Source organism: Clostridium sp., from assembly GCF_050717535.1.
GTDB lineage: Bacteria > Bacillota > Clostridia > Clostridiales > Clostridiaceae > Clostridium_AD.
On the sequence record NZ_JBOITM010000028.1, the window covers coordinates 1 to 57671 of the forward strand.

Genomic DNA, 57671 nt, shown 5'->3' on the forward strand with positions numbered 1-57671 from the left:
CTGAACAAGATGTTTTTGAACAAATAAGAAAATGTTTTAGGTAAGATTATAGACTACATAGATTATATGTAGTCTATGTGTAAAACGAGTAAAATCAATCAGTGTACAAGTAGGTACACTAGATATAGAAAGGAGTGTGTAATTATGTTCAGAGAAATGAGAAGAAAAAAGCAATTATTGTCTAAAGAAGAAACAATTAAAATTCTACAGTCGTGCACATCTGGAGTTTTAGGTGTAACAGGCGATGATGATTATCCATATACCGTTCCAGTAAGTTATGCTTATAAAGATGGAAAACTTTTTTTCCATGGTGCAAAAGAAGGGCATAAGATTGACAGTATAAAAAGGAATGATAAGGTTACATTTTGTGTCATAGAAAAAGACGAAGTAATACAAAAAACTTTTACTACCCATTTTCGTAGTGTGTCTGTTTTTGGTAGAGCAAGGATTCTTAAAGAAGATGACGAGAGGAAATATGCCATTAAAAGTTTAGTTGAAAAGTATTCACCTGACTATATTGAAAAAGGACAGCGAGAAATTGAAAGTGAATGGAATAGGGTATGTTTATTTGAAGTCAAAATCGAACATATAACAGGTAAAGCGGCTATAGAAATCGTGAATAATAGGCAGAATTAGGTATGAAAAATAACGTATTAATTATATAATAATTAATACGTTATTTTACTTTTGAAACCCAAATTACTTGCCCTTGGATTTTTTATTCCACTCGTTCTAAGGTGCTTTCTGTAGGAGTTATATACATAGTTTTATTTGTTGAATAAATAACCATTCCAGGTTTTGCGCCGGAGGGTTTCTTTACGTTTTTAACCTCGGTGTAATCAACAGGTACATTAGAGGAGTTTTTGGATTTACTATAAAATGCTGATAAGTTTCCAGCTTCCAATAATGTGGTTTCAGGTATATCACCAAAGTTTTTAATTATAACATGAGAACCTGGGATTTCTTTTGTGTGAAGCCAAGTATCACTTTTATTTGCAAGTTTTAAAGTTAAAAAGTCATTTTGAATATTATTTCTACCAACATAAATATCAATGCCATCGCTTGAAACAAAATGCATAGGCTTTGTTGCTTTTGTTTTTTTATTTTTACCTTTGTTATGTTTTTTAAATGTTATATATTCAGTTTCTATTAACTCATTTTTAATATCTTCAATTGCACTATAATTTTCCACATTTATTATGTTAGTTAGTACAGAGTGAAGATATTTTAATTCATTTTCAGTAAGAACCATCTGAATTGTTGCCATTTCTTCTGCTATTTTAAATTTGTTATATTTTTTATAGTAGTATTGAACATTTTGTGAGGGAGTTTTATTTTCATCAAGTTTGATTTGAACGTATTCTCCATTTTCACTATAATAATTTACAACACTGGCAACCTTATCACCTTTTTTTAGTGAATATATATTTGCAGTTAAGAGTTCGCCATTTAACATATAGGAGCCTTTAGTTTCACATTCTTTTAAGGTTTCTTTAAGTATTTTTACCTTTTTATCACAACGGTTGATATTGTTATGAACTATCTTTTGAAGGTCTGCACTTTTAGAATTTAACCTATCATGGGTATCCTTTTGAACATAAAAATTTTCTATTAATTTAGAAGGTGAATCATACTGGGCGTATTCACAATTTTTTAAAGAAGTAAGTTTAATACAGTGAAAGTCTTCTAGTTTGCCTTTGATTGCATAGGAAGCTAAAAACATATTTTTATTTAAATTTTTAAATAGATTTTCTGTAAAATCATAAATAGGTTTAGCATGATCTAAATCAAAGTTATTATTTTCTGTAGAATACCTATATACCAGTTCTTTTGAAAGTTTAGCGCTTATTCCTGTGAAGGTGCCTGTAAAAAATTTTTCGCTAAATTGTATTTCTTTAGTGGTTATATACTCATAGAATTCTTCATAATTAAAGTTGAAAGGATCTAGCTTTGTAGAAACTGGTGGATATACATATTCTGCACCAGTAAATACAACACGGAAACTGTTGACGTCTGCTGAAACGTGTTTAATGCTATCCATAATTAAATTATCACGGTTGCGAACTAAACTAATATTACTATGTCTACCCATTATTTCAATTATTAACGAGTATACACTATCAAAGCCTAATTCATCGCTAGATTTAAAATCAATAATTAGTAATCTATCTGAATTTAGTTGTCTTACATCTAATACCGTGGCGGTATTTAAATATTTTCTTAAAACCATGCAAAATATAGGGGCTTTTATTGGGTTTTCTTTATTAAGCTCAGTAAAGTGAATTCTAGGATAATTAGAGCTTGAGTTTATTAATAACTTATGGACTTTTCTATTTTTTTTAAAGCTTAATATAATTTCATCCTTTTCTGGTTGTGTTACTTTATCAACTCTACAATCTATGATTACATCTTTTATTTCCTCAATGAGGCTGGATAAATAAATTCCATCTAATGCCATATATATCATCCTTCCTGTTATTTTAATACTATATATTTACATTTTTAAATAATGCATTATATAATATATTATTTAAATGATAAACTCACATCTAGCAAAATGCATAAAAACATTAAATGAATTTTTATGAATTAAGCATAATATGAGATATACTATAATTAACAGTATACCATTAAAGAAAATTATTGAAAAGTCATTGTAGAGCATCATAAGAAGGAGGAATAATTTGGAAACTATAAATTTTACAAAAATGCAGGGAACGGGAAATGATTTTATTGTTATTGAGGATTTTCAGTGTAACTATGCCAATTTAGAGGGACTTGCTATAAAACTTTGTGATAGGCATTTTGGCATAGGTGCAGATGGAATTTTAGTAGTTAGAAAGAGTAATATAGCGGATATTCAGATGGTAATTATTAATGCTGATGGCTCTTATGCATCTATGTGTGGAAATGGTATAAGATGTTTTGCTAAATATGTTTGGGAAAAAAAACATGTGCAAGGGGAAAATATAAAAATTGAAACTGGTGACGGTGTAAAGTTTGCAAATATTTGTGTTAAAGACGGAAGAGTAGAAAGTGTAACTATTAATATGGGAAAATATAATTTTAATCCAATTAGTATTCCCGCTTTAGCTGAGAGTGAAATAATTAATAGAAAAATAGAGGCTAATCATAAAGAATATTATATTACTTCAATGTTTATGGGTGTTCCCCATACTATTGTTTTTGGGAAACATGAGGATTATTGCATAGAGGAAGGAAAATTTATTGAACAGCATAGTCTATTTCCACAAAAGACGAATGTAAACTTTTGTGAAGTATTAGGGCAGAATATGATAAGGGTTAAAACTTGGGAAAGAGGCGCAGGGCCAACACTAGCCTGTGGAACTGGTAGCTGTGCCTCTGTGGTAGCGGCAAGTAGGCTTGGATATATAGATGGAAAAGTAACTGTGCAGGTTCCTGGTGGAATCCTTACCGTAGAGATTATTAAGGATGAAGTTTTAATGGAAGGACCAGCAGAAATAACCTTTGAAGGACATTTTTATCTGAATTAAATTATGAGCAACTTAAATATTTTTACATTTAAAAAAGTATATATTACGTGTAATGCATTAATCGTATTGCAATATGCGTAATATATACTTTTTTAGTTTTGTGAAAAATTTCTTTATAAATTATGAATAATATTTAAAAAACTGACAATGATTACAAGTGGATATCCTATAAATTAAAATTAGAAAAGGTAAATATTATGAAAAAAAATTTACTCCAATTACTACTAGATAAAAACTTAATTACAGAACAATGCTATAAGGACGTGAAGGCGAGTTCATTTAATAGCAATTTTAGCGAAGAGCAAATAATTCTGCGTGACATAAAAGTGGATTTGAATGGGCTTATTTCAATACTAGAGAATGATTTTAGTATACCCTATATGGATTTAGAATCTAACAATGGGAATAATGGAGCTTTTAAATTAATATCAAAGGAGATAGCCAGCAGATATAGCTTAATTCCTTTTTATTATGAAAATGATGAGTTATATGTGGCTTTTTCAAATCCCTTTGACATAAAAGTTATCGACGAGTTAAGATTTATAACCAATAAAAAAATTAAAGTATTTTTTGCTTTACTTAGTAATATATTAAAAGCTATTGAAAACTGCTATGGAAAACAAATTGTGGATGTGGCAGTTGAAGAGCTTAAAAAAGAATATATGCTAGAAGATAAAGAAAAAAATGAGGAGATGGAGGGCGAACTTTTTGCTGAAAATGCACCGGTTATAAGGATAACAAATTCCTTATTAAAGCAGGCGGTGAATTCAGGAGCTAGTGACATTCACTTAGAGCCTTTTAAATACTTTGCCATACTTAGAATGAGAGTAGATGGCATCCTAAATGAAATAAATCAGATTCCCAGTAGTGTATATAAATCTTTATGTACAAGAATTAAAATAATGGCAAATATAGATATAGCAACTAAACTAATACCTCAGGATGGGAAGATAACTGAAAACATAGATGGAACAGATTATGATTTTAGGGTATCCTCACTCCCAACAATGTATGGAGAAAAACTTGTTATAAGAGTTCTATACAAATTAGAGAAATTCATTAATCTAGACTCATTAGGCTTTAGCTTCGATAAAGTTCAGATTTTAAAGGATATATTAAAACTTTCTCATGGAATGATTGTTGTGGCAGGACCTACAGGAAGCGGTAAATCCACTACCTTATATGCACTTTTAAATGAAATCAATAGTAAAAGCAAAAATATCATTACTATAGAAGATCCAATAGAATATAATATGCCTAGAATTAATCAGGTAAATGTGAATATTAAAGCAGGGCTTACTTTTTCTACGGGCCTAAGAAGCATTTTGAGGCAAGACCCAGATGTAATAATGCTTGGAGAGATAAGGGATGAGGAGACTGCACAAATTGCTGTAAGAGCTTCAATAACAGGACATTTAGTTTTATCAACACTTCATACAAATGATGCAGTAACATCCATATCTAGGTTAATAGATATGGGTATTCCATCATATTTGGTTGCAGATTCATTAGTTGTAGTATTAGCCCAAAGATTAATAAGAAAATTATGTTGCCATTGCAAAATTGAACATGAGATTACTCATGACGAATTTCAGCATTTAGGTTTTAAAACAGGCGACAAAATATATAGTGCAGTAGGATGTAATAAATGTAATAAAACTGGATATAAAGGGAGAACTGTGGTATATGAATTACTAAAATTAGATAGTGTTCATAAATCTATTATAGCAAGAAGCGGCATAAGTGATGAGTTATGGAAATATTGTAATGAAAATAAATCAAGTTCTTTTATGGAGAGTTGTAGAGATTCCGTGCTTAGCGGTGTAACTTCAATAGAAGAATTTGTGAATGCTACTTACAGCTATAATTTTAAATAGGTTATCTTGTGGAGGTATAATAGCATAATGACTAGTTATTTCCGCAAGATGAATAATGATAGGTGAAATATAAAATGAAATATAAATACATTGCTAAAACCTCAAATGGAATAATAATAAAGGGTAGCGCTGAAAGTGATAGTATAGAAGAATTAGCATTGGGATTACGGGCGCAAGAAATATTTTTAATAAAGGGTAGGAGTATAAAAAAAATAAGTGAAATTTCTACTAGACCTAACTTGAAAATTATATCAATGTTTTGCAAGCAATTTTCAATATGTCTTAAATCAGGCATACCTATATGTGATATTCTTAATTTGCTTTATGAGCAAATGTTACATAAAGCTATAAAAAATAGTCTTATTAGCATTAGAGAAAATGTACAAAAGGGGAATTCACTATATGCAAGTATGAAAAACACTCGAAATATATATCCTGAGTTTCTAATAAACATGATTTATTTAGGGGAAGAGAGTGGTAAGTTAGATACAATACTGGAGGAATTGTCTAGATATTATGAAAAAGAGCATAAGCTCACAAAAAAATTCGTTAATTCAATGATTTATCCCTGTACAGTATTTCTAACATTAACTATTGTATCATTATTTTTGTTTATAAAGGTAATACCTATATTCATTAAAAACTTAAATTCTCTTAATGCAGATATTCCTTTAATAACTAGAATTGTTTTAGGAACTAGTAATTTTTTAGGACAAAATTTCTTGTGGATTTTAATAATTAATTTAATTGTAGCTTTTATTTTTATGGAATATTTTAAAACGGAAAATGGGAAGTTGGCTTTTGATAAATTCAAATTTAGGTGTCCGATATTAGGACCTGTTTATAAACACCTTATTTACACAAGATTTACTAGAGGACTTAATATATTATTGTGTAGCGGGGTGGGACTGCTTAGAGCCTTTGAAATAATCTATGATGTTATTGGTAATAGATATTTTAAGTTAAAACTTAAAACCGTTTTTAATGATATAAAAAAAGGAAGAGATCTAGCAGATTGTTTAAATGCAATGAACCTATTTCCACAATTCTTTGTGGCTATGGTAAGAATAGGTGAGGAAACCGGTAATTTGGATGAAATGTTTTTGACCGCTGCAGATATCTTTTATGAAGAAGCAGAGGAAAAGGTAGAGAAAGGCACTGCACTACTAGAACCAATCCTAATAATATTTTTAGGTATTATGATTGGTACAATAATACTGGCGGTTATGCTTCCTATGCTAAGTGTCATGGACTCTGCTGGAAAAATTTAAATGAATTTATTTAGTATTTAGACAAATTAGAAAGGTGAATTTATGCGTAGAGGATTTACATTGATAGAGATGGTAGTAGTTTTAGCTATTATAAGCATAATTGGGGGAGTCAGCATAGTTTCTTTAGAATATTATAAAACAATAAAAAACAAGATAGATGCAGATTATTATTGTAATGCTACAGTAGGTTTTATTAATAATTCGAAAATGTATTGTAGAGAAAATTCTTGTAGTGCAATTGTGACTTTTGATAGAGGAAAAAATGAAATTAAGTTGGAAAAGGGAACTAGCACGGTAAATAAACTAATATTTTCAAATAAAATAACATTGTATGAAGTGATAGGAAGGCGAAATAATAGTGACATTATCTTTGATAAGGACGGGTTTACTAATGATGCATGCACAGTTGTTTTAATAGACAATAATTTAGTAAAACATATAATTACAATGAGAGTAGGTACGGAATATGTCAAACTTATCAAGTAAAAGAGGATTTACCTTAGTAGAGGTGTTGGTTAGTCTAGGTGTATTTTCTATAACTTTTATTTGTATGATGTCTTTTAACGTGACTTCTATGAATATTAAAAAAGACACTAAAAGTATAAATAATAATGTATCCATAATGGAGACTTTAAAAAATAATATAATATACACTATGACATTTGCAGAACTTGAAGAGGTACTTATGGATAATAGAACTTTTATAAATAGTGAAAATATGACAGTTAACAAAATTCAAAACAATTTAATGGATACCTTTTCGAAAGCATCATCTGTGGGGAGACCCTATATTAAATTGAGTTATTTAAAATATGAATCTAAGGTATACACGTTAAGACTTTCTCTATATGCTGGTGGACCAAATGATATTGTACAATTGCAATGTGATTTCTATAAAGGATATCATGAATGGTGAAAAAGGGAGTTACACTTATAGAAATAGTAGTGGCAATGAGCTTAGTATTCTTAATGCTGGGAGTAGTTGATAGTATGCTTATCTCGTACTTGAAAAACTACAAAAATAATGTAATAGAAAACAAGGGGTTTAATTATTTAAATGAGGCAATATCAATAATTGAAAAGGAAATTAATGAGGATTCAAAGGACATAAAAACTGAGGGTAATATCATTAAAATAAGTTACAGTGATGGAAGAACCACAAACCACATAAAACGTATCAATAGCAATCTTTATCTGCTGTATGGAACAATCTATAGTGTACCCTCGGACAGTTCCTATAAGAGCTTAATTATAGATGATGTGAAAGATTTTGTGGCTATAAAACATGGGAAAACTCTTTACATTAAAGTAAGTTGGTATAATGGTCAAACAATTGAGAGGTGTTTAGCAATAGAAAATGCAAACTAAAAAGGGATTTATATTGGTTTATACGATTTTAGTAGGGATTATCTGTTTAATTATAATGATGTATATTTTTGATATTCAAATGGCAGAGGTGAAATACTCTACAAGTAATAAAAAATACATATTAAAAGATAATGAATACCAAAAGGATAAAGAATATCTAATGACTTTATTTTTCACTTATATTAATGAAAATAATGAAGGCATAAAAAAGGTAGGAACAATAGATTTTTTTTGCAATATCAAGAGTAGCATAGTAAAGTATGGAGCATCAAAGGTGAGTTACACTAATAAAACCAATGAATTAATTTTTACAATACCTTACGAATACACAATAAATAGAAATGATTATTATAAATTAGTAGCAAATGGTGAGAGTTTTAAGCTGGTGTTTATAAAAACAGAGTATTACTAGGTTTCATCAATGTGGCAAGTAGCAAGTTTGGAAGAAATTTATTGAAATTAATAGGGGAAAAGAGGATGAAAAGATGAAGATTAGAAGGAATATGTTTCTAGAAGTCTCCAACAATAAAATTTTAATAGCTGGATTTTCTAAAAATATTATATTGAATAAAGCATTCAATATTGCATTCCAAAATTCATATATAAAGGATATTGCAAATATAAAAGATTTTCAATTACATATAAAAAACAAGAACTTATACGTGCTCGTTGAAGGGGAAACAGTATATATTAAAATGATGACCTTGCCAACAGTTAAAAAACATCAAATTAACGATATGATTAAAAATGAATTAAGATATTATTATAAAGACATAGATCATATTGCGTTTACCTATAAGCTTAAAAGTAAAGACAAATTTAATATGGAAATATTAGTTTTTTGCCTTCAGGGAAATAGTTTAGATATTTTGAAAAATTGCATTGATAATAACATTAATCTAAAAAAAATAAACTTAATTCAATTTTGTTTTAAAAACTATTATTCAGATAAAATCCATGAAAGTGACTATATATTGGTTTTTTATTATGATTGTAATTTATATTCTTTAATTTGTTGTGATAATGAAATTGTGGCTAATAATATAATAAGTGTTAATGAGTTAGCTATAATAAAGTTTTCATATGTAATGAACGAATTTCTAGAACAGTACAATGATTATGCGCTGCGGTGTAAAAAAATATATTATGCAAATATAAAAGAATTAAATGTTAAAGAGTTAGATAGTATTGCATTAGATAATGAAGCAATAGGTATTGAAGAACTTACTTATTTAAAATTACCAAAGGTTATATTAGATAATTTAAAGCAAGAAGAATTAGTAAAATATATGATAAAAAAAGGATAAAATGCTATGAAAAAGAAAACCTTCATTCCAAGTTGGTACGAAGATAAAAAAAATGAAATAATATATAAAAGAACTAAAACTTGCATTATGATAATTATAATAGCAAACATAATTTTGTTTGGTTTTATTCTTAATATATCCCATAGAGCAGATAGTATACAGGTGTATAATGCTAGTAAAAATAATAATATTGGTGTTTTGAGTACTGATATTGTGGATATAGTCACTATTGAAAAATATAAAGAATTGAGTAGCTTTTTAGAGGTGAATAATCTGAATTTCAAAAATATTAATATAAGCAAAAAAAGTCTGGAAATAGACATGGAAGTTAAAAGTTATGATGAATATATCATTGCAATAAGATGCATAGAAAATCACTATTCTATAAAGGAACTAACTCCAAGTAATAAAAATGGCGAAAAGTACAACTTCAAAATTATAATAGAGGTATAAAAATGTATAAAACCAGGCAACTTAAAATAATATTAGCTTTTTTACTCATGATAATGATGATTTTATCTTTCAAGCTTATTTCTGTGAAGGATAAATTTTTTCTAAATAAAAACCAAAATTATCATAGTATTAAAGTAGATGGTAATATTAAAAATATAGAAAAATATGGATATAGTGATATTTTAGAAATTTTAAGAAAAAACATGAATTTTGATGTGAAATCTATAAACATGCTAGAACATGAGAAATGCAATGTTCAAGTAGATTACATAGGTGATATAAAATTGCTATATGATTCCCTTAATTCATTAAAAGAAAACAAAAATTTTTCAGGAATAAATAGTATTAACATTAACAAGGATGTAAATACTATAAATATAAGTATTGATTTTAAAAAAAACAAGTAAATTAACTATTTTTTTATGAAGATATATGGATTTTAAGTCTTAGAAAAATATAAATAAAAATATTATTCAAATAATGCATAATTATATTTGCAAATGTCATTGAGTTTTGATAAAATAACATTGTTACTCTGTAATGTTTGCATTTACTTGCATATATTGTGGCAACAAGTGCTATAATTAAGATAAATGTAATTGATACAGTAGCGCTAGCGAACTTAAAAAATTAATTCTAAATATATAATTAGGCGGATACAATACAACTGCAGAAATAGGTATTGATTTACCTAATAAGGTTACAATATAAATGGGTTAATTGAATTATGAATGAATTTTGGAGGGATACTTAATGATATCAGCAGGAGACATAAGAAAAGGTACTACGTTTGATGAAGGTGGACAAGTTTATACAGTAATAGAGTTTTTACATGTAAAACCTGGTAAGGGAGCTGCTTTTGTTAGAACTAAATTAAGAAATGTTATAAATCAAGGGGTTACAGAAAAGACATTTAACCCAACTACAAAATTGCAAGAAGCAGTTATAGAAAGAAAAGAAATGCAGTATTTATATTCAGCTGAAGGATTATACTACTTCATGGATCAAGAAACATTTGAACAAATACCACTTAACTACGAAAAAGTTGAAGATGCTATAAAATATTTAAAAGAAAATATGTTTGCTATAATAAAATTCTATAAGGATGAGGCTTTTTCAGTAGAAGCTCCAAATTTTGTAGAACTAGTTATAACTGCTACTGAACCTGGTGTTCGTGGCAATACATCATCAAGTGTAACAAAACCAGCCACTGTAGAAACAGGAGCAATAATACAAGTTCCAATGTTCGTTAATGAAGGTGAAACTATAAGAATAGATACTAGAAATGGCGATTATATGGAAAGAGTAAGCTAAAAATAAGTAAGTTATATAAAAAAAAGAACCAATTTGGTTCTTTTTTTTTATTCTTTTTTTGGTTGTTACCACATATATTATTTAAAGTGAATTCCATTTAACTAAAAAAATTAGATTTATATGGAATATTTCACTAGGTTTCAAAATAGAAATGATATATGAGAGGGTGAGAAAAATGTTAGTTACAAAAGATTTATTTGAAATATTACCAAAAAATATTAGGACTAAATTGGAACAAGTTGACAATATATACGAACTTGAAGAACTTAGAATAAAAGTAAACAAGCCTCTATTTATTCACATTGGTAGTAAAGAAGAAATATGGGATTATATCGCAACTACCGAGGATATAAAATATATAATGCAGAGAATAAGTAATTATTCAATATATGCCTTTGAAGATGAAATAAGACAGGGATATATTACTATAAAAGGTGGACATAGAGTTGGACTATGCGGAATATGTGTTATTGAAAATAATAGCATAAAAACTATCAAGGATATTTCATCTATAAATATAAGAGCATGTAAAGAAATTATAGGTTGTGCTGATAAGGTAATGCCTTATATTATGTGCAATAATTCAGTACACAATACAATTATTATATCGCCACCTAAATGCGGAAAAACAACACTACTTAGAGATATTACCCGGCAATTATCTCAGGGGGATAAAAATAAAAATTTCCATGGCAAAAATGTTTCCATAATTGATGAGAGGTCAGAAATAGCAGGTTCTTTTAAAGGAATACCACAAATGGACGTCGGAATACGTACAGATGTACTAGATAATTGTCCTAAGAGTGAAGGAATTATGATGGCAATTAGGAGCATGTCACCTGAGGTAATAGTTTGTGATGAGATTGGCACTCAAAAGGATATGGAAAGCATTTTAATGGCATTAAATTCTGGGATTAGTTTAATTACAACTATTCATGGTTTTGGAATTGAAGATTTGTATAAAAGATTAGTGTTTAAAGATATTGTGGAAAATTACGTATTTTCAAGAGCCATAGTGCTTAGTAATAAAAGTGGAATTGGAACAATAGAATGTATTTATGATTTTACTGTGGGTAAAGATTTGTGGAGGTCATAATATGATTAAAATAATAGGATGCGTGGTGATATTAGGTGCTTCAACATTGATTGGAATTGTATACAGTCAGCGGCTTAAATATAGAGTTTTTCAGTTAACTGAAGTTCAAAGAGCAGTATATCAACTTCAAAATGAAATAACTTATGTACATACCCTTTTGCCAGATGCTTTTAAAAGCATAGCGCATAAAAGTAAAGAGCCTATAAAAGAACTTTTTAATAAAACTAGTGAATTATTATCTGACAATGATTATGAGAATGTTTATGAGGCAGTAAATAGTGCAATGGATACAGTGAAAAGTAGATTATATCTAAATTCTGATGATATAAATGTTATTTTGGATTTATCTAAAACTTTGGGAGAGTCAGATATTGAAGGGCAAAATAGTATATTTGAACTTACCATAGGAAATTTAAAAAAACAAATTAAAATATCAGAAGATTTTATGAATAAGAATTCAAAAATGTATAGATATTTAGGTTTTTCGTTTGGAGCAATGTTGGCATTAGCATTAATATAGGGAGGAGGTTTTTAAAGTGTTAGATGTTAGTTTGCTGTTCAAAATAGGGGCAACAGGTATTCTGATTATTATTATTGATAAGATTTTAAAAAGTGGAGGAAAGGATGACATTGCTGTGGTTGCAAATTTAGCTGGAGTAATATTAATTCTTATGATGGTTATAAACCTAGTTAGCAAACTATTTACTTCTGTAAAAACTTTGTTTCAGTTTTAAAACAGGGGGTGGCATTATGGAAATAATTAAAATTGTGGCCTTTGCTTTTATGGCACTATTTATCGTGCTTATATTTAAAGGCAGAAGAGATGATTTAGCTATTCAAGTTAGTATTGCAGCAGGAATATTGATTTTTTTATTTATGATAAACAAACTTACTATAATAATGAGTTTTTTGCAAACACTAGCAAACAGAGCAAATATTGATGTTGTGTATTTAAACACAGTTTTTAAAATACTTGGCATTGCCTATTTGGCTTCCTTTTGTAGTGAGATTTGCAGGGATGCTGGTGAGAATAGTATTGCAGCTAAAGTTGAATTTGCAGGGAAAATATTAATACTAGTTTTGGCAATACCAATCCTTATGGCAGTGATGCAATCTATTTTAAAAATAATGTAGAGGTATAATATGAAAAAAATAATATTAATTTTATTGATTTTAATATGTTTACCAATTGGTGTACAGGCTACCCAAGTAAGTGAAATAGGAACAAAAGAACAAATGGAAATAAATAATTTGTATGATTATATTACTAATATAAAGACTAAATATGAAATATTTAACGATATGCAGCCCAAAGCCTTTGTTCAGGAATTTATGAAAACTGGTGAAAATGGTTTTACTTTTAAGAAAATGTCTACGTATCTTATTGCCTTCACTTTTAAAGAAGTTATTGCATCTATGGAGTTAATTGGAAGTCTCATGATTATTGCTATTGTTTGTGCATTGCTCCATAATCTTCAAAGTGCATTTAGTAAAGAGAGCTTGTCGAGTATTGCATACTTTGCTTGTTATGGTGTAATGATTATTTTGATAACTAAAAGTTTTTATGTAGGTGTAGAGCTAGCTAGAAACACTATCCTTAATATGACAGATTTTATGGCAGCACTTATTCCAGTTCTTATGATGCTGCTGGCCAGTGTGGGAGGGTTCGCAGAAGCCACACTGCTGGACCCTGTAATAATGGGTTTTGCCACTATAAGTTCTAGAATTTATATAGATATTCTCATTCCTATAATATTTATGAGCTTCGTACTACAATTTGTTAATAATATATCTAGTGATTATAAAATAGAAAATTTAACAAAACTTTTAAAACAAATTGCTATTTGGGTTCAGGGGATAGTTATGACGGTATTTATTGCAGTAATTACAGTAAGGAGCATAGCTGCAAAAACTATAGATCAAGTTACTATAAAAACAGCAAAATTTGCAGTAGATACCTTTGTACCTGTAGTTGGGAAAGCACTGTCTGATGCAATTTCAACGGTAGCAGGATACTCACTGCTTCTAAAGAATGCCATAAGTGGGCTAGGCCTTATTATTCTTATAGTAATAGTACTATTTCCTATTATAAAACTGTTAATTATGGCTTTCATGTATAAATTGGCAGCTGCACTAATTGAACCTATAAGTGACCGTCGCACTGTAGATTGCATAAATTCAGTAGGGGATTCTATTATTCTCTTAATGTCTTGTGTAATATCCGTAAGTATAATGTTTTTCATAATGGTTGCAATAGTAGCTTCCACTGGGAAAAGTATAATGATGGGCTAAAGTGACGGTTAATAGTCCATGCCATATGGAAAATCAAAAAAGGGGGTGATAATTTGATAGATGTATTGAAGGTCTGGATAACCAACATTACTGTTGCTATATTTTTTATTACTGCGGTAGAAATGATTTTGCCAGATAATAACATGAAAAAATATGCAAAGTTTGTATTAGGATTGATGCTAATTGTAGTAATAATAAACCCAATAATAAAGATTTTTAATAAGGACTTTGATTTATACTCTTATACAAATAAGGCAACAAGTTATATGGAGTCAAGTAACTCAGTAACAGATGTTAAAAAGTATAAGGATATTAACATACTAAATACTACAGAGAATTTTAAAAAAAATTTAGAAGATCAATGTATTATAAATTTGCAAGAGGCTTATCCAGAAAATCAGTACAATGCTGACATAGGAATAAATTATGATGAAAAAAATAAAGTATTTAATATTAATAGGGTTGAAATTGAAATTTTAGACAAAGGGGTTAAAAGTATTAAAAAAATAGAAATTAATACTAAGAGTGTGAATGCAACTAAAGAAAATATTTTGGGTGGAGAAGATGGGGAAAAAATAAAGAGGCTTTTAAGTAGCAAATTTAAAATATCTAGTAAAATCATAACTGTTTATAAAGTGAGTTCTTAAAACCTATGACTATTAATTAGTGTAGCAATAGGATTAAAAATAATGAATGAAGGAGGAGCGCTATGAATAATGATAATTTACTTAGTAAAATTACTGAGTTTATTAAAACAAAATTAAATAGTGGTGATGACAAAAAGAGCAATACTAATAGTAAAAAATCTGACAAACTATTAGGGAATTTGGTACTTCTGATTTTAGTTGCAGTTGTAATAGTTTTAGCCAGTAGCTTTTTCAAAACACCAAAGACGGTTGCAACGGTGGCAGACGAAACGCAAAATGATAAACTTGCAGTGGAAAATAACATTACTGGATTAACTGATTATGAATCACAATTAGAAAACAAGCTTAAATCAACACTTGAAAAAATTTCGGGAGTTGGAAAAGTACAATTGATGATATATTTTGAGAGTGGTGAAGAAAGTGTTCCTGCAGTGAATATCAATGATTCTGAAAGTCTTACAGTAGAAAATGATACTGGAGGAGGGAAAAGGAATATCACTCAAAAAAATGACGGAAGAACTGTGGTTATGTCCAATAATGGAAGTGCAAATGAGCCACTAATTGTAAAAACAGTCAAGCCCACTATTACTGGAGTGTGTGTTGTGGCGGAGGGATCAGTGGAAAAGGTTACTGAACTTAGGATTAGACAGGCAGTAATTAATTTATTTAATTTGCCTGAAAACAAAGTTAATGTATATCCTATGAATAATTAGCATATAATTTCTTAGATAGAATTTCTTAGAAAAGTTGATGGGGGGAAATATTATGAATAAAAAACAATCTGGTATAATTGTTACGTTGGTGGTACTTATAGTGTTTGCAGGCTATCTTGCAACAAAAGTAAATGGACCATTATATGTAAATGACATTGGTTTTGGTAAAGACGAGAGTGCAATATCTTTAAAACAAAGCAAAAGTTCTTCAACCTATTTTACGGAAGCAATATTAATAAGAAATCAACAAAATAACAGTACTCTTCAAACAATTAAGGAAATAATTGATGATAAAAATACTTCAGAGCAGCAAAAGGATGCTGCAAATTCTCAATACCTAAGCATAGCAGTGGCTAACCAAAATGAATCAGACATTGAACTTGCTATAAAAGCCCAAGGATTTGAAGAAGCATTGTGCAGTATAGCAGATGACAAGGTAGATGTATTAGTTAAAACTGCAAAAAAAGAACTTTCAAAAGAAGAACTTCGTGCAATTCAAGATGTTGTTATGAGTAAAACAAAATTAGAAAACATTGTAGTTAGCATTAAAGAATAATAATTGTAAATCAAATATTTATCTGCTATAATAAATATAGCATTAACATGTTTTACCTAAGCTAAACAAGGGGGTACTAATATGGAAGATAAAATTTTAAATGAAACAGATATGGGTATTGTTAAGATATCTGAGGATGTAGTTAGTGTCATAGCTGGACTCGCTGTTGCTGAAATACAGGGAATCGTTGGAATGAGCGCTAGTCTAGTTGGTGGAATAACTCAAATATTAAGTGGAAAGAAAAATTTATCTAAAGGCGTTAAAGTCAATGTAGGGGAAAATAGTGCAGTAATTGATTTACACGTTGTAGTTGAATATGGTGTTAAAATTCCAGAAGTTACAGAAAAAGCGCAAATTAATGTAAAAAAATCTGTAGAGCTTATGACGGGACTTGCAGTATCGGCAGTAAATGTGTATGTACAAAATGTTGTACTACCTAAAACAGAAGAGGTAGAGGAAATAGAAGCATAGGAGTAAACACCCTCTCTAATCAGAGGGTGTTTCCACGTTAAAGATATGTGCATAATTTAGGATGGAAAAATCATACAAGGAGGATAACTAATGAATAGAAGAAAGTCAAGAGAAACAGCAATGAAATTACTTTTCGAAATGTCAATAAACAAAGAGAAGTATGAGGATATAATTGAAAATTTCAAAGAGTGTACAGATGTAGATTTAACAGAACTGGATATGTCATATATTACTAAGGTGCTAGCCGGAATTAATGAAAATGGCGTGGAAATTGATAAGAATATTGAAAAGTACTTAATTAAGTGGAAATTGGATAGGTTATCAAAAATGAATCTAGCGATTTTAAGAATTTGTACATATGAAATATTATTTGAGGAAGAAATACCAGGTGTTGTTTCAGTGAACGAGGGAATAGAACTTGCTAAAAAATACGGTGAAGATAGTTCGCCAGCTTTTATAAATGGTATTTTAGCAAAAATGATATAGAATATGTACTTAAATGTTAGCGAAGTTCACATTATTTGTAATATAGGTAGCTTGAAAATAGACTAGATAGTATGCTAGTCTATTTTATTACTATAAAAGAGGAATTTTGAAATTATGGCTTAAGTCTCTTATACTTATTAATCTATTAAATCATCATCTGCGATGCTGCAATATTAACAACTTTGGAAGCAGATTTAGATTGCCACTAAAGCAATCTTTTTAGGCTAGACAACTGCAACTTAAAGAAGATGACAGACTTGAAGCTTCCAAAATGTTGTTAAAATGTATAAAAGGAGAGGATAATATGGGAATTAAAGTTAATGGCAAAGAAATAGTTGAAAGCTATAGAAATGAAATAAAGTCTATTATAAGTGAGGGGGCTCAAATTGGACTCCGAGTACCATCTATTGTGACCATTTTAGTGGGGGAAGATGGGGGCTCATTGTCTTATGTTAAAAGTCAAAATAACCTTTGTGATAAATTAGGGGTTTCTTATAGTTGTATTCACTTAAGCATTGACATTGACGAGAAAGATATTATGGATCTTATAGAAAAATTCAATGATGATAATAGTGTGGATGGCATAATTCTTCAATTACCTTTACCCAAAAAGTTTAATGAAAGTGAAATTATTTCTAAAATTTCATATAAAAAGGATATTGATGGATTAACTGACAAGAATATGGGTAGATTTTATAAGGGAGATAAGTGTTTTATTCCCTGTACAGCGCTAGGCGCCATTGAAATGATCAAAAATACTGGCTGTGTTATTAAAGGCAAACATGCTGTAGTTATAGGTAGAAGTAATATTGTGGGTAGACCAGCAGCACAATTATTACTTAATGAAGATGCAACAGTAACTATATGTCATTCTAAAACCATTAATTTGAAGGATATTTGCAAAACGGCAGATATACTAGTTGCAGCAATAGGTAGACCAGGTTTTGTTACAGGTGATTTTATTAAACAAGGAGCAGTTGTTATAGATGTTGGTACTACAATGGTAAATGGTAAAATTACTGGAGATGTATGCTTTGACCAGGTTATTGACATTGCAGGCTATGTAACTCCTGTACCAGGTGGAACGGGACTGATGACTACCACAATGCTTATAAAAAATGCTTGCGTAGCATGGAGGGATAATGTTTATTAAAGTAATTACAGTAACTGCCCTTAATGGGTATATTAAAAAAGTAATAGATAGTGATTTTATATTAAACAATGCCAATGTTAAAGGAGAGCTATCTAATGTAAAATTGCATTCTAGTGGACATATATACTTTTCACTAAAAGATGCATTTGGAAAGATAAATTGTGTAATGTTTAAATCACAAACGCATAAACTTAAATTTACACCTAGAGAGGGAATGAATGTTATTGCCAAAGGCAGGGTTTCTGTTTATGAAAGGGATGGAGCATATCAGCTTTATTGTGACTCCATAGAGGTGGACGGAGAAGGACAGCTATATTTAGCTTTTCAAAATTTAAAAGAAAAATTAGAAAAGCAGGGATTATTTGATAGCTCGCACAAAAAAAATGTACCCTCTTTTCCTAAGCGCATAGGGATAATTACTTCGCCAACAGGAGCTGCAATTAAAGATATTATAAACGTTGCCACAAGGCGCAATGAACTGGTTAATATCCTTATATATCCAGCACTGGTTCAAGGTGTAAATGCTAGTGAAGATATTGTAAATGGAATAAAATATTTTAACACCACAAAAAATGTTGATTGTATAATTATAGCGAGAGGGGGAGGCTCCATAGAAGAATTATGGGCATTTAATGAAGAAAATTTAGCTCTGGAAATCTATAATTCTAAAATACCTATAATTACTGGAATTGGTCATGAAACTGATTTTACTATAGCAGATTTTGCATCTGACTATAGAGCACCAACTCCATCCTCCGCGGCAGAAATTGCCGTAAAGAATTTAAAAGAATTAAATAATGAAATTAGTGCATATAGAGAACTTCTATTAAAATCTGTGGAATTTGTGGTGACTAAAGAATACAATAAAGTTAATTTGCTAAATAAAACATTAAAAATAAATAACCCTTTAAATTATATAGTTAATCAATATATTCATATAGATAATTTGAAAGAAAACTTAAATTATAAATTTAATGCTGTGGTTTCATTAGAAAAGCAGAAACTTTCCAAATATAATGCTCTGCTCCAGGCACATAACCCTTTGAATGTTTTAAATAAGGGATATGCATTATTACAAAATAATGATGATGGAGTTATTAATGAGATTAAAAATTTGAAAAATACAAAACAAGTGAAAATTACTTTGAAAGATGGCAGTGCTAAATTTAAAATAAGCAATTTGGAGGAATTTTAATGGCTAAGAAAAAAGAATCTTATGAAAACATGATGATAAGACTTGAAGAGATTGTAGGCCTAATGGACGGAAATGAAATTACATTAGAACAAACTATGATTATTTATGAAGAAGGTATAAAAATTTGCAACAGTTTATATAAGATTTTAAATGATACAGAAGGTAAAATTAAGATATTAACAGCACAAGGCGAAAAAGACTTTATGCCACTACCTGAAGTTATTAAAAGTTAAGGTACATTGTGTTTTTAAAACATATAAAGAAAAGAAGGGATAAAATGAATATAGAATCCATGAAAAGCACATTAGAACTGTGGATAAGTGATTATTTTGACGAAAAGCCAGAGATAGATAATAGAAACTTCGAAGCAATGATTTATAGTCTAAAAGTTGGAGGAAAAAGAGTAAGACCAATTTTAATGCTTCAAACATATGCTATGTACAAGAAAGACTATAGAGATATTTTACCTTTTGCAGCTGCACTTGAAATGATTCATACTTATTCACTTATTCATGATGATCTTCCCAGTATGGATAATGATGATTTGCGCAGGGGAAAGCCTACAAATCACAAAATTTATGGGGAAGCAATAGCTACCCTTGCAGGAGATGGATTATTAAATGAAGCAATGATAATAATGCTAGATCAATGTTTAGGTGGAAATTTAAATAAGATTAAGGCAAGTTCTATTATAGCAAAAGCCTCTGGAGCTCAGGGAATGATAGCTGGACAAATTTGTGACATTTTAAGTGAGGGCATCTCAATATCGGAGGAAGAACTCCTTTATATGCATAGAAATAAAACCGGTCAATTAATTAAAGTGGCTATAGTAAGTGGTGCAATACTTGGTAATGCCAGTAAAGAAGATGTGTGCATTTTAAGTGAATATGGTGAGAAATTAGGGCTGGCTTTTCAAATAAAAGATGATATATTAGATATAATTGGTGATGTTAGTGTTTTGGGTAAAAATGTAAAACATGATCAGTGTAATAATAAGACAACTTTTATAACTATGTATGGATTAGAAAAATGCAAGGAAATGTGTAAGGATTTAACCCAGGAATGTTTTGGGATATTAAAAAAGTTACAAGAAAATACAGTATATTTAGAAGAAATCACGGAATTTTTATTGAAAAGAGAATATTAATTATTATTATATGATATAATGTCTCCATAAATGGTGGTAAAATTTAAAGAAATATTAGGGAATTTAGATACATAAATAAAAATATAACCAATAATTTGGAGCAATTTTCCTTGTTTCTAAAATATTATAATTAATAAAAGAGGTTAGAAATATATGGGTAAAATTTTAGATGATTTTAATGATATAAATTCAGTGAAAAAAATGTCTATAGAAGAATTAAATTCTTTTGCAAAAGAAATTAGAGATTTTCTACTGGAAAAAGTGTCTAAAACAGGAGGCCATTTAGCTTCTAATTTAGGTATAGTAGAATTAACTCTAAGTCTATATAATGTTTTTGATTTTGATAAAGATAAAGTGGTATGGGACGTAGGTCACCAAGCCTATGTGCATAAAATTCTTACAGGAAGAAAAGATAAATTTGAAACACTTAGAAATTTTGGAGGACTTAGCGGTTTTCCTAAAAGAGAAGAAAGTAAATATGACAGCTTTGAAGCAGGCCACAGTAGTACTTCTATTTCTGCAGGAATTGGTATGGCAAGAGCTAGAGATTTGCAACAAAAGGATTATGATGTTATTTCAGTAATAGGTGATGGTGCGCTTACTGGAGGCATGTCTTTTGAGGCTTTAAATGATATAGGATTTAGGAAAACTAGGATGATTATTGTGCTCAATGATAATCAAATGTCTATATCCAAAAATGTTGGTGGTATGTCTAAATATTTAAACGAATTTAGAATTGATCCAACGTATAACAGAATAAAAAAAGAAATAAATTCTACACTTAGAAAGATTCCAAGTGTAGGTAACGGTATGGTTAATTCTATCCATAAAATTAAGGATGGAATTAAACAGGTTGTAGTGCCGGGAATGTTATTTGAGCATATGGGTTTAAAATATTTAGGGCCTATAGATGGACATGATATTAAAGCTGTAAGTAGGGTTTTAAAGCTAGCTAAAAATATAGACGGACCAGTAATTATTCATGTCATAACTAAAAAGGGCAAGGGTTATGAATTTGCTGAAAAACAGCCACGTAAATTTCACGGAGTGGGACCATTTGATCCACTAACTGGAGAACTATGTGGTAGTTCTAAAGAAAGTTACTCTGATGCATTTGGAGAGAAGATTGTTGACCTTGCAAAGGGAAACAAAAATATTGTTGCAATAACAGCAGCCATGCCTGAGGGCACAGGGCTTGAAATGTTTTCGAAAGAGTTTCCTAATAGATTTTTTGATGTGGGAATAGCAGAACAACACGCAGTTACTATGGCGGCGGGAATGGCATCGCAAGGGTTAAGACCTATTTTTGCGGTTTACTCTACTTTTCTTCAAAGGGCTTATGATCAAATTTTGCATGATGTATGCATTCAAAAGCTACCGGTTATTTTTGCTATAGATAGAGCTGGGGTTGTTGGTCAAGATGGAGAGACTCACCAAGGCATATTTGATTTATCATATTTGTCTCATATTCCTAATATGACAATTATGGCCCCTAAGTGTATAAGTGAACTTAAGTCAATGCTCGCTTTTGCAGTTAAACAAGATTATCCAATTGCTATAAGATACCCTAGGGGCGGAGATAATCCAAATATAAAGATGTCCTCTATTAAAAATTTTATAAGAGGAAAATGGGAAATAGTTTTTCATGGGGGTAAAATAGCTTTTATAGCTACAGGCAAAATGGTTCAAAATGCTGTTTTAGTTAGAGAGAAATTAAACAATATTGGAATAGAATCTACTGTGATTAATGCCTGTTTTATTAAGCCAATTGATGAAGTGTTAATAAAAGAGCTAGTAGATAAAAACTATTCCATAGTGACTATAGAGGACAACGTTATACATGGAGGCTTGGGTTCTATGGTTCTTGAATATGTAAATTCATTGAATGGAAATACAAAAGTTATTACTTTGGGATTTAAAGATGAATTTGTTCCTCATGGAACAGTTGATATATTATATAAATTGTATAAATTAGATGCGGATGGGATTTTCGAAAGTGTTTTAAAGTTAGTCTAAATAAGCCACTTTAGTTGGTCTTTAAGGAGTTTTTCATGGTAGACAATAAAGAGAGATTGGATGTTCTTGTAGTTCAAAAGGAAATTTTATTTTCTAGAGAAAGAGCCAAAGAAAATATTATTGCTGGAAATATATTTGTGGATGGAATTAAAACTACAAAATGCGGAAAGAAAGTAGACTTGTCATCTAATATTGAATTTATTGGAGAAGATAATCCCTATGTAAGTAGGGGCGGATTAAAGCTTCAAAAGGCTATAAATTCTTTTGATATTGATCTTTTAGGGAAAGTCTGTTTAGATATAGGCGCCTCCACAGGAGGTTTTACAGATTGCATGCTCCAACATGGAGCATGCAAAGTATACTCTATAGATGTTGGAATAAATCAGTTAGATAATAAGCTGAGAGCTGATGGGCGAGTAATATCATTAGAGCATACAAATATAAGATATTTAAATGGAGATAAGATAGGGGAACCTGGAGATTTCGCTAGTATAGATGTGTCATTTATTTCACTGGAGAAAGTCATTCCCAGTATATTGAGTCTATTAAAAAGTGATGCTAGTGTTGTAGCTTTAATAAAGCCACAATTCGAAGTTGGTATAGGCATAGTAAACAAAAAAGGTGTGGTTAAAAAACAAAGTCAACATGTAGCTGTAATAGTTAGAGTTTTAAAGTTTTTGGAAGAGCTTAATGTAAAGGTTATTAATGTTAATTATTCTTCTATAAAAGGACCTAACGGTAATATTGAATATTTAATTTATTTTAAAAAGGTTAAAGAGTATTATGAAAATTTCATTGGAGGAAGTATAGAACTATTAGTTAGTGAAGCCCATAAAAGTTTAAACTAAGGGTAATAGGAATAACAATTAATAGAAGACAGTTGATATAGAGAAGGGCAAGGAGGAATTATGAAAAACATTGGCATTAACATAAATACCACAAAAGATAGAGATGGCAAGATAATGAAATATGTAAAAGATATTATCAGTAAATATATTGATGAAACCAATATATTTATATTTAAAGATTCCAAAGGCCTTGAAAATATAAAATATAATGATTTAGATATTATTGTATCATTAGGCGGAGATGGGACAATACTTCGAACATCGCGAAATCTATATAACTCTAATATTCCAATACTTGGAGTGAATATAGGAAATTTAGGCTTTCTTACCAGTGTGGAGCTTTTAGAGTTTGAAAATGCTATGAGAAAAATTTTTAAAGATGAGTATTATGTAGAAGACAGGATGATGCTTAATTGCACTTTGCCACTTCGAGGAGAATCTGAAAAATATATTGCGTTAAATGATATTATTGTATCAAAGGGCACACTAGCTAGAGTTGTTAAATATGAACTTTACATAGACAATAAGTTTTATATTGATTTTACAGGGGATGGGCTTATAATATCTACACCAACAGGTTCAACCGCATATTCGCTATCTGCAGGTGGACCTATAATTTATCCTAACCTAGATGTTATAGCTATAACTCCTATTTGTTCATTATCACTATCTATGAGAACTATAGTTCTAGATTCTAAAAGTGAGATATCTATAAATATAAAAAGTGAACACGAAAGTATATTTTTGACACTTGATGGACAACGCGCAATAGAGCTAAATAACTATGAAAAAATACTGGTGAATGTTTCAAATAAGAAATGTAGATTGGTAAAATTTAATGATTACAACTATTTTGAAGTTTTGAGAAAAAAAATAATTTCTAGAACAATTGATTGTGAGGGAGAAAAAAATGAAGATTGCACGTCATGCGAAAATAATTGAGATCATTCAGGCTAAAGAGGTTGAAACTCAAGAACAACTAGCAGAAGAACTAAAAAGTAAGGGTTTTGATATTACTCAAGCAACCGTATCTAGAGACATAAAAGAATTAAAATTAATTAAAGTTATGAATGCACATGGAACTCACAAGTATGCTACTATTTCACCAGAAGATAGTTTTTTATCAAATAAATTGGTTAACATCTTTTGCCAAACTGTGCTTTATGTTGATCATGTGGATAATTTTATAGTACTTAAAACAATATCAGGATCTGCACCTGCTGCTGCTGAAGCACTAGATTCGCTAAAATTTACTGGTATTGTAGGAACTATAGCTGGGGATAATACTGTTTTTATTTTAGCTAGAAGAGAAGAAGATATGAAAGAAATAGTACAAAAAATAAAAAAAATGATTAGTGAATAGGAGGAGTTAGTATGCTCCTACAATTAAATATTATGAATTTTGCCCTAATTGAAAAGCTGAGTATTAATTTTGAAGGAGGATTTAACGTGCTTTCTGGTGAAACAGGAGCAGGAAAATCAATTTTAATTGATGCTATAAACTTTGTTTTAGGTGGAAAATTCAATAAAAACTTAATTAGGACAGGGGAAGACAAAACTTATGTTGAGGCTGTATTTACAATAGATAATAAAAATAACAAGGATGCTTTAGATGATATGGATATCGAATATGAGGATATGGTATTTGTAAGCAGGGAAACTTTCCAATCAGGAAAAAGTGTTGCTAAGGTTAATGGTAAATCACTGTTACTTTCAAAGGTTAAATTTATTAGTAAGACCTTACTAGATATTCATGGACAACATGATAATCATAATTTATTGGATAAAGGTAATCATATATTTTATCTAGACTCATTTGGGGCTTATAGAATTAATAAGGTTCTTGTTAGTTATGCTGAAAAATATGCAAGAATGACTATTATAAGAAATAAAATTCAAAAACTTGAAGGCAATGAGGGGCAAAGAGAAAAACGAATTGATTTTTTAAATTACCAGTTAGAAGAAATTAAAAATGCAAATATTAAAATTGGTGAAGACGATGAACTTTTAGAAAAGTGTGCAATAATTAGTAATTCTGAGAAATTAGAGCAACATTTATCAAAAAGTTATGAGCTTTTATATACAAACGACGAAGAAAATACAACAGTTTTTTATAATTTAGCTATAGCTATTAAGGAACTAAGAACTATTGAGAAGCATATGGAAAAAATAAAAACAATTGCAGATTCAATGGAAGAAAGTTATTACAACATAGAGGAAAATATTGCTGACATACGAAATTTAAAAGATACTATTTACTATGACGAAAAAGAATTGGAATATGTTAATAGCAGAATAAGTCAAATTAATAGTTGCAAGAAAAAATATGGACCAACTATTAAAGAAATTCATGAATATAGTGAAAAAATTCAAATCGAAAATGAAGAATTAATTAATAGTAGTGAAATAATTTCCCTTCTTAAAAAAGAAAAAGTATCTATTGAGGGTGAAATGAAAGTTTTAGGTCATGAAATTCATGAAATTCGATGTAGTATAGCTAGTGAACTCCAAGATAAAATAAAAGATGAATTGAATTACATTGGACTTGAAAAAAGTAAATTTTATATTGAAGTAAAACAAGAAGAGCAGTTTTATGAAAATGGTTGCGACAAGGTTCAATTTTGTATATCTACTAATCCAGGTGAACCATTAAGTCCACTAGAAGATATTGTGTCTGGCGGAGAGTTATCTAGAATAATGCTTGCTCTTAAAACTGTATTTGTTGATAAAGATGAAATACCTACTGTTATATTTGATGAAATAGATACTGGTATTAGTGGCAGAATTGCACAATGTGTGGCAGAAAAAATGTATTTAATATCTAAAAACCATCAAATTTTTTGCGTAACTCATTTGCCGCAAATAGCTAGTATGGCGGATACGAATTATTTAATATCTAAAAATGTCATAAGTGAAAAAACCTATACTAACATCACAAAAATGAATACAGTAGAAAAACAACAGGAAATAGCTAGAATGATAGGTGGTACAGAGGTTACTAAATTAACTTTGGAAAATTCTAAAGAAATGATTAATATGGCTAATAAGCAAAAGAAAAAATAAATTTTATTTTTATAGTTATATAGTAATAAAAATATGTTTTATAGGTAAAAATAGAGTTATTAATAATGGCTTTATTTTTTTTTTGAAAATTAAATTTATATGTAAAACAATATTCTAAATGAACAATCTTGCACAACTTATTAAAAATGTGAAAAAATAGAAATAGAGAAGAATTTTTAAAATTAATCATAAATTAGTTTTCAATCTATGTCTTTGACTATTATTGAATTAATGTTATAGGATAATATGTAGAGCTCAAGGGTAACTTAGAGTTATAATTAATTATAAGCGGAAAGGAGGTAAAGCTCATGAAGAAGAGATTAAATATAATATGCTTTATAATGACACCTCTAGTGATTTTGGCTTTAAGTATATACCTTATAACTCAGAATAAAGCTGTCACAACATTTAATTCACCAATGGAAAATTTTTATTCTATAAAAGTCATAAAAGTAAAACCAGGTACCGATAAAATTCTCACCAGTTTTTATAAAATTAAAAGAGACACAGATATAAATATAAGATCAATAGATTCTTTAAAAGTACAACCTACTTTCGCAAGAGATAATTCAGAAATTATGGTTTACCCTGGAGGACAGCCAATAGGGGTTAAATTGAATACCAAAGGTGTTTTAGTAGTAGCTTTATCTGATATAGACAGTAGTAATGGTAAAATATCAAGCCCTGCTGCAAATGCCGGTGTACAAATAGGAGATAGTATAACTAAAATAAACAATGTTGAAATACATCATGCTGAAGATATATCAAGATTTGTAAATACAGAAAAAAATTCAGAAATTACTCTTACACTACAACGAAAAAATAATTTGGATTGTTTCGATGTAAAAGTTAAACCCGCCATTGATAAAGATGGAAAACAAAAAATAGGATTATGGGTAAGAGATTCAACTGCAGGTGTAGGAACATTAACTTTATATGATGAGAAAACTAATAAATTTGCTGCGTTAGGACATCCTATTACAGATGCTGATACTGGAACGGTATTAAGTGTTAGTGACGGAGTAATTGTATCATCTAATATTGTATCTATAAAAAAAGGTAGCAGAGGAAGTCCAGGGGAATTACGAGGCCTTTTTATAGATGAAAATATAATCAAAGGACAAATAATAAAAAATACGGAATGTGGCATATTTGGAGATGGAACAAAAAGTCTTATTAATAAAAAATTTAATAAACCAATGAAAGTAGGGTTAAGAAATGAAATTAAAGAAGGAAAAGCAAAAATTCTAACCACTATTAACGGTAGTGAACCAGAGTTGTTTGAAATAGAAATTCAGAAGCTATTACCTCAAAGTACATCAGGATCTAAAAGTATGATAATTAAAATTACAGATTCTAGACTTTTAGAAAAAACTGGAGGTATAGTTCAAGGCATGAGTGGTAGCCCAATAATTCAAAATAGTAAAATTGTGGGAGCAGTTACTCATGTATTAATAAATAAGCCTGATGTAGGATACGGGATATATATAGAATGGATGCTTAAAGATGCAGGCATTTTATCAAAATAACTAGCATTATTGAAAAAAAAGAGGTAAAATAGAAATTAGCACGTAAAGGATAGCAAATGCTATCCTTTATTTTATAAATTATAATAAAAAAATATTTATTTGTATTTTTATTTTATATAAGAAGGAATTAAATTTCTTTTGTCGAATTAATATTTGTTAAGATATGGGAATTATTTGTAAGGGGGAGATATAATATGGAAGAATCTAGAATTAGTGTACTTATTGCAGACGATAATAAAGAATTCTGTAATATTTTAAACGATTATTTACTAAGTCAAAGGGATATTGTAGTTACGGGCATTGCAAAAGATGGAATAGAGGCTCTTAAATTGATAAAAGAGAGAAAGCCTGATTTGGTTGTATTAGATATAATAATGCCCCATTTAGATGGGCTTGGTGTGCTAGAAAGATTAGGTGGTATGGATCTTGATCCAATACCTAAAATAATAGTATTATCTGCAGTAGGACAGGATAAAATTACACAAAGAGCAATTACTTTGGGAGCAGATTATTATGTAGTAAAACCTTTCGACATGGATGTTTTTACAAAAAGAATAAGACAAATGTTTAATAATACAATTTCCAGTGATAACAGTAAAAAATCAATGTCATTTGTGGATACAAGCGAACCTAGAAAAACTAGTCGTAATGAACCAATGGATTTAGAAGCTGAAATTACAAATATAATTCATGAAATTGGTGTTCCAGCCCACATTAAAGGATATATGTATTTAAGAGAAGCAATTACTATGGTAGTAAATGATATTGAACTTTTATCTGCAGTAACAAAAGAACTATATCCATCAATTGCCAAAAAATTCAATACAACTGCTAGTAGAGTGGAAAGAGCAATAAGACATGCTATAGAAGTAGCATGGGGTCGTGGTCAGGTTGAAACTATAAATAAGATATTCGGTTATACCATACACAATGCTAAAGGAAAACCAACAAATAGCGAGTTTATAGCTATGGTAGCTGATAAACTAAGACTACAAAATCGAGGAGTTTCTTAATTAAACTTGATTAATTAATATAACCTATGTGCAATAAGCACATAGGTTATATTAAATTGAATGAGAAGTTAGATTGTGGTAATTAGATTGTGGTAAATGGTAATCAGTAAAAAAATTAAATAGATATAATCTTAAACTAAGTATGCATATAACCCTCTTTAATATCATAAATATGAAATAAGTTATAATATTCTTATTGTCATTAGCTAATAGCTGAGAAAAGTGATTAACAAAGGGGGAGTAAATTATGTGGACAAATACTTTAATAAGTAAGATAAGCAATCACATACAAGAAAATTTCTGGTTATATATTGTAAGTGTGCTTTGTGTTTTTACAGGTATAATTTTAGGAATGTATAGTGTAAAATATATGGGACAATTTGAACAAAATGATTTAGTAAATTATTTGACTAGTTTTATTGACCCTTCAAATTCAAATGCAATTAGCTATAAATTAATATTCTCACAATCAATTAAAAATAATCTACCTGTGATTATTTTTCTTTGGTTTTTAGGTTTAACTATTGTGGGAATACCAATAATAATTATTATTGATTTATTGAAAGGATTTACAGTAGGATTTACTTTTAGCTTCATGATTAGTGGCCTTGGAAAAAGTGGTATTGGAATTGCAATTCTAGGGGTACTTCCACAAAATATAATTTATATTCCATGCATTATTTTTGCATCTGTAGTATCCATGGAATTTTCTATAATGCTACTTAAGGATAAATTCAATAAACAATGGACAAGTAGTATAAGTAGTAGAATATTATATTATAGTCTAATATTTATTGTAATAATAATATTCTTATTTATTGGCATAATTATAGAATCTTATATTGCACCATATTTTGTGAAAAACCTTATTAATAATTTGGGAAGTGCTAGCAAATGAGGAATAGTGAATCACGGTGTTTTATAATATTAACAATAAAATGTTTTGTGGTCTTATTAGTAATTGGAATTTTCCTTCCTAAGGCTTTAGATTATTTGCTTCAAAGTTTAATGGATAATACAAAAAATTACAAAAATACTATTTTTGTTTATAAACTGGTTGATAAAAACTATAGATTAGTTTATAATTATGTTCTTACATTTTATTTATTTTTTAAAGGTTAATACAAATAAATATATGTGCGAATATTGATATTACCATAAATATGGGAGACTAATTATGAGCAATTTATTGAAAATCTATATAGATAATTTAGAAAATAACGAGTTGTCAAGAAATACTGTTGAGGCCTATGGTAGAGATGTTAAACGATTTATCGAATTTACTGAGTCAAGAAATGAAAGCATAGAAATGGTTGATAACATAACAATAATGGCATATGCAGAGTTTCTTAGAAAAGAGGGATCTGCAAATAGCTCTATAGCGAGAAGTGTAATTTCTATTAGAAATTACTATAAATATCTTATTAGAAAAGATTTTGCACAGCAAGACCCAACAGCTTATTTTTCTATTCCAAAAATCAAACGTAATATACCTCAAATTCTATCTATTGAAGAGATAGATCAGCTTCTAAATCAACCAGAAGAATTAACACACAAAGGCTGTAGGGACAAGGCGATGCTGGAACTCATGTATGCAACAGGCATGAAGGTTTCAGAGCTTTTAAGTCTAACAGTTTATGATATTAACTTAGAACTTTTATATATAAGGTGCAATAATGGTATGAAAAATGAAAGAACTATTCCTATAGGATCTCATGCTGTTAGATGTTTATCACAGTACTTAAAGATTAGGTTTGATATGAATATAAATAAATTAAGCACACTTTTTTTCAATACTAGAGGTGATAAAATGACTAGGCAGGGATTTTGGAAGATTATTAAAGAGTATGCTACAAAAAGTAATATTAAAAAAACGATAAACTCATACACGTTAAGACATTCATTTGCTGTGCACTTATTGCAAAATGGTGCAGATATAAGATCCGTTGGTGAATTACTAGGTCATCATAGCATGGCTACAACTCAAATTTATTCAACTATAAAGAAAAAAAGTAAAATAGCAGAAATTTACAAGAATACTCATCCAAGAGCATAGAATATTTATGTGGAGTAATAAGTGGTTATACTAGTATAATATACCAGTATGATGACTTATTATTTTTTTGTTTCATACCTTTAATAAATTTTTTTGTTTTATTGAAATAAATAGTGATAATATTGTGGTAACTTGGTAAAAATAATCATATGAATTCGAAATAAGCTTTATAGCACTTAACAATTGTTGTATAGCTCAAAGTAATATGAGGAGGATACATATGAAAAGAAGCATTAAAAATGTATTGTGTTTGTCTTTATCGTTAATTTTCATTACACAGTTTTTTACTCAATCAGCAAGTGCAGAAGGGGAAAAAAAGGTTGATAAAGGGATTGTAGTAGAAGCGAGGTCAGCATTGCTAATGGAACCGTCTAGTGGAAAAATAATATACGAAAAAAATTCTCATGAAAGATTTGCGCCGGCCTCAGTAACTAAAGTAATGGTTATGTTACTCGCAATGGAAGCTATTGATTCTGGTAAGATTAAATTGCAGGATAAAATAACAATTAGCGAAAACTCAAAAAAAATGGGTGGAAGTAGTATGATACTAGATACTGGTGAAATTAGAACTGTAGAAGAAATTTTAAAGGGTATAGCCATCGCATCTGGTAATGATGCTGCAGTGGCTATGGCAGAATATTTGGGCGGCAGTGAAAGCGCATTTGTATCTATGATGAATGAAAGAGCAAAAGGTCTTAATATGAATGATACTGAGTTTAAAAACTGTACAGGGCTCAGTGCGGATGGACACTTTTCATCGGCCTATGACATTTCAATTATGTCTAGAGAGTTATTAAAATATCCTAAAATATTAAAATATTCAGGAACTTATATGGAAACTATTTCTGAGGGTAGGAAAACTCCAATAGGGCTTGTAAATCATAACAAGCTTGTTAGATTTTTTGATGGATGTGACGGACTTAAAACCGGATTTACAAATGAGGCAAAATACTGTATATCGGCTACAGCAGTGAGAAATAATGTTAGAATGCTTGCAATAATTATGGGCGCACCAACTTATAAAGTAAGGAATAACGATGCTAGCATGTTAATGAACTTTGGATTTTCAAAATTTGAAACTAAAAAAATAGTAACAAAAGATGAAGAATTAGAAAAAATATCTTTAAATAAGAAGGGTGACAAGTTTCTAATAGCTAAGGCAAAAGAAAACATTCTTGTAACTCTTGAAAGAGGTAAAAAAAATGAAATCACTAAAAAAATTGTTATACAGGAAGGCTTGAGTGAATTTAAAAAAGATGTAGCAATTGGATTTTGTGAAATTTATATTGATAATGAATTATGGGGTAAAATTATTGTTTATAGCGATAGAGACATTAAAAAATCTAGAGTATGGGATAATATTAAGAATAACATTGTAGACTTATTTGATAAGGCAATTTAAATTCATAAATTTATTTTATGAAACCGTTGTGGATAACTTTTTTATAGATGAGAGTTAAAATAAATTTAGAAATTTTCCGATGTTAGTAAATGTTCCTATACGCAAAAAAAAGTATATATTACGTAAACTTCATTTGAGCAAGCTCTAGTAATTCTTAAATGATTTTAATGGGAGATGCGTTAAGAAAAGTGCATGTTTGAGCATTAGCGAGTTTGCACTTTTTAGCATCTTTCATTAAAATCAGTTTAGAATTACTTAGCGCAGCGAACAGAAGTTGTAGTAATATATACTTTCTTTTATTTTTTATACTGACTAGTTATTTTTTTAGAGATGCACTATACTTAAAATAGCTTGATATAAAGAAATTAAAAAAATGTTTATTTCTTTATAATTAAATTTTTATTTAGGAGCGAGTGTACATGCCATTAACTATAAAAGTAACTAATTTTGAAGGCCCATTTGACTTGTTACTCCATCTTATTAAGAAAAATGAGATGGACATCTATGATATTAATATTTTTGAAATTACAAATCAGTATTTGGAGCATCTTAAAAGCATGAATGAAATGGACTTAGAGGTGACATCAGAATTCATTGTTATAGCTGCAACTTTAATTCAAATTAAATCTATAAGGTTGCTACCTAAAAATAAAGAGGAGAATAGTAGTGATGAAGAAAAAGATGTAGAAGCAGAATTATTAAGTAAGCTTATAGAATATAGGAAATATAAAGTTATAGCTGAAAAATTAAAGATGTTAGAACAGGATGCAGGCATAATGTTTAGTAAAAAACCTGAAATAATTGAAGAAGATAATAAAAATGCTAAAGAAATTGATTTTTTAAAAAATGTTACAATGCTTGATTTGTATAATTTATATAATAATTTAATGCAACAATATATAAATAAAATGAATGTAAATAATGTAATAAACAAAAATATATTAGTAGATGAATATAAAATAGAAGATAAAATGGAAGAATTGAGAGACGCACTTAATTTGTTTGGGAAAGTATATTTTTCAAAGCTTATTTATGGTTATTCATCAAAAATAGAAGTTATAGTTACTTTTTTAGCATTGCTTGAACTGATTAAGATTAGAAGCGTGAGAGTAATTCAAGAAAGTACCTTTAAAGATATATATTTAGAAAGGGTAGATTAATATGAGTGAATTTGATATAAGTGAATTTGATATAAGTGAATTTGATATAATACAAAAGGACATTGAAGAGGTTTCTACTAAAAAAATATATTTCTCTATTATTGAATCTTTGTTGTTTGTTACTGGAGATTCCTTAAAATTAAGTGTAATGGCAAATATATTAGAATGTAGCAATGATTTTACAGCAGAGTTATTAGACGAATTAAGAGCAAAATATGAAGAGGAGGATAGAGGAATTAAAATTATATCAACTAATGATGGATATCAATTTGTAACAAAATCCTGCAATAGCGAATATGTTCAAAAATTATTAAAGACCAATATTAGACAATCATTATCTCAGGCTTCTCTTGAAACACTAGCAATAATTGCATATAAACAACCTATAACAAGAGTGGAAATTGAGGAGATAAGAGGTGTTAAGAGTGATAGGGCAATCTATACCTTATCAGAAAAAAAACTTATTGAAGAAAGTGGACGAAAAAATGTTCCGGGAAGACCTATTATTTATGCTACTACAGATGAATTTCTTAAGCATTTTAATTTTTACAGCCTGGATGAAATGCCTTCTTTAGAAGAATTTAATAGTGCAAATTCACAGCAAGATTCAAAAGGGGGATTTGAAAGTATTGAAACTGTCTAATTATTTTTAAAAGAATTGTGCATAAAATAATGAAACCCCATTATGATAAAGTATCTTCAATGAAAACTTTATTTTAATGGGGTTTCATAAGCTTACTTAATAAATTTTAGTTAAGTTCTAATAGCTAAAATTATTATTCATCACACTTTTCTTCATCATCATATTCTTTAGGCTTATCATATTTATCTTTAAACATATTTTTAATAATATCTATAACCTGTGGAACGGTATCAACAATTCTATCATAGGTATTTTGTTGATCTACGGACAATAGTCTTATCGAATCGTTTTTAACAACTAAAAACGCAACGGGTTTAACAGTGACTCCAGCTCCAGAACCACCACCGAAAGGGTATTTATCCATTGAGCCGCTTTTAACACTATTGAATTCACTACCACCAGAAGCAAAACCAACGCATACCCTTGAAATAGGAATGATTGTAGTACCATCTAGTGATTCTATAGGATCTCCTACAATGGTATTTACATCTATCATATCTTTTATACTTTCCATGGTGGTCCTCATTAAATTTTCAATTGGATGATTATCCATGTACATTTCCTCCTCTGTATTTTTTAATGTTTGATTTTTTATGTAGCATTTTTATGTTTACAAGGCAAATTATCATAATAAATATTATATAAACATTTTTTGCCAAACTGGAATAAATTATACTCGAAATTTCCATATTTATATCGTGTTCTTCAAAATGAGGTATGACTTTGATGTCTATTTTTTTTACTTTAACAAAATTTTGTAGGAGTAAATATATAAAACTATAGACGCTATGAATAGAACCAAATAAAACAGCTACAAAAGCAGCATCATCAAATCCATACTCTAGTTTAGTATTTAGATTTAATGTGGGTTTGAATTTTAAGCTCATAAGTTTATAAATAAGTAGTTTTATATCATCGAATGAAAATGATTTTAAAAAAAATTCTTTTGTTTTAGCTTTTGTACCAGTTTTTGAACTATTTTTTAAACCTGCTTTTGAAAGACTTTTTATTTTTAATTTTTTCTTATATATAAAAATTTCCAAAATTTTGTTTGAGTATTTAAGAGTTATTTTTATTGGGATTGGAAATAATATAATTGCTAGTGCTAAAAGAAATACTGTGATAAATTTAAACATTTTAACCTCCAAGTATACCTAATAATTGTTATTATACCCAAAAACGAATAAAAAAATCAATAAATGTTTAATATCCATTATTTATAGCTAATTGTAAGTTGAAATTAAAAATTAAAAGAGGTGGGATCTTATGAGAAAAAAATTAAAAAAAATTATATCAATAACTTTGAGTATACTTTTTTTATTAACAGCAGGGCTTCAAAATGTTTATGCGGATAGTTTAAATGTTAATGCTATAAGTGCCATAGCATTAGATTGTGATTCGAAAATTGTTTTATATGAAAAAAATGCATATACACCCACTGAAATTGCTAGTACAACAAAGATAATAACTGCTCTAGTAGCAATAAAATCTGGAGATCTAAACAAAAAAATAATCGTATCCGAAAAGGCAGCCTCTATTCGCGGTTCAGAAGTAGGGTTAAGAAAAGGAGAAGAAATAACATTAAAAGAATTATTATACGGACTTATGTTAAGGTCTGGAAATGATGCAGCAATTGCCATTGCAGAAGGAATAAGTGGAAGTGTAGATGGGTTTTTAAAACTTATGAATGAGTATGCCTTAGAAATTGGATTGTTAAATAGCAACTTTGAGTCCCCTCATGGGTTAGATAGTGCAAATCACTATTCCACAGCATATGATTTAGCACTGGTTACTTCAAAGGCAAAAGAAATACCGATTTTTAATGATATTGTATCATCTAAAGATATCGATGCAAAAGATTATAATTTTACTAGGAGCTATCATAACATAAATAAGATTCTATGGACCCTACCAGGTGCAACAGGAGTAAAAACAGGATCTACTGGAAAGGCTGGTAAATGCCTTGTAACTTCTGTTAAAATTAAAGGCAGGGAGGTTATTATAGTTACTTTAAATTGCACTCCTCGGTGGACGGAGACAGAACGAATAAGTAAATATGTTGAAAAAAATTATGAGTATAAAAAACTAATTAATAAAAATGATATTTTAGAAAATATTAGTATAAAAAATGGAATTGAGGGTGTTCAAATAGTAAGCGGGAGAGATATTACAATTCCTGTAAAGAATGATGAAAGCATTGAGGTTAAAATAAAAAAGCCACTATATGAGGTTAATGCACCAGTAAACCTTGGAGACAAAATTGGAAGAGTAGAAATATATGCAAATAATAAACTATTGTTTACAGAAGCTCTAGTTGCTAAAAACTCAGTGAGAAAAGAAACCGCGTTTAAACAAAAGATTCATAAAATTGTTAATTATATTACTCATGACAAGTAAAAGAGCCAACAAAGACTCTTTTACTTATTGAAAAAGCTTTTAATTGAAGTTAAGGGTAACTTGTTTTTTTAAAAGGAGATGTATTAATATTATTTAACTTGTAACAATTTCTAGGTTTTGAAATATTTTAATAGTATAGTGCTTAGGAGGTTATATTGATGAGTTATGAACCCTACGATTGTATTGATGTAGGAAGTGAATTTTGTGCTTGATACACCAAACTGCGATAAGTGGGCTAGTGTTTTATTTAATTAAATTAATTTTTACTGTACCTTTAGAACCATCCCAATATATTGACTCTACAATATTATTAATGAGTAAGCGCTTACTATTGAAATCTAGTACATCCACCATTGATGAGAAGCTACTTATAAATGTAAGTGTATTTGTTGCATTCCACCTATTGTTTTGATATTTATAGGAATCAGATTTTAACTTAGAATATCTCATCTTTAGTTTTTCTAGGTCGTTTCCTAATTTGAAAATTTGAGGCCTTATATATTTGGAAATATCGGCCTCCAAAGATAATTGATTTACTAGAACATCTATTTGAGTTTGTTTTATCTTTATTTGCCCTGGTAAATTGTCTATTTCAAATTGCATATAATTATTCTTAAGCATTTTAGATTTGATTTTATTTAACTCTTCTAGTAGGATGATATTGTCAATAGTGATATTTTTTAAATTATCTATAACTTTGGTTTCTAGTTCATCTACACGGATATTAGGGTTATTGCATCTTTCCCCTCTTGAATAATCTTTAGTACTACAAACATAGTATTGAATTTTTTTATTGGTTTGTGCACTAATATGACCATGTTTAACAATCATACTTTTACCACAACTGGAGCATTTTAATATACCAGTGAGTAATGCAGCGGCAGAGGTTCCTAGCCTGGGTGCTTTGTTTTTATTATCGTCTAATATTTGCTGAATCTTAAGCCATAGGGTTGCATCAATAATTCCTTCATGAGAAGAAACTGCGGCTATCCATTCCGTTATATCTCGTTTAATTCTAGTACCTTTAGTTTTATTATAGGTTAGAATGCCATGTCTATCATCAACTTTTCCCATGACATTCATGCCCATAACTTCAAGATGCTTCATAACATCCTCATTGGCTCTAACATAAAGCGGATTTCTTAATAGAAGTTGAATTCTTTTTTTATTAAAGTCAGCCCCATTTTTTGTTTTAATATTATGTCTGAAAACATAAGTGAATACCTGGCTAATTGATTCGTACTGTAAGTATTTATTGTAAATGAATTTTACTACATCTAATTCCTCTTTTATAGGTGATAAGGTATACATGGTTTTTTCCTTAAGTTCACTATCAAAATAGGAGAGCTTTTTACTTTCATAACCTAAAGGGGTCTGGCCTCCGAGCCATCTTCCACTTTTAGCTAGCTCCAACATATTGTCTCTAACTCTTTCACCAATAGTTTCGCGCTCCAGTTGCGCGAAAACAGAGGCAATGTACATCATAGCACGACCCATAGGTGTTGAGGTATCAAATTGTTCATTAACACTTATAAAACTTATATGAAGACTGTCTAATTCATTTATAAGTGTAGAAAAATCAGAGATATTTCTACTAATTCTATCTAGTCTATAACAAATTAATACATCAAAGGAACTTTCTTTTGCATCAGTTAGCATCTTTTGGAATTGAGGTCTGTTAATATTTTTTCCTGAAAAACCTTCGTCCTCATATATTAAAAACTTATCAATTCCCAAATGTCTACATTCATGTTTGCATAGCTCAATCTGATTAATTATTGATTCACCTTTTGTTGTAATTTTTGATTTTCTGGAGTATATAGCGGCAATTTTCAATTTAATTACTCCTTAATATAATAGCTTTACAAAATAAAGATATGAGTTTTATAAAAATAATATTCCCAAGTGCTACTTTTGACTAAATATAATTTCATGCATATATTTTTGTAACCATGTGGGTAAAAATGCATACTATAATATAATAATTTATTTGGGGGGATTATAAATGAAGGTTATTTCTATAATTTTTTCAGAATTAAACAAAAGTGAAACAGAACTTTTGAATGAGAGATATACAAGGGTGGTTTTGAAAATAATAGCTTCAAAGCTTTCATTAGAAGCAGTAAATGAATTAATAGAAAAGCTTGCAATTATTTAGATAAGATACTAATAAATAAATATATAATCATGTTAAATGCACCTTATATTATTTTTTATCAAAATTATCATTATTTATTAAGAAGGAATATAACTACAATAGTAGAATTAAATATAAAAGGGAAGTTTTAACGGCAGAGGGTAGTTATACTTTATTAATAAAAAACAAACAATAAAAAATATAACGAACAAATTTTATTAAAAATGATATAATGTTTAATACAACATAAAATATGGAGATGATTTATATGAAATTATGTGATATATGTAAAAAAAATATAGCAATGATACTAACATCAAAAATTGAAAATGGAAAAACTGAAACTGTTGCACTATGTATAGAATGTGCTAAAAAAAGGGGCGTTCCAGTTATGGATCAATTGATGCAGCAAGCTGGAATATCTTCAGATGATATTGAAAACTTAAATCAGCAAATGGGTAATATTTTTAAAGATATGAATATAGAAGATATGAACCTAGAGGAAATTGATACTGCTGATGTTAATAATGAAAATGGCGATGGTAAAAAAATGATCGGTAATATTTTTAATGGCTTATTTTCTTCTGATGGCGAAAATAAAGATTTTATAGATGATGAAGTTGAGACTTCAGCAAAGAATCCACAAGCACCTGAAGAAAAATCGAGAAAGAATCCATTTAAAAAGAAACGAAAGCATTTAGATACATATGGTATAAACTTAACAAACAAAGCAAAGCAAAATGGTGTGGACAAAGTAGTTGGGAGAAATAAAGAAATTGATAGAGTAGTACAGATTTTAAATAGAAGGACTAAAAACAATCCCATCTTAATTGGGGAAGCCGGTGTAGGAAAAACAGCTATTGCAGAGGGATTGGCTGTAAGAATTGTAGAAAAACAAGTCCCGGAGAAATTATTTAATACGGAAGTTTATTTGCTAGATCTCACTGCAGTGGTTGCAGGTACGCAATTTAGAGGACAATTTGAAGGCCGTATGAAGTCTATTATTGAAGAAGCAAGGGATAGTGGAAATATAATATTAGTTATTGACGAGGTGCACAATATTATGGGCGCTGGTGAAGTTCAGGGTGGGGCCATGAATGCAGCGAATATTTTAAAACCAGCCTTGGCAAAGGGAGAAATACAGGTTATTGGAGTGACTACATTAGAAGAATATAGAAAATATATAGAAAAGGATGCAGCACTTGAAAGAAGATTTCAGCCAGTGCTAGTTGAAGAACCAAGTGTGGAAGAGACAATAGAAATCTTAAAAGGAATAAGGGGATACTATGAAGAATATCATAAAGTTAAAATATCTGATGAGATAATTGAAGAAGCTGTAAATCTATCTGAAAGATATATAACCGACAGATTTTTACCAGACAAAGCTATAGATGTTATTGATGAAGCTGGATCTCGTGCTAATTTAAAAAACAAAGGATTAGTTGAGCTTGTAGGATTAAAAGAACAATCAGAGAATATTCAAAATAACAAGGATAATGCAGAAGATTCTGGGAACTTCGAGAAGGCTGCAGAATATAGAATGAAGTTATGTAAAATAAAAGAAAATATTAGTGAAATAGAAAAAAAATGCAGTGAGGTTCAAATTACTCTAGAGGATATTGCTTTTGTAATTGAATCATGGACTAAAATTCCAATTCAAAAGATTACAGAAAAAGAAGCAAAAAAGCTATTAGATTTGGAGAATAGGCTGCACAAACGGGTTATAGGTCAAAATCAGGCTATTACAAGCTTATCTAGAGCTATTAGGCGTAATCGCTCAGGGTTTAAGAAAAAGAAAAAACCATCCTCCTTTATTTTTGTGGGACCAACGGGTGTTGGAAAAACAGAGCTAGTTAAAGCATTATCTTGTGAGCTTTTTGGAAGTGAAGAAGCACTAATTCGTATAGACATGTCTGAATACATGGAAAAACATACAGTTTCAAAGCTAATTGGTGCACCCCCAGGCTATGTAGGGTATGATCAAGCTGGTCAATTAACTGAAAAAGTGAGAAGAAAACCTTACTCAGTGATTCTTTTAGATGAGATAGAGAAAGCTCATCCGGATGTGTTTAATATGTTATTACAAATACTTGAAGATGGAAGGCTAACAGATAGCCAAGGTAGGACTGTCTTCTTTGACAACACTGTAATAATAATGACATCTAATGCTGGTACTCAGTTTAAAGCAGGTAGCATTGGTTTTGTCCAGGATAATTATGATATTTTAGAAGCCCGGGTTAAAGATGCATTAAAAGAAACCTTTAGGCCAGAATTTTTAAACAGAGTGGATGAAACTATTGTATTTACTCCTCTTAAAAAGCAAGAACTTCGCAAAATAGTAGATTTAATGATTAGTGAAGTAGTGGATGAGGTAAGTGAAAAGAAGATAACATTGAATGTTTCAGGCCAGGTAAGGGACTTTATATTGGAAAAAGGATACGACGAAAAATATGGTGCAAGGCCACTTAGGCGGACTATTCAAAAATATATTGAAGATGAAGTTGCTGAGCATTATCTTCAAAATGAATTTAGTGAAGGTTCAAATATAGCCATTGAATTAATAGAGGGTAAAATTGTTATAAGGCATATTTAAATAAAGTGCAAAAGCTGCTGAATAATTATTCAGCAGCTTTTGCACTTTAACTATATTATTGTTTGATTTTTTGGATAGAAAAATTAAAAGCTTTTTTAGCATTATAAAGTTTGTACTGCTGCTCCAAATAAGTAAGTCCATTATATATAACATCACATAAAAATACCCCGAAAAAGATATCCATTATCACGTGTTGTTTAACAAATTGAGTTGATATTATAATAAGAAAGCCTAGCACATTAAGTGAAATTTTAAGCGGCTTTTTAGCATTAGTAGTATTAATTCCCTTAATAGCTAAGTATGCAGTAATAACATGTATACTAGGAAAACAATTATAAGGTTTATCAGAATTATAGGTAAATAGAATTAGTTTTGAAAATATATCATTTCCTGTAACAATAGGCCTTGTAACTGTGGTTTGAAAAAAGTAAAAAGTTATAAATGCAACAACATAACATAATATTAAAGTAAGCATTATCTTATAATAAACTTTTCTATTTTGATAGCATAAATAAACGAAACAAAAGGCTAAGAAAAACCATAAGGTCATATAAGGTATTATGAAAATCTTTATAAGTGGTAAATATCTATCTAAATCAGTGGTTAAATCATAAACTCCTCTTTGAGTATTGTTTAGTGTCCAATAAAATAAATTGGAAAAAGGGATAGAACCAATAAGTAATAGCGGCAATAAATTTTTAAAAAGTTTCTTCAAGTAATCAATCCTCTCTTTAAACAATAGTTTAACGGAAAATCGGAATAGTTTCAATGATTTTGTTGAAAATTTTTAATGAATATTGTGTCATTACTATAAAAATTAAACAATTGCTTAAAGAAAATCGCAGTTTGGTGTCTCAACCATGCCCTTGCCATCTGGCAGAAACGGGAGACTGCATATTATGCTCACAGTTAGCAGGTAAAGACTTTTGTGACTGCTGTAACTGGAATGGTGTATGCATATATCAAGATTATGCTTCAAACAACTACAAAGCTAAAGAAAGTAGAAAATATTATAACTGCAAAATAATAAAAAAAAGTGTGTTCGAAGATAATGTCATTATATTTACGGTAGAGGTAAGCGATAAATTGGTAAGTGAACTAGTTCAGGCAGGAAGTTATATTTTTGTGAGAAGGCCAGATACAGACACAAGGTTTGATACACCTATATCCATAATGGATACTGATACGAGAAATAATACTATAACTATTGCTATAGAATTAAAAGGGTCTAAAACTAAAGCATTAGATGTGTTAAAGCTAGGGGAAGATATTCTTGTAAAAGCACCCTTTTGGAATGGTATTTTAGGGCTAAAAAACATAAATAATATGAAGGATAGTAAATGTTTAATTGTTGCAAGAGGTATAGGGCAGGCCCCTATGATACCACCACTTAAGCAATTGCATGCCAACAATAATGAAATTACAGTTGTGCTTGATAATTCTCCCTATAAAAATAGTTTTGTTAATGAATATTTAGATAGATATGCTTCGAAGGTTATATTGTGTAATACTATAAGCCGCGGCATAATCACAGATGAATTTAATGCTATATTAAATGATTTAATTGAAAATAATGATATTAAACTAGTGCATTGTGATGCTGCAGATGTTTTAAATTATGAATTAATGAAGGCAGTAGAAGATATAGATAAGGATGTTAAATATTCTTGTTGTAATAATGCGAAGATGTGTTGTGGGGAAGGAATATGCGGATGTTGTACAAGGAAAAATAACGATCGTAAATTAAGAAGGCTCTGCAAAATGCAGACAGAACCTAAATATGTATTGGAAGGGAGGAGAATATTTTGAAGGTTATTGTAATTGGTGGTGGATGGTCTGGATGTAGTGCGGCAATTATAGCAAAGAAAGCTGGTGCTACAGTTGTATTATATGAAAAAACAGATTTGCTTTTAGGGCTTGGAAATGTAGGTGGAATAATGAGAAATAATGGAAGATATACTGCGTCAGAAGAAATAATAGCATTAGGGGCAGGAGATCTAATACACTTAACTGATGAAAATAGCAGACATAAAAATATTGATTTTCCTGGACATAAGCATGCCTGGTTATACGATGTAAACAAAATTGAACCAGTAGTAGTGAATTATTTAAAAGCTATGGATATAGAAATAAATATGATAACAAGGGTAGTAGATGTTGAAAAAGAGGGCAATACAATAAAAGGAATATATCTATCGGATGGAAAATATGTTGAGGCGGATGTATTTATAGAAACTACTGGATCAACAGGACCAATGGGTAACTGCTTAAAATATGGAAATGGGTGTTCGATGTGTATTTTAAGATGTCCAGCTTATGGGCCAAGGGTAAGCATAAGCTATAGAGCGGGAATTGAAGATTTAAAAGGAGAGAGGCAAGAAGATGTATATGGAGCGGTTAGCGGTTCTTGCAAACTAGCTAAGGATTCACTATCTGATGATATTGTAAAACAATTGGACGAGACAGGAGTTGTTATTTTAAAGGTTCCAGAGGAGGATATAAATTTAGACAAACTTAAACTAAAGGTATGTCAGCAATATGCCCTTAAAGAGTTTGCAGAGAATATAATCTTACTCGATACAGGTCATGCAAAGCTTATGACTTCATATTATGCATTAGATAAATTAAGAAAAATTAAGGGACTAGAAAATGCAAAATATATAGATCCATATGCAGGAGGAAAGGGTAATTCTATTAGATATCTATCTGTAGCCCCAAGAAACGACAGTATGAAGGTTATAGGCCTCGATAACTTGTTTTGCGCAGGAGAAAAGGCTGGACTCTTTGTAGGTCACACAGAGGCGATTATAACAGGTGCTTTGGCAGGGCATAATGCAATAAGAAATTATTTAGGTATGCCTCTACTTATTCTACCAAGGTCGCTTGCCGTTGGAGACATAATAGCCTATGCAAACGAAAAGATGAACACAAAAGAAGGAAGAACTAATAGATATACTTTTGCAGGAGCAGAATATTTCAAGAGAATGCAAGAGCTAGGACTATATACTTTGGAAATAGATAAGATCGCTTTAAAAGTGGAAAAATTAAATTTATCTCACATATTTGATGAAAAGCTTATATAGAGCAAGAAATGGAAAGGCCGGCTTAAAGTGGGAGCAGGCTTTTTCTCATGTCCAAACCTCTATACTTGCAAGGTGATTCAAAATAATTAAGTTAGGAGCTATTAGTTATTTTTATAAAAAAAAGCAATATTTGAGAAGAACTCCGCAATTCATGGCGAGTAATAAAATTTATTTTATTGTAAAATAAGAATTGTAAACGTTAAATAGGAATTACTTAGGAAAACTAGTTTTCGAAAGGGGTTAATTGTAGAAGAGTAGATTCTTAATTATTATATTTTGAAAGGAAGTGAAAATCTAATTTCCAATTATAATCATGGTATAACTTGGAAATTAGTAAATATTATGGAGAATACGTGCAATGAGAAAAAGTTAAAAATTGGCATAATAGGTTGTGGTGGCATTGCAACTAACAAACATATGCCAAGTCTCGCTAAAATATCACAGGTGGAAATGGTAGCATTTTGTGACATTTTAATAGAAAAAGCAGAAGATGCTGCAAAAAAATTTGGAACAAAGGATGCAGCGGTTTATAAAGACTACAAGGAACTTTTGAAAGATAAGAGTATTGATGTAATTCATGTATGCACACCGAATAGATCTCATAGTAGCATCACTGTAGACGTATTAGAAGCTGGTAAACATGTAATGTGTGAAAAGCCAATGGCTAAAACATCGAAGGAAGCAAGAAGAATGTTAGAGGCCGCAAAGCAATCAGGTAAAAAACTTACTATAGGATATCAAAATCGCTTTAGAGGTGATTCAAGGTATCTTCATGAGATTTGTGAAAAGGGTGATTTAGGAGATATATATTTTGCAAAAGCACATGCTATAAGAAGACGTGCAGTTCCTACCTGGGGAGTTTTTCTTAATGAATTTGAGCAAGGTGGAGGACCACTAATAGATATAGGGACTCATGCACTTGATTTAACCTTGTGGATGTTAAATAATTATAAACCTAAATATGTAGTTGGAAATGTATATCATAAACTTAGCAGTAAAGAAAATGCAGCAAATGCTTGGGGACCTTGGGATCCTAAAAAATTTACTGTAGAGGATTCGGCTTTTGGATTTATTACAATGGAAAATGGGACAACTATTATTTTAGAATCAAGTTGGGCTTTAAATAGTCTTGATGTAGGCGAAGCTCAGACAACACTTTGTGGAACAGAAGGTGGAGCTGATATGAAAGATGGACTTCGGATAAATGGAGAAAATCTAAGTAGATTATATGATACCAAAGTAGATTTTAATTCTGGAGGGGTTGATTTCTATGAAGGAAGTTTAGAAAACCCAGCTGACCTAGAAGCAAGAATGTGGATTGATTGTATATTAAATGATAGTGAGCCTGTAGTAAAACCTGAACAGGCATTAGTAGTTACTGAAATTCTTGAAGCAATATATGCGTCTTCTAAAACAGGAAAACCTGTTTATTTAAATAATTAATAGTAAAAGGAAGGGTGTTAATATGTATATAGGACTTTTAACAGGATGCCTTGGTGGTATCCCACTTAAAGAAAAAGCAAAATGGGCAAGCGAGCATGGATTTAAGTCTTTAGAACTTGCGTGCTGGCCAAGAACTAATAACCGTGATTATTCAGGTAGTGAAATAGATGTAGCTAATTTTACAAAAGAGGAAGCAGAGGAAATTAAGGCATATTTTGATGAATATGGACTTACAATATCTTCAATTGCTTATTATGATAACAATTTAGACAGAGACCTTACTGTGAGAGCTAAAATAAACAATCACTTTAGAAAATGTGTTGACGCTGCAGTGCTTCTAGGGGTACCTTCAGTAGGAACATTTGTAGGAAGAAATATAGATAAGTCACTGGAAGAGAACTTTGATGAATTTGAAATAGTCTTCAGGGAATTGGTAAAGTATGCAGAGGATAGAGGTATTCAAGTAATAATAGAGAATTGTCCAATGATTGGTTGGCAGGTAGAAGGACAACCAGGAACTATTTCTTTTACTCCTGAACTTTGGAGAGAGATGTTTAAAAGAGTTCCTAACAAAAATTTTGGCTTAAATTATGATCCGTCTCATATGCATGCACTTCTCATGGATTATATTACTCCTGTGAAGGAATTTAAAGATAGAATATTCCATGTACATGCAAAGGATACAGAGGTTTTCAAGGAAAAATTAAAAACATATGGTGTATTTAATAAACAACTAAACATAAGCCCCGAGGATTTTGGATATTGGAGATATAGAATGCCGGGACTTGGTCAGATAGACTGGAAAAGTCTTTTTAAAGAATTAAGGGAAATAGGCTATGATGGAGCTATCAGTATTGAACATGAAGACCCTCTTTATGAAGGTAGTGCAGAAAAGGTAAAAGAAGGATTGCAAATTGGAATAGATTACCTTAAAAAATCAATATAATTATTTCCTACTAATATAGCAAGAAAAGAGTTAAAATAAAGCTGTAACAGGCAGAATATTAAAATAGACATACAATGTTAAAAAAACTGTATGTCTATTTTAATATGTAACGATGCTTGAATTAATGAAAATTTTGGAGGATATTATGCAGGGTAGCTTAGAAAAAACAGTATTGGAACAAGACTTCCCATTTAGATTATTTTTCAATGATGGGAATGCTAGTACACCTCATCACTTTCATGAGGATATTGAAATTATATATCTTGTGGAGGGAAATCTTAAAGTAGTGGTGAACAAGGATACCTATAACTTGATAGCTGGGGAGATACTTATTATAGGTTCTGGGGAAGTCCATTGTTTTTTTAAGCAAACAGAATTTAGCAAAAGAGCGGTTATACAATTTAGAATGTCCATATACGATAACTTTCTTTCGGGAAGCAAAGATAATAGAATTATAAAACCCATGTTCACGCGCTCCAAGCTTCTGACTGGTGGAAATAAAGTTCATGCACTACTTGAAAAGCAGATAGTGGAGATTATTGATGAGTATGGTAAAGCTAAGGAAGGCTACAAACTTGTTTTAAAGGCAAGACTCTACGACTTAGCAGTTATACTACTTAGATACATGCCTAAAGAGGTATATTCACCTGCGGATGAGAGGGGACAAGTGGAAAGGCTTAAGAAACTTGATAAGGTTTTTGCATATGTAGAGAAAAATCATCAAAATCATATAGGTCTTGATGAGATTTCGAAAGTAGCGGGCTTTAGTAAGTATCATTTCACTAGATTTTTTAAAGGAAATACTGGAATGACATTTTTGGACTATTTGAATAATTTTAGAATAACGAAATCCGAGTGGTATCTTATGTATGATACAAATTCTATTATAGAAGTTGCATATAAATCTGGTTTTAATAGTGTTAAAACCTTTAACCGGGTGTTTAAAAATTTAAAGGGTTGTGCACCTATGGAGTATAGAAAAACTATAAAATAGCGCTGATATTATAAGCACTATTTTTATTGAAATTATTATCTGTTTTAATGTTCTAAAAACCAAGATAAAACATGTTTGTATTGAAAAGTATCACCATAGGTTAACTTGTTTAGTTTTATTATGGAGTCTTTTACCGTTGTTAAGTAATTAGAATAATATTGATCAGTTTTATTTAGAGTATTTTTGCAAACTGTTGGTGAATTAAAAACTAAGTATTTTCTGCATATAAATGGTCTTACTTTATAGATTGCACAATTATTATTGTTGTCCAAAAAGGAACAACGAATATTAGAGGTGGAATATAATTTATAGTTTTCATCCATAAACCTACCGTTAATATGTACAAGTTGAGATAGTGTATCTTTGTTTTCATTGATTCTATTCTTAAACTCAGCAAGTTTACCTGCAGAATAATGTTCGCTCATATATTCTTTTATTAACTCATTTTCAAGCTGACTTGATAAGATTGGTAAATAGCAGCAATAATTACAACCCTGCTTACAAGAAGTTACTTTTTCTATAGGTTTTAAAGCAGTATCAAGTTTTTCATAAAGTCGTCTGAGTTTGCGTATAGCCTCTTCTTTAGATAATTTGAAATTTGAATTGTTAATTCTGGATTCAATAAAACTATCTAAATTCTTTACTGCAATAGTGATTTCAGTTTGATCGTAAATAATTTTACGTCCAGTATCAGGTAATATCATTGATTCATAAATGTGTTTCTTTTTCATACAACAGTCAGAAAAAATCTTTCCACTTCCACATATGCATAATTGATTTTTAGGAATTATTGTCACATTAGCATTGATTTGCATTTTAATTTCTTCCCCCTTGTGATAGAAACATTTAATTTAATAAAAGGTCAGCTTCATAGTGCATTTATTAAATGAGTGTAAAACCACTATCCCTTTGGGGTAGTTGGTAGTTGACTTCAATGTGCATTGATATTTGTATATAATCTTTACTTTTTCATTATATTATAATAAATATTTTTAAGCTACAACAAACGATAGATATATTGCAGCATTTTATAAAGAAGAATGAATTTTAAGTTTTACTCTAATTAGAAAAATTATCAATATATTAAACGCACTGCGGTCTTTTAATTGTTGTTATAGCTGGAAGTCAAACTTAACAATAGAGAATTAATGTTATCCTTCAAAAGCTTTGCGCTTTGAAGGGTAAGTCCTGTAGAGCAAAGAATTTTACTTGGTATTTCAATAGCCATTTTTTTTAATTCAATACCTTCCGGAGTTAATGTAATATATACATTTCTTTCATCTGCTGTATCCCTAGTTCTTTTTACTAAATTAATATTTTCTAATTTTTTAAGTAGTGGAGTCAAAGTGCCAGAATCAAGATGCAATTTTTTACCCATCTCTTTTACGGTAATATTATCTTTTTCCCATAGTACTAAAAGGGAAATATATTGAGTATAGGTTATGCCCAGTTTATCTAAGACAGGCTTATACAATTTTGTTATTTCACGGGAACAAGCATATAGAGCAAAGCACAATTGGTTATCTAATTTTAGGGACTCATCATTCACTTTTAATCACTTCCTTTTTTTATTTAATAAAAAAATATGAACATAAAACATTCAAAGAAATTATGTTTTATGTTCATACTATTAATGTTAAGTCAACAGGTAACTCTTAATAGGCTTTTAAAGTAAATTTTTAATAGATTCTTCAATTTCCATTGGTTCTGTACTTGATTCAAATCTTTCTATAACCTTTCCGTTTCTATCTATCAAGAATTTAGTGAAGTTCCATTTAATTGAATCGCCTAATAAATATTCAGGAAATTTTTCCTGTAAAAAGTCATGTAGATTTTTTGCACTTGGTTTGTTCATGTCTAAACCTTTAAATGGTTTTTGCTCTGTTAAATATTTGAATAATTGATGTGCATCATTCCCTCTAACATCAACTTTCTCAGAAAGTGGAAAAGTTACTCCAAAATTAATTTCACAAAATTTTTTAACTTCACCATTATTTTCAGGTTCTTGCTCTGCAAATTGGTTAGATGGGAAACCAATTATTTCTAAGCCGTCATTATTATATTTCTCATATAGCTTTTGTAAATCTTTATATTGAGGTGTGAAACCACATTTACTTGCAGTATTCACAATTAATATTACCTTGTCTTTGAATTGCTCCAGTGTTGCATCCTCTCCATCAATAGTTTTAAATTTGAAGTCATAAATTTTCATAATATAATAATCCTCCTCGTATTTTTCTCATTTTAATATTTTTGATTATGTTAATTTAATAATACTGAATTGAGTGAAATTAAATTGTATACAATCTATCTATGAGTTAAATGTATCATAATAAATATGAATTGTCAAGTGCTTATTTTGAAATTTAATAATATTTAATAATATTTAATAATATTTAGTAATATCTCTTTTATAGAAATTATTAAAGAACTTGTTGTATTAGATTTTAAGATATGATAGAATAACATTAATTATTATTAAAGAATCAATGTAAATTAAAAACTGAAATTTTATAACATATTAAGGAGGAGATAATAGTGAATAATCAAGAACTGATGATACTAAAAGGAGCAATTATCAATGAAATAGAGGGTTATGAATTTTATAACATGGCAGCAAATGGATCAAATTCTTTAGAAGTTAAAAATGCATTTTTAGAACTTGCACAGGAAGAAATGAATCATGTAGTTTGGCTTAAGGATTTGTTTAGTAAGATTAAAGATGATAATATTGCGAATTTTCAATTGGCATTAATTCCTGAACCAACATCACCAGCAATTTTCAAATGGGAGAATGTTGATAGAAAAGATGCTGGAATTGCTGTATCTGCTTTTGGGATAGGGATACAGATGGAAAAAGCATCAATAAAATATTATGAAAAAGCTGCCAAAGAAACAGAACTTAAAGAAGCAAAAGAACTGTATAATATTTTGGTTAAATGGGAAAACATTCATTTGGATAAATTCTCATCTCAATATGAAGAATTAAAAGAAGAATGGTGGTCAGAACAGGGATATGCACCATTTTAAATAAATATTATTTTAATTGGTTTTTAAAATGTAAGTTAATTTATGGATCATAATGAAAAAACCACCGTTATATCGAATATAGCGGTGGTTTTTTTATGGGGGGGATAGAAACAATCAAATAAGTAGTTAGTAATGACGAAAATTATATAATTAAAGTTACTATAATATATACTATGAAAATTTTAAGAAAAGGTTACGGGGTTTTAGAATATTTAAAAAATAAATAATTATTTTTTAGAAATTAATATTTAAGTAAGGGATGTAATTGTTACAAATATATTGTAAAATAGAGTTTGTTTGCCTAAGAAAAATTCATGCATACTAATTTTTTTTAGTCAAGCCATATTTAGGCATAATTATTTTTTTTGTTTAAAACAAACAAAATATATTATTCGAATTAAAATTAAATTTTAGGAGGAATTTCAAATGAAAAAAGTTGCGGTTATATTTAATGGCGGGACAATAGCGATGACAGTTGATCCAAGGATAAAGGCTGCAATTCCAACCTTAAGTGGAGAAGAAATAATGTCTATGGTTACTGGCATTGAAAATTTTGCGCAGGTAGAATCATATACGTTTTCAAGTTTACCTGGACCTCATGTGACACCAGAGCTCATGATGGAACTATCAAAGTACATACAAAGTTTTTTATGCAGAGATGATATAAGCGGAGTTGTAGTGACTCATGGCACAGATTCACTTGAGGAAACGGCATATTTATTGCACCTAACTATAGATAATCCAAAGCCTGTAATTGTTACAGGATCAATGAGAAATAGTTCGGAACTTGGGTACGATGGCCCAGCAAATTTATCAGCTTCAATTTGCACAGCTATTTCCCCGGAGGCACGTAATAGGGGAGTCCTTGTGTGCTTAAATGACGAGCTGAATTGTGCGGGTGAAGTTACCAAATCCCATTCAATGCATCTAAATACTTTTCAGAGCCCAGAATTTGGTCCAATAGGGATTATAGATAATAATGAAGCGATATTTTACAGAGATAGTTTGAAAAAAGAACATATTATTACAGAAAAAATAGAGACTAGAGTAGATTTAATAAAAGCTTGTGCTGGAATGGATTCAAAATTAATTGATTTTTGTGTTGAGCAAGGTGCAAGAGGGCTTGTTATTGAAGCTATGGGAAGAGGGAATATTCCGCCTAAAATGGCTGAAGGAGTAGAAGCAGCTATACAAAAGGGAGTAGCAGTAGTTATGGTATCTAGATGCTTTAAAGGAAGAGTATTAGATTCATATGGGTATCCAGGTGGGGGAAAAGAACTTAGAAATGCTGGTGTTATTTTTGGAGATAGCTTGCCAGGTCAAAAGGCTAGAATTAAACTTATGCTTGCACTGGCAAAGACTACAAATATAGAAGAAGTTAAGGGCATGTTCGAGAATGGACGATATAAAAGCCGAATTTAAAAGAGAAATTAAGCTTTAACATTCGTGATGGCATTGACGCATAGATATATTTTTGTTATCATGTTTGTATAAAAACAAAATATTCACTACATCTCATATAGTTCTGATAATAGGGTTCAGAAGTTTCTACCGAATACCAAAAATATTCGACTATGAGTAATCTGTGAGGCCATTTAATACCCTTGTATTATTGACCACTATGGTTTCTCATGAACCCTAGTGGTTTTATTTTGTATTGTAAATACTATGGAGGTTAATTAAATGGAACGTTTTAAGTTAGAAGAAAATGGAAGCGACGTAAGAAGAGAAATTATCGGAGGAATAACTACATTTTTAACAATGGCATACATTATTGCAGTTAATGGAAATATATTGGGGGATCCTGGTGTAGGAATGGCTGCAGGCGCTGTAGTAACAGTAACTTGTTTAATGGCTGGTCTTACTACAATATTTATGGGGTTATATGCTAATCTTCCTTTTGCATTAGCACCAGGAATGGGACTTAATGCATTTTTTGCTTACACTGTAGTAATAGGAATGAAAGTTCCATGGCAAGTAGCACTAGCGGCTGTTTTTGTAGAAGGAATTATTTTTATTATATTATCTTTAACTAGTGTTCGAGAAGCTGTAGTTAATGCTATACCAACAACTTTAAAATTAGCGGTTACTGCAGGTATTGGACTTTTCATTGCATTTATTGGTTTTGTAGACGCGGGCATTGTAGTTACTAATCCTGCAACCAAGGTAGCCCTTGGTAATTTTACCAGGCCAACAGTATTAATAACTGTAATAGGTGTAATTATAATTGTTGTATTATCTAAGAAAAATATTAAAGGAGCTATATTGTGGGGAATAGCTGCAAGCACCATATTGGCATGGCTATTTGCTGTAATATCACCAGAGGCAGCAACAACTTATGGAATAGGTACACCAAAAGGTATATTCAAATTTGAATCAATAGCACCAATTGCAGGTAAATTAGATTTTTCATATTTAAAAGATTCAAGTAGAATATTTGAATTTATTACAATAACATTAACATTTTTATTTGTTGACTTTTTCGATACTGTAGGAACGTTAGTAGGAGTTGCCTCTAAGGTAGGACTTGTTGATAAAGATGGTAAAGTAAAAAATGCTGGACGTGCATTACTTGTAGATGCCGTTGGTACTACAGTGGGAGCTTTCCTTGGGACTTCAACTGTAACCACTTTTGTAGAAAGTTCGGCTGGATTTGCAGAAGGTGCTAGGACTGGGCTCGCTTCTGTTATAACAGGAATATTATTTTTAATAGCAATGTTTTTTTCACCACTATTCGTTGCAATACCATCTTGTGCAACTGCACCTGCGTTAATAGTTGTAGGATTCTTTATGATGGAAAACATAGTTAAAATAGATTTCAGTGATTTTACAGAGGGAGTGCCTGCCTTTTTAACAATTGCATTAATGCCACTTACTTATAGTATTGGAGATGGGTTAACTATAGGAATTCTTTCGTATGCAGTATTAAATTTAGTGAATAATATATTTACTAAGGATGCTAGTAAGAGGAAAAAGGTTTCAATTGTAATTTATATTTTGGCAGTATTATTTATTGCTAAATTAGTTGTCACCGGGTTAAATCAATAATAAAATTAATTCAGAATTACTTAGGGAAGACAAGTACATTTGTAGTGATATGTATTTGTCTTTTTTTCATATAAAGGTACTGTAACAAATCCATTGCAACCTGAATAACATAATACAAAATTGTATAAGGGTGGTATTATGAAAATAAATAATAGGCTATCTAATATTAATGAGTATCATTTCAAAAAAATTGAAGATGTGAAAAATGAATATGTTCTTGCCGGTAAAAAAATTATTGATTTGAGCATAGGAGATCCAGATTTAGAAGTTAATTTAAAAATAACGGATGCCCTAGTAGATGGATTAAAAGGATATAGGTATAATAATTACCCTCCTTATGATGGTATAAGTGAACTTAAGAAAGCTGTTATTAAATATTATAAGGAAGTTTATTCTGTGAGTTTAAATTTGGAAGAAGTGATAATTCTTATAGGCTCAAAAGAAGGTATAAGTAATGTTATCCCAGCGGTTTGTGATGTGGGAGATTGTGTAATAGTGCCAGAACCTGCTTATCCAGTTTATAGCATTTGTTCAAGACTTTGGGGATGTATTCCTTATACTATCCCTTTAAAGGAAAGTTATGGGTATTTGCCTAATCTATCTAATATTCCAGAAGAAATGGTTGCTAAATGCAAACTTATGTTTATAAATTATCCCAATAATCCAACTGGTGCAGTGGCCAGTTCTGAGTTCTATAAGAATATTGTAAAGTTTTCTTATGATAATAATATTGTTTTATGCAATGATTCGGCATATAATGAGATAATTAAGGTAGACAAAAAAAACATTAGTCTTATGCAATATGATGTGAAAAGGCAATTTGTGGAGTTTGGAACCCTATCTAAAACTTATAACATGACAGGATATAGAATAGGTTATGCTGTAGGGAATGCTAAAGTAATAAATGCGCTTTTAAAGGTGAAAAGTAATTGTGATTCTGGTCAATTTATTCCATTACAAAAGGCTGCAGTTGCTGCACTTAATTTAGGACGTGATTATGTTTTAAATATAAGGAAAATATATGATGAAAGGCGAGATGTTGCTAAAAGGATTCTGATACAAAAAAACATTGATTTTTTTCATGCGGAGGGGACTTTTTATTTGTGGTGTAAAACACCTAAAAATTATACAACTAATGAGTTTTGCGCGGAATTATTAATTAATCATGGAATTGTGGTCACACCGGGGAATATTTTTGGTAGCCTTGGAGATGATTATTTTCGTATAGCATTGACTAAAGATAGGCTTATTATTGAAGAAGCTTTAAAATCTTTAAAAAAATTTGGTGATTAATATTATTATTGGTATAATATAAGTTATATAGGAAATATTTTAGTATAAGTGTGCATTATTTTAAAAATACATTAAAATACATTTTAACAGTGCTTTTTTTAATAAAATCGTAATTAAAGTGAAAACCTGTAATTTTGACTTGAAATTGTGGTGTTGTTTTATGTATAATTATAAGGATTCACAATGAACATTGGAAGGAAGCGTTGTTATGATTAGGAGTATGACTGGTTTTGGAAGAGGAAGATCTGAAAAAGATGGTAAAAGTTTTACTATTGAGATTAAGAGTGTTAATCATAGATATTTCGAAACTAATATAAGAATGCCCAGAGTGTTAATATCTTTTGAGGATAAAATCAGGAAAATTATTGGTGAAAAAGTAAAAAGAGGAAAACTTGATGTATTTGTAACTCAAGGTAATTATGATAAGGAAGACGCATATGCTTATTTAGATGAAAAATTAGCTGAAAGTTATATGAGCTGCTTTAGAGTTTTAAAAGACAAATATGATCTACGAGATGATATATCAGTGTCTCAAATTGCTAGATTACCTGAGGTAGTAACTCTTAAACAGAAGGAAGAAGATGTTTCAGAGACTTTTGAGCAGATTGAACAATCATTAAAAGAAGCCCTTGAAGCTCTTCTTTTTATGAGGGAAAGAGAAGGAGAAAAATTACTAGAGGATGTTATGTGTAAATGTGATTTAATCAAGGGGCTAGTACAAAAGGTTAAAGAAAGATCCCCAATTGTGTTTAGTGAGTATAAGGGGAAATTAACTCAAAGGCTAAACACACTTCATAAGGAAGTTGAATTTGATGAGAATAGAGTTGCCATGGAAGTCGCAATTTTTGTGGATAAAGCTGGAATTGATGAAGAAATTGTAAGACTTAATAGTCATATACAGCAAATGAAGGAAACTCTAATAATAGAAGGACCAGTTGGAAGGAAACTGGATTTCATTATTCAAGAAATGAATAGAGAAACTAATACCATAGCTTCAAAAGCAAATGATTTAGAAATTTTAAATACAGTAATTGATATGAAAAGCGAGATAGAAAAAATTAGGGAACAAATACAAAACATAGAATAAACAGGAGGCGCGCCATGAGTATAAAATTGATAAACATAGGTTTTGGTAACATTGTTTCAGCAAATAGATTGGTAGCAATAGTAAGCCCTGAATCAGCTCCAATTAAAAGAATAATTCAAGAAGCGAGAGATAGAGGTATGTTAATTGATGCTACTTATGGGAGAAGAACCAGAGCTGTTATTATCACTGATAGTGATCATGTTATTTTATCAGCTGTTCAACCTGAAACTGTTGCACACCGGTTATCTGTTAAAGATGATGAACATTTAGACGAGGTTGAGGAATAATGGTGTGTAAAGGTCAGCTCATTGTTATTTCAGGGCCCTCAGGTGCTGGTAAGGGAACTGTATGCAAGTCGCTTCTCCAAAAAAATGGTTTTTGGATTTCGGTGTCTGCAACTACAAGAAGTCCAAGAAATGATGAAATAGAAGGAATAAATTACTATTTTACAACAAAAGAGAAATTTTTAGAAAAAATTGAGTCACAAGATTTTCTTGAATATGCAGAGGTTTATGGAAATTTTTACGGAACACCAAAATCTGAGGTTCTAAAGGTATTAGATAGCGGCAGGGATGTAATACTTGAAATAGATATTCAAGGCGCTCTTATGGTTAAGAAGTCCTATCCCAATGGTTTATTTATTTTTATTCTTCCACCATCTATGGAGGAATTAAGAAATAGAATTACAAATAGGGGCAGTGAAACACCAGAGTCCTTAATTACTAGATTTACATCAGCTCATAATGAGATTACTTTTGTATCGAAATATGATTATGCAGTTGTTAATGATACTGTAGATAGTGCTTGCAAAAAAATTGAAAGCATTGTAATTGCAGAAAGATGTAGAGTAGATAGAATGAATGGAGTTTTTTTAAAGGAGGAAATTATAAATGAATAATTCAATGATTAACCCATCAATAGTAGATTTATTAGAAAAAGTCGATAACAGATATTCCTTAGTTGTAGCAACATCAAAAAGAGCAAGACAACTAATAGAGGGTCAAAGCCCACTGGTACATGTGGATTCTA

General features: G+C 30.0%; 62 protein-coding genes and 1 riboswitch (1 of these 63 running past the window's edge). Of the genes, 54 read left to right on the forward strand and 8 right to left on the reverse strand.

Going from position 1 to position 57671, the window contains the following annotated elements:
- The first annotated feature begins 144 nt into the window (after positions 1–144).
- Positions 145–636: a pyridoxamine 5'-phosphate oxidase family protein gene (locus ACREVU_RS04800; protein WP_431550486.1), complete on the forward strand. Its 492-nt coding sequence runs from the start codon at positions 145–147 to the stop codon at positions 634–636.
- Positions 637–718: 82 nt separating this feature from the next.
- On the opposite strand, the gene ACREVU_RS04805 is transcribed toward ACREVU_RS04800, so the two are convergent.
- A complete protein-coding gene (locus ACREVU_RS04805) occupies positions 719–2458 on the reverse strand; it encodes an Rqc2 family fibronectin-binding protein (RefSeq protein WP_431550487.1) in 1740 nt (579 codons plus the stop codon).
- Positions 2459–2693: 235 nt separating this feature from the next.
- Here ACREVU_RS04805 and dapF point away from each other — a divergent pair, with 235 nt between their 5' ends.
- The 37 genes from dapF to scpB all read left to right on the forward strand — a co-directional run bounded on the left by dapF (position 2694) and on the right by scpB (position 34591).
- Positions 2694–3515 (forward strand): diaminopimelate epimerase, encoded by an 822-nt coding sequence (gene dapF / locus ACREVU_RS04810; RefSeq protein WP_431550662.1) that lies wholly within the window; start codon positions 2694–2696, stop codon positions 3513–3515.
- Positions 3516–3712: 197 nt separating this feature from the next.
- On the forward strand, positions 3713–5392 hold the full coding sequence (locus tag ACREVU_RS04815) for a GspE/PulE family protein (protein ID WP_431550488.1): 1680 nt from the start codon (positions 3713–3715) through the stop codon (positions 5390–5392).
- A 74-nt stretch (positions 5393–5466) separates the two neighbouring features.
- A complete protein-coding gene (locus tag ACREVU_RS04820; RefSeq protein WP_431550489.1) occupies positions 5467–6663 on the forward strand; it encodes a type II secretion system F family protein in 1197 nt (398 codons plus the stop codon).
- Positions 6664–6705: 42 nt separating this feature from the next.
- The gene (locus tag ACREVU_RS04825) at positions 6706–7149 is read left to right on the forward strand and encodes a type II secretion system protein (RefSeq protein ID WP_431550490.1); all 444 of its coding nucleotides are present in this window, start codon (positions 6706–6708) and stop codon (positions 7147–7149) included.
- A complete protein-coding gene (locus ACREVU_RS04830) occupies positions 7130–7579 on the forward strand; it encodes a type IV pilus modification PilV family protein (RefSeq protein WP_431550491.1) in 450 nt (149 codons plus the stop codon). The genes ACREVU_RS04825 and ACREVU_RS04830 overlap by 20 nt, the downstream gene beginning before the upstream one ends.
- On the forward strand, positions 7573–8031 hold the full coding sequence (locus ACREVU_RS04835; RefSeq protein WP_431550492.1) for a hypothetical protein: 459 nt from the start codon (positions 7573–7575) through the stop codon (positions 8029–8031). The genes ACREVU_RS04830 and ACREVU_RS04835 overlap by 7 nt, the downstream gene beginning before the upstream one ends.
- On the forward strand, positions 8021–8443 hold the full coding sequence (locus ACREVU_RS04840; RefSeq protein WP_431550493.1) for a hypothetical protein: 423 nt from the start codon (positions 8021–8023) through the stop codon (positions 8441–8443). The genes ACREVU_RS04835 and ACREVU_RS04840 overlap by 11 nt, the downstream gene beginning before the upstream one ends.
- 73 nt (positions 8444–8516) lie before the next feature.
- Positions 8517–9338, forward strand: coding sequence for a type IV pilus biogenesis protein PilM (locus ACREVU_RS04845; RefSeq protein ID WP_431550494.1), 822 nt, complete (start codon positions 8517–8519; stop codon positions 9336–9338).
- A 6-nt stretch (positions 9339–9344) separates the two neighbouring features.
- Complete coding sequence (locus ACREVU_RS04850; RefSeq protein ID WP_431550495.1) at positions 9345–9791, forward strand: hypothetical protein; 447 nt, start codon at positions 9345–9347, stop codon at positions 9789–9791.
- Between the two features lie 2 nt (positions 9792–9793).
- Positions 9794–10198, forward strand: a complete 405-nt coding sequence (locus ACREVU_RS04855) for a hypothetical protein (protein ID WP_431550496.1) — start codon at positions 9794–9796, stop codon at positions 10196–10198.
- Between the two features lie 346 nt (positions 10199–10544).
- Positions 10545–11105 (forward strand): elongation factor P, encoded by a 561-nt coding sequence (efp, locus tag ACREVU_RS04860; protein WP_216158549.1) that lies wholly within the window; start codon positions 10545–10547, stop codon positions 11103–11105.
- Between the two features lie 175 nt (positions 11106–11280).
- The gene (gene spoIIIAA / locus ACREVU_RS04865; protein WP_431550497.1) at positions 11281–12201 is read left to right on the forward strand and encodes a stage III sporulation protein AA; all 921 of its coding nucleotides are present in this window, start codon (positions 11281–11283) and stop codon (positions 12199–12201) included.
- Between the two features lies 1 nt (position 12202).
- Positions 12203–12721, forward strand: coding sequence for a stage III sporulation protein SpoIIIAB (spoIIIAB, locus tag ACREVU_RS04870; RefSeq protein WP_431550498.1), 519 nt, complete (start codon positions 12203–12205; stop codon positions 12719–12721).
- Positions 12722–12737: 16 nt separating this feature from the next.
- Positions 12738–12935, forward strand: a complete 198-nt coding sequence (gene spoIIIAC / locus ACREVU_RS04875; protein ID WP_216158554.1) for a stage III sporulation protein AC — start codon at positions 12738–12740, stop codon at positions 12933–12935.
- A gap of 16 nt (positions 12936–12951) precedes the next feature.
- Positions 12952–13335, forward strand: a complete 384-nt coding sequence (gene spoIIIAD / locus ACREVU_RS04880) for a stage III sporulation protein AD (protein ID WP_216158556.1) — start codon at positions 12952–12954, stop codon at positions 13333–13335.
- A gap of 9 nt (positions 13336–13344) precedes the next feature.
- Entirely contained in the window at positions 13345–14493 is a 1149-nt protein-coding gene (gene spoIIIAE, locus ACREVU_RS04885) for a stage III sporulation protein AE (RefSeq protein ID WP_431550499.1), read from the forward strand.
- A 53-nt stretch (positions 14494–14546) separates the two neighbouring features.
- The gene (gene spoIIIAF / locus ACREVU_RS04890; protein ID WP_431550500.1) at positions 14547–15140 is read left to right on the forward strand and encodes a stage III sporulation protein AF; all 594 of its coding nucleotides are present in this window, start codon (positions 14547–14549) and stop codon (positions 15138–15140) included.
- A gap of 62 nt (positions 15141–15202) precedes the next feature.
- Positions 15203–15853, forward strand: a complete 651-nt coding sequence (spoIIIAG, locus tag ACREVU_RS04895) for a stage III sporulation protein AG (RefSeq protein ID WP_431550501.1) — start codon at positions 15203–15205, stop codon at positions 15851–15853.
- A gap of 52 nt (positions 15854–15905) precedes the next feature.
- Positions 15906–16409, forward strand: a complete 504-nt coding sequence (locus tag ACREVU_RS04900) for a SpoIIIAH-like family protein (RefSeq protein ID WP_431550502.1) — start codon at positions 15906–15908, stop codon at positions 16407–16409.
- Positions 16410–16490: 81 nt separating this feature from the next.
- Complete coding sequence (locus tag ACREVU_RS04905) at positions 16491–16880, forward strand: Asp23/Gls24 family envelope stress response protein (protein WP_431550503.1); 390 nt, start codon at positions 16491–16493, stop codon at positions 16878–16880.
- A 90-nt stretch (positions 16881–16970) separates the two neighbouring features.
- A complete protein-coding gene (nusB, locus tag ACREVU_RS04910) occupies positions 16971–17366 on the forward strand; it encodes a transcription antitermination factor NusB (protein ID WP_431550504.1) in 396 nt (131 codons plus the stop codon).
- A 304-nt stretch (positions 17367–17670) separates the two neighbouring features.
- The gene (locus ACREVU_RS04915; RefSeq protein WP_431550505.1) at positions 17671–18519 is read left to right on the forward strand and encodes a bifunctional 5,10-methylenetetrahydrofolate dehydrogenase/5,10-methenyltetrahydrofolate cyclohydrolase; all 849 of its coding nucleotides are present in this window, start codon (positions 17671–17673) and stop codon (positions 18517–18519) included.
- Entirely contained in the window at positions 18509–19714 is a 1206-nt protein-coding gene (gene xseA, locus ACREVU_RS04920; protein ID WP_431550506.1) for an exodeoxyribonuclease VII large subunit, read from the forward strand. The genes ACREVU_RS04915 and xseA overlap by 11 nt, the downstream gene beginning before the upstream one ends.
- Complete coding sequence (locus ACREVU_RS04925) at positions 19714–19947, forward strand: exodeoxyribonuclease VII small subunit (RefSeq protein ID WP_431550507.1); 234 nt, start codon at positions 19714–19716, stop codon at positions 19945–19947. The genes xseA and ACREVU_RS04925 overlap by 1 nt, the downstream gene beginning before the upstream one ends.
- Positions 19948–19991: 44 nt before the next feature.
- Positions 19992–20861: a polyprenyl synthetase family protein gene (locus ACREVU_RS04930; protein ID WP_431550508.1), complete on the forward strand. Its 870-nt coding sequence runs from the start codon at positions 19992–19994 to the stop codon at positions 20859–20861.
- A gap of 153 nt (positions 20862–21014) precedes the next feature.
- The gene (dxs, locus tag ACREVU_RS04935; protein ID WP_431550509.1) at positions 21015–22877 is read left to right on the forward strand and encodes a 1-deoxy-D-xylulose-5-phosphate synthase; all 1863 of its coding nucleotides are present in this window, start codon (positions 21015–21017) and stop codon (positions 22875–22877) included.
- Between the two features lie 35 nt (positions 22878–22912).
- Complete coding sequence (locus ACREVU_RS04940; RefSeq protein ID WP_431550510.1) at positions 22913–23725, forward strand: TlyA family RNA methyltransferase; 813 nt, start codon at positions 22913–22915, stop codon at positions 23723–23725.
- A 60-nt stretch (positions 23726–23785) separates the two neighbouring features.
- Positions 23786–24667, forward strand: a complete 882-nt coding sequence (locus ACREVU_RS04945) for an NAD(+)/NADH kinase (RefSeq protein WP_431550511.1) — start codon at positions 23786–23788, stop codon at positions 24665–24667.
- Positions 24636–25088, forward strand: a complete 453-nt coding sequence (locus ACREVU_RS04950; RefSeq protein WP_431550512.1) for an arginine repressor — start codon at positions 24636–24638, stop codon at positions 25086–25088. The genes ACREVU_RS04945 and ACREVU_RS04950 overlap by 32 nt, the downstream gene beginning before the upstream one ends.
- A gap of 11 nt (positions 25089–25099) precedes the next feature.
- On the forward strand, positions 25100–26788 hold the full coding sequence (recN, locus tag ACREVU_RS04955; protein ID WP_431550513.1) for a DNA repair protein RecN: 1689 nt from the start codon (positions 25100–25102) through the stop codon (positions 26786–26788).
- Positions 26789–27096: 308 nt separating this feature from the next.
- Positions 27097–28317, forward strand: a complete 1221-nt coding sequence (gene spoIVB / locus ACREVU_RS04960) for a SpoIVB peptidase (protein ID WP_431550514.1) — start codon at positions 27097–27099, stop codon at positions 28315–28317.
- A gap of 194 nt (positions 28318–28511) precedes the next feature.
- Positions 28512–29330 carry a sporulation transcription factor Spo0A gene (gene spo0A / locus ACREVU_RS04965; protein ID WP_431550515.1) on the forward strand — a complete coding sequence of 273 codons (819 nt, stop codon included), beginning with the start codon at positions 28512–28514 and terminating at the stop codon, positions 29328–29330.
- A 247-nt stretch (positions 29331–29577) separates the two neighbouring features.
- The gene (gene spoIIM / locus ACREVU_RS04970; RefSeq protein WP_431550516.1) at positions 29578–30228 is read left to right on the forward strand and encodes a stage II sporulation protein M; all 651 of its coding nucleotides are present in this window, start codon (positions 29578–29580) and stop codon (positions 30226–30228) included.
- A 279-nt stretch (positions 30229–30507) separates the two neighbouring features.
- Positions 30508–31386: a site-specific tyrosine recombinase gene (locus tag ACREVU_RS04975; RefSeq protein WP_431550517.1), complete on the forward strand. Its 879-nt coding sequence runs from the start codon at positions 30508–30510 to the stop codon at positions 31384–31386.
- Positions 31387–31606: 220 nt separating this feature from the next.
- Entirely contained in the window at positions 31607–32788 is a 1182-nt protein-coding gene (locus ACREVU_RS04980; protein ID WP_431550518.1) for a serine hydrolase, read from the forward strand.
- 419 nt (positions 32789–33207) lie between these two features.
- Positions 33208–33948, forward strand: a complete 741-nt coding sequence (locus ACREVU_RS04985) for a segregation/condensation protein A (protein WP_431550519.1) — start codon at positions 33208–33210, stop codon at positions 33946–33948.
- Between the two features lies 1 nt (position 33949).
- Positions 33950–34591, forward strand: coding sequence for an SMC-Scp complex subunit ScpB (gene scpB, locus ACREVU_RS04990; RefSeq protein ID WP_431550520.1), 642 nt, complete (start codon positions 33950–33952; stop codon positions 34589–34591).
- A 133-nt stretch (positions 34592–34724) separates the two neighbouring features.
- Here scpB and ytfJ read toward each other — a convergent pair whose 3' ends face one another.
- Both ytfJ and ACREVU_RS05000 read right to left on the reverse strand, forming a co-directional pair.
- A complete protein-coding gene (ytfJ, locus tag ACREVU_RS04995) occupies positions 34725–35144 on the reverse strand; it encodes a GerW family sporulation protein (protein WP_431550521.1) in 420 nt (139 codons plus the stop codon).
- Entirely contained in the window at positions 35137–35727 is a 591-nt protein-coding gene (locus ACREVU_RS05000) for a DUF2953 domain-containing protein (RefSeq protein WP_431550522.1), read from the reverse strand. Before ACREVU_RS05000 ends, ytfJ begins: the two co-directional genes overlap by 8 nt.
- Before the next feature lie 130 nt (positions 35728–35857).
- On the opposite strand from ACREVU_RS05000, the gene ACREVU_RS05005 reads away from it, so the two are divergent.
- The gene (locus ACREVU_RS05005; RefSeq protein WP_431550523.1) at positions 35858–36988 is read left to right on the forward strand and encodes a D-alanyl-D-alanine carboxypeptidase family protein; all 1131 of its coding nucleotides are present in this window, start codon (positions 35858–35860) and stop codon (positions 36986–36988) included.
- 243 nt (positions 36989–37231) lie between these two features.
- Here ACREVU_RS05005 and ACREVU_RS05010 read toward each other — a convergent pair whose 3' ends face one another.
- Positions 37232–38824: a recombinase family protein gene (locus ACREVU_RS05010; RefSeq protein ID WP_431550524.1), complete on the reverse strand. Its 1593-nt coding sequence runs from the start codon at positions 38822–38824 to the stop codon at positions 37232–37234.
- 169 nt (positions 38825–38993) lie between these two features.
- Here ACREVU_RS05010 and ACREVU_RS05015 point away from each other — a divergent pair, with 169 nt between their 5' ends.
- Both ACREVU_RS05015 and ACREVU_RS05020 read left to right on the forward strand, forming a co-directional pair.
- Positions 38994–39146, forward strand: coding sequence for a hypothetical protein (locus tag ACREVU_RS05015; RefSeq protein WP_431550525.1), 153 nt, complete (start codon positions 38994–38996; stop codon positions 39144–39146).
- A gap of 247 nt (positions 39147–39393) precedes the next feature.
- Complete coding sequence (locus ACREVU_RS05020) at positions 39394–41718, forward strand: ATP-dependent Clp protease ATP-binding subunit (protein ID WP_431550526.1); 2325 nt, start codon at positions 39394–39396, stop codon at positions 41716–41718.
- Between the two features lie 55 nt (positions 41719–41773).
- Here the strand turns inward: ACREVU_RS05020 and ACREVU_RS05025 are convergent, their stop codons facing one another.
- Complete coding sequence (locus tag ACREVU_RS05025; RefSeq protein WP_431550527.1) at positions 41774–42433, reverse strand: phosphatase PAP2 family protein; 660 nt, start codon at positions 42431–42433, stop codon at positions 41774–41776.
- Positions 42434–42486: 53 nt separating this feature from the next.
- Between ACREVU_RS05025 and ACREVU_RS05030 the strand changes: the two genes are divergently transcribed.
- The 5 genes from ACREVU_RS05030 (at position 42487) to ACREVU_RS05050 (ending at position 48184) form a co-directional block, all read left to right on the forward strand.
- Positions 42487–43527 (forward strand): sulfide/dihydroorotate dehydrogenase-like FAD/NAD-binding protein, encoded by a 1041-nt coding sequence (locus tag ACREVU_RS05030; protein ID WP_431550528.1) that lies wholly within the window; start codon positions 42487–42489, stop codon positions 43525–43527.
- Positions 43524–44801 carry an FAD-dependent oxidoreductase gene (locus ACREVU_RS05035; protein WP_431550529.1) on the forward strand — a complete coding sequence of 426 codons (1278 nt, stop codon included), beginning with the start codon at positions 43524–43526 and terminating at the stop codon, positions 44799–44801. The genes ACREVU_RS05030 and ACREVU_RS05035 overlap by 4 nt, the downstream gene beginning before the upstream one ends.
- A gap of 342 nt (positions 44802–45143) precedes the next feature.
- The gene (locus tag ACREVU_RS05040) at positions 45144–46244 is read left to right on the forward strand and encodes a Gfo/Idh/MocA family protein (protein ID WP_431550663.1); all 1101 of its coding nucleotides are present in this window, start codon (positions 45144–45146) and stop codon (positions 46242–46244) included.
- A 22-nt stretch (positions 46245–46266) separates the two neighbouring features.
- Complete coding sequence (locus ACREVU_RS05045; protein ID WP_431550530.1) at positions 46267–47190, forward strand: sugar phosphate isomerase/epimerase family protein; 924 nt, start codon at positions 46267–46269, stop codon at positions 47188–47190.
- 145 nt (positions 47191–47335) lie between these two features.
- Entirely contained in the window at positions 47336–48184 is an 849-nt protein-coding gene (locus ACREVU_RS05050) for an AraC family transcriptional regulator (protein ID WP_431550531.1), read from the forward strand.
- 44 nt (positions 48185–48228) lie between these two features.
- On the opposite strand, the gene ACREVU_RS05055 is transcribed toward ACREVU_RS05050, so the two are convergent.
- The 3 genes from ACREVU_RS05055 to ACREVU_RS05065 all read right to left on the reverse strand — a co-directional run bounded on the left by ACREVU_RS05055 (position 48229) and on the right by ACREVU_RS05065 (position 50396).
- Complete coding sequence (locus ACREVU_RS05055) at positions 48229–48999, reverse strand: YkgJ family cysteine cluster protein (RefSeq protein WP_431550532.1); 771 nt, start codon at positions 48997–48999, stop codon at positions 48229–48231.
- Positions 49000–49286: 287 nt separating this feature from the next.
- Positions 49287–49733 (reverse strand): MarR family winged helix-turn-helix transcriptional regulator, encoded by a 447-nt coding sequence (locus ACREVU_RS05060; protein ID WP_431550533.1) that lies wholly within the window; start codon positions 49731–49733, stop codon positions 49287–49289.
- A gap of 117 nt (positions 49734–49850) precedes the next feature.
- Positions 49851–50396: a glutathione peroxidase gene (locus tag ACREVU_RS05065; RefSeq protein WP_431550534.1), complete on the reverse strand. Its 546-nt coding sequence runs from the start codon at positions 50394–50396 to the stop codon at positions 49851–49853.
- A gap of 326 nt (positions 50397–50722) precedes the next feature.
- Here ACREVU_RS05065 and ACREVU_RS05070 point away from each other — a divergent pair, with 326 nt between their 5' ends.
- The 8 genes from ACREVU_RS05070 to rpoZ all read left to right on the forward strand — a co-directional run.
- On the forward strand, positions 50723–51214 hold the full coding sequence (locus tag ACREVU_RS05070) for a ferritin family protein (protein ID WP_431550535.1): 492 nt from the start codon (positions 50723–50725) through the stop codon (positions 51212–51214).
- A gap of 426 nt (positions 51215–51640) precedes the next feature.
- Positions 51641–52636 (forward strand): asparaginase, encoded by a 996-nt coding sequence (locus ACREVU_RS05075; RefSeq protein WP_431550536.1) that lies wholly within the window; start codon positions 51641–51643, stop codon positions 52634–52636.
- A 73-nt stretch (positions 52637–52709) separates the two neighbouring features.
- Positions 52710–52809: riboswitch (purine riboswitch) on the forward strand.
- Between the two features lie 88 nt (positions 52810–52897).
- A complete protein-coding gene (locus ACREVU_RS05080; protein ID WP_431550537.1) occupies positions 52898–54262 on the forward strand; it encodes an NCS2 family permease in 1365 nt (454 codons plus the stop codon).
- Between the two features lie 138 nt (positions 54263–54400).
- A complete protein-coding gene (locus ACREVU_RS05085) occupies positions 54401–55555 on the forward strand; it encodes an aminotransferase class I/II-fold pyridoxal phosphate-dependent enzyme (RefSeq protein WP_431550538.1) in 1155 nt (384 codons plus the stop codon).
- Between the two features lie 208 nt (positions 55556–55763).
- A complete protein-coding gene (locus ACREVU_RS05090; RefSeq protein WP_431550539.1) occupies positions 55764–56642 on the forward strand; it encodes a YicC/YloC family endoribonuclease in 879 nt (292 codons plus the stop codon).
- 14 nt (positions 56643–56656) lie between these two features.
- Positions 56657–56929, forward strand: a complete 273-nt coding sequence (gene remA / locus ACREVU_RS05095) for an extracellular matrix/biofilm regulator RemA (protein WP_216104699.1) — start codon at positions 56657–56659, stop codon at positions 56927–56929.
- A complete protein-coding gene (gene gmk / locus ACREVU_RS05100; RefSeq protein ID WP_431550540.1) occupies positions 56929–57540 on the forward strand; it encodes a guanylate kinase in 612 nt (203 codons plus the stop codon). Before remA ends, gmk begins: the two co-directional genes overlap by 1 nt.
- Positions 57533–57671, forward strand: partial view of a DNA-directed RNA polymerase subunit omega gene (gene rpoZ, locus ACREVU_RS05105; RefSeq protein ID WP_431550541.1) — the 5' portion only. It continues 80 nt past the right edge of the window; only the first 139 of its 219 coding nucleotides appear in the window; its start codon is at positions 57533–57535; its stop codon lies beyond the right edge, outside the window. Before gmk ends, rpoZ begins: the two co-directional genes overlap by 8 nt.

Excerpts from the sequence above, each read along its gene's own strand:
- ACREVU_RS04800 (WP_431550486.1), top strand. The coding sequence starts at position 145 with ATGTTCAGAGAAATGAGAAGAAAAAAGCAATTATTGTCTAAAGAAGAA.
- ACREVU_RS04805 (WP_431550487.1), bottom strand. The coding sequence starts at position 2,458 with ATGGCATTAGATGGAATTTATTTATCCAGCCTCATTGAGGAAATAAAA.
- ACREVU_RS04815 (WP_431550488.1), top strand. The coding sequence starts at position 3,713 with ATGAAAAAAAATTTACTCCAATTACTACTAGATAAAAACTTAATTACA.
- ACREVU_RS04820 (WP_431550489.1), top strand. The coding sequence starts at position 5,467 with ATGAAATATAAATACATTGCTAAAACCTCAAATGGAATAATAATAAAG.
- ACREVU_RS04825 (WP_431550490.1), top strand. The coding sequence starts at position 6,706 with ATGCGTAGAGGATTTACATTGATAGAGATGGTAGTAGTTTTAGCTATT.
- ACREVU_RS04830 (WP_431550491.1), top strand. The coding sequence starts at position 7,130 with ATGTCAAACTTATCAAGTAAAAGAGGATTTACCTTAGTAGAGGTGTTG.
- ACREVU_RS04835 (WP_431550492.1), top strand. The coding sequence starts at position 7,573 with ATGGTGAAAAAGGGAGTTACACTTATAGAAATAGTAGTGGCAATGAGC.
- ACREVU_RS04840 (WP_431550493.1), top strand. The coding sequence starts at position 8,021 with ATGCAAACTAAAAAGGGATTTATATTGGTTTATACGATTTTAGTAGGG.
- ACREVU_RS04845 (WP_431550494.1), top strand. The coding sequence starts at position 8,517 with ATGAAGATTAGAAGGAATATGTTTCTAGAAGTCTCCAACAATAAAATT.
- ACREVU_RS04850 (WP_431550495.1), top strand. The coding sequence starts at position 9,345 with ATGAAAAAGAAAACCTTCATTCCAAGTTGGTACGAAGATAAAAAAAAT.
- ACREVU_RS04855 (WP_431550496.1), top strand. The coding sequence starts at position 9,794 with ATGTATAAAACCAGGCAACTTAAAATAATATTAGCTTTTTTACTCATG.
- efp (WP_216158549.1), top strand. The coding sequence starts at position 10,545 with ATGATATCAGCAGGAGACATAAGAAAAGGTACTACGTTTGATGAAGGT.
- spoIIIAA (WP_431550497.1), top strand. The coding sequence starts at position 11,281 with ATGTTAGTTACAAAAGATTTATTTGAAATATTACCAAAAAATATTAGG.
- spoIIIAB (WP_431550498.1), top strand. The coding sequence starts at position 12,203 with ATGATTAAAATAATAGGATGCGTGGTGATATTAGGTGCTTCAACATTG.
- spoIIIAD (WP_216158556.1), top strand. The coding sequence starts at position 12,952 with ATGGAAATAATTAAAATTGTGGCCTTTGCTTTTATGGCACTATTTATC.
- spoIIIAE (WP_431550499.1), top strand. The coding sequence starts at position 13,345 with ATGAAAAAAATAATATTAATTTTATTGATTTTAATATGTTTACCAATT.
- spoIIIAG (WP_431550501.1), top strand. The coding sequence starts at position 15,203 with ATGAATAATGATAATTTACTTAGTAAAATTACTGAGTTTATTAAAACA.
- ACREVU_RS04900 (WP_431550502.1), top strand. The coding sequence starts at position 15,906 with ATGAATAAAAAACAATCTGGTATAATTGTTACGTTGGTGGTACTTATA.
- ACREVU_RS04905 (WP_431550503.1), top strand. The coding sequence starts at position 16,491 with ATGGAAGATAAAATTTTAAATGAAACAGATATGGGTATTGTTAAGATA.
- nusB (WP_431550504.1), top strand. The coding sequence starts at position 16,971 with ATGAATAGAAGAAAGTCAAGAGAAACAGCAATGAAATTACTTTTCGAA.
- ACREVU_RS04915 (WP_431550505.1), top strand. The coding sequence starts at position 17,671 with ATGGGAATTAAAGTTAATGGCAAAGAAATAGTTGAAAGCTATAGAAAT.
- xseA (WP_431550506.1), top strand. The coding sequence starts at position 18,509 with ATGTTTATTAAAGTAATTACAGTAACTGCCCTTAATGGGTATATTAAA.
- ACREVU_RS04925 (WP_431550507.1), top strand. The coding sequence starts at position 19,714 with ATGGCTAAGAAAAAAGAATCTTATGAAAACATGATGATAAGACTTGAA.
- ACREVU_RS04930 (WP_431550508.1), top strand. The coding sequence starts at position 19,992 with ATGAATATAGAATCCATGAAAAGCACATTAGAACTGTGGATAAGTGAT.
- dxs (WP_431550509.1), top strand. The coding sequence starts at position 21,015 with ATGGGTAAAATTTTAGATGATTTTAATGATATAAATTCAGTGAAAAAA.
- ACREVU_RS04940 (WP_431550510.1), top strand. The coding sequence starts at position 22,913 with ATGGTAGACAATAAAGAGAGATTGGATGTTCTTGTAGTTCAAAAGGAA.
- ACREVU_RS04945 (WP_431550511.1), top strand. The coding sequence starts at position 23,786 with ATGAAAAACATTGGCATTAACATAAATACCACAAAAGATAGAGATGGC.
- ACREVU_RS04950 (WP_431550512.1), top strand. The coding sequence starts at position 24,636 with ATGAAGATTGCACGTCATGCGAAAATAATTGAGATCATTCAGGCTAAA.
- recN (WP_431550513.1), top strand. The coding sequence starts at position 25,100 with ATGCTCCTACAATTAAATATTATGAATTTTGCCCTAATTGAAAAGCTG.
- spoIVB (WP_431550514.1), top strand. The coding sequence starts at position 27,097 with ATGAAGAAGAGATTAAATATAATATGCTTTATAATGACACCTCTAGTG.
- spo0A (WP_431550515.1), top strand. The coding sequence starts at position 28,512 with ATGGAAGAATCTAGAATTAGTGTACTTATTGCAGACGATAATAAAGAA.
- spoIIM (WP_431550516.1), top strand. The coding sequence starts at position 29,578 with ATGTGGACAAATACTTTAATAAGTAAGATAAGCAATCACATACAAGAA.
- ACREVU_RS04975 (WP_431550517.1), top strand. The coding sequence starts at position 30,508 with ATGAGCAATTTATTGAAAATCTATATAGATAATTTAGAAAATAACGAG.
- ACREVU_RS04980 (WP_431550518.1), top strand. The coding sequence starts at position 31,607 with ATGAAAAGAAGCATTAAAAATGTATTGTGTTTGTCTTTATCGTTAATT.
- ACREVU_RS04985 (WP_431550519.1), top strand. The coding sequence starts at position 33,208 with ATGCCATTAACTATAAAAGTAACTAATTTTGAAGGCCCATTTGACTTG.
- scpB (WP_431550520.1), top strand. The coding sequence starts at position 33,950 with ATGAGTGAATTTGATATAAGTGAATTTGATATAAGTGAATTTGATATA.
- ytfJ (WP_431550521.1), bottom strand. The coding sequence starts at position 35,144 with ATGGATAATCATCCAATTGAAAATTTAATGAGGACCACCATGGAAAGT.
- ACREVU_RS05000 (WP_431550522.1), bottom strand. The coding sequence starts at position 35,727 with ATGTTTAAATTTATCACAGTATTTCTTTTAGCACTAGCAATTATATTA.
- ACREVU_RS05005 (WP_431550523.1), top strand. The coding sequence starts at position 35,858 with ATGAGAAAAAAATTAAAAAAAATTATATCAATAACTTTGAGTATACTT.
- ACREVU_RS05015 (WP_431550525.1), top strand. The coding sequence starts at position 38,994 with ATGAAGGTTATTTCTATAATTTTTTCAGAATTAAACAAAAGTGAAACA.
- ACREVU_RS05020 (WP_431550526.1), top strand. The coding sequence starts at position 39,394 with ATGAAATTATGTGATATATGTAAAAAAAATATAGCAATGATACTAACA.
- ACREVU_RS05030 (WP_431550528.1), top strand. The coding sequence starts at position 42,487 with ATGATTTTGTTGAAAATTTTTAATGAATATTGTGTCATTACTATAAAA.
- ACREVU_RS05040 (WP_431550663.1), top strand. The coding sequence starts at position 45,144 with ATGGAGAATACGTGCAATGAGAAAAAGTTAAAAATTGGCATAATAGGT.
- ACREVU_RS05045 (WP_431550530.1), top strand. The coding sequence starts at position 46,267 with ATGTATATAGGACTTTTAACAGGATGCCTTGGTGGTATCCCACTTAAA.
- ACREVU_RS05050 (WP_431550531.1), top strand. The coding sequence starts at position 47,336 with ATGCAGGGTAGCTTAGAAAAAACAGTATTGGAACAAGACTTCCCATTT.
- ACREVU_RS05055 (WP_431550532.1), bottom strand. The coding sequence starts at position 48,999 with ATGCAAATCAATGCTAATGTGACAATAATTCCTAAAAATCAATTATGC.
- ACREVU_RS05065 (WP_431550534.1), bottom strand. The coding sequence starts at position 50,396 with ATGAAAATTTATGACTTCAAATTTAAAACTATTGATGGAGAGGATGCA.
- ACREVU_RS05075 (WP_431550536.1), top strand. The coding sequence starts at position 51,641 with ATGAAAAAAGTTGCGGTTATATTTAATGGCGGGACAATAGCGATGACA.
- ACREVU_RS05080 (WP_431550537.1), top strand. The coding sequence starts at position 52,898 with ATGGAACGTTTTAAGTTAGAAGAAAATGGAAGCGACGTAAGAAGAGAA.
- ACREVU_RS05085 (WP_431550538.1), top strand. The coding sequence starts at position 54,401 with ATGAAAATAAATAATAGGCTATCTAATATTAATGAGTATCATTTCAAA.
- ACREVU_RS05090 (WP_431550539.1), top strand. The coding sequence starts at position 55,764 with ATGATTAGGAGTATGACTGGTTTTGGAAGAGGAAGATCTGAAAAAGAT.
- remA (WP_216104699.1), top strand. The coding sequence starts at position 56,657 with ATGAGTATAAAATTGATAAACATAGGTTTTGGTAACATTGTTTCAGCA.
- gmk (WP_431550540.1), top strand. The coding sequence starts at position 56,929 with ATGGTGTGTAAAGGTCAGCTCATTGTTATTTCAGGGCCCTCAGGTGCT.